General features: G+C 73.2%; 33 protein-coding genes and 1 pseudogene. 16 read left to right on the top strand and 18 right to left on the bottom strand.

The genetic code is table 11. From position 1 onward, the window contains the following. Nucleotides 1-449: 449 nt before the first annotated feature. A complete protein-coding gene (locus tag ABTY20_RS23300; RefSeq protein ID WP_351998959.1) occupies nt 450-1,457 on the bottom strand; it encodes a stage II sporulation protein M in 1,008 nt (335 codons plus the stop codon). Nucleotides 1,458-1,604: 147 nt separating this feature from the next. Here ABTY20_RS23300 and ABTY20_RS23295 point away from each other — a divergent pair, with 147 nt between their 5' ends. Beyond that, nucleotides 1,605-2,552 (top strand): RDD family protein, encoded by a 948-nt coding sequence (locus tag ABTY20_RS23295; protein ID WP_351998958.1) that lies wholly within the window; start codon nt 1,605-1,607, stop codon nt 2,550-2,552. 20 nt (nt 2,553-2,572) lie between these two features. On the opposite strand, the gene ABTY20_RS23290 is transcribed toward ABTY20_RS23295, so the two are convergent. From ABTY20_RS23290 to ABTY20_RS23255, 8 genes are all read right to left on the bottom strand, one after another. Then, the gene (locus ABTY20_RS23290; RefSeq protein WP_351998957.1) at nt 2,573-3,187 is read right to left on the bottom strand and encodes a hypothetical protein; all 615 of its coding nucleotides are present in this window, start codon (nt 3,185-3,187) and stop codon (nt 2,573-2,575) included. 150 nt (nt 3,188-3,337) lie between these two features. Beyond that, on the bottom strand, nt 3,338-4,795 hold the full coding sequence (gene ahcY / locus ABTY20_RS23285; RefSeq protein WP_351998956.1) for an adenosylhomocysteinase: 1,458 nt from the start codon (nt 4,793-4,795) through the stop codon (nt 3,338-3,340). A gap of 313 nt (nt 4,796-5,108) precedes the next feature. After that, nucleotides 5,109-6,089, bottom strand: a complete 981-nt coding sequence (locus ABTY20_RS23280) for a cation diffusion facilitator family transporter (RefSeq protein WP_351998955.1) — start codon at nt 6,087-6,089, stop codon at nt 5,109-5,111. Nucleotides 6,090-6,233: 144 nt separating this feature from the next. Next, entirely contained in the window at nt 6,234-7,385 is a 1,152-nt protein-coding gene (gene manA / locus ABTY20_RS23275) for a mannose-6-phosphate isomerase, class I (RefSeq protein WP_351998954.1), read from the bottom strand. A gap of 96 nt (nt 7,386-7,481) precedes the next feature. Further along, the gene (locus ABTY20_RS23270) at nt 7,482-8,609 is read right to left on the bottom strand and encodes an SIS domain-containing protein (RefSeq protein WP_351998953.1); all 1,128 of its coding nucleotides are present in this window, start codon (nt 8,607-8,609) and stop codon (nt 7,482-7,484) included. A gap of 85 nt (nt 8,610-8,694) precedes the next feature. Then, nucleotides 8,695-8,865, bottom strand: a complete 171-nt coding sequence (locus ABTY20_RS23265) for a Trm112 family protein (RefSeq protein ID WP_351998952.1) — start codon at nt 8,863-8,865, stop codon at nt 8,695-8,697. Nucleotides 8,866-9,076: 211 nt separating this feature from the next. Further along, the gene (locus tag ABTY20_RS23260; protein ID WP_351998951.1) at nt 9,077-10,441 is read right to left on the bottom strand and encodes a phosphomannomutase/phosphoglucomutase; all 1,365 of its coding nucleotides are present in this window, start codon (nt 10,439-10,441) and stop codon (nt 9,077-9,079) included. Between the two features lie 251 nt (nt 10,442-10,692). Continuing rightward, complete coding sequence (locus ABTY20_RS23255) at nt 10,693-11,115, bottom strand: DUF3499 domain-containing protein (protein ID WP_351998950.1); 423 nt, start codon at nt 11,113-11,115, stop codon at nt 10,693-10,695. A 283-nt stretch (nt 11,116-11,398) separates the two neighbouring features. Here ABTY20_RS23255 and ABTY20_RS23250 point away from each other — a divergent pair, with 283 nt between their 5' ends. Beyond that, nucleotides 11,399-11,848, top strand: a complete 450-nt coding sequence (locus ABTY20_RS23250; protein WP_351998949.1) for a metallopeptidase family protein — start codon at nt 11,399-11,401, stop codon at nt 11,846-11,848. 136 nt (nt 11,849-11,984) lie between these two features. Here ABTY20_RS23250 and ABTY20_RS23245 read toward each other — a convergent pair whose 3' ends face one another. The 3 genes from ABTY20_RS23245 to ABTY20_RS23235 all read right to left on the bottom strand — a co-directional run bounded on the left by ABTY20_RS23245 (nt 11,985) and on the right by ABTY20_RS23235 (nt 17,637). Next, nucleotides 11,985-13,496 (bottom strand): DUF5719 family protein, encoded by a 1,512-nt coding sequence (locus ABTY20_RS23245; protein WP_351998948.1) that lies wholly within the window; start codon nt 13,494-13,496, stop codon nt 11,985-11,987. After that, nucleotides 13,493-17,080, bottom strand: a complete 3,588-nt coding sequence (locus ABTY20_RS23240; RefSeq protein ID WP_351998947.1) for a glycosyltransferase family 2 protein — start codon at nt 17,078-17,080, stop codon at nt 13,493-13,495. Before ABTY20_RS23240 ends, ABTY20_RS23245 begins: the two co-directional genes overlap by 4 nt. Nucleotides 17,081-17,373: 293 nt before the next feature. After that, on the bottom strand, nt 17,374-17,637 hold the full coding sequence (locus tag ABTY20_RS23235) for a WhiB family transcriptional regulator (protein WP_019527098.1): 264 nt from the start codon (nt 17,635-17,637) through the stop codon (nt 17,374-17,376). 709 nt (nt 17,638-18,346) lie between these two features. On the opposite strand from ABTY20_RS23235, the gene ABTY20_RS23230 reads away from it, so the two are divergent. Genes ABTY20_RS23230 through ABTY20_RS23215 form a run of 4 tightly spaced genes read left to right on the top strand, consistent with a single transcriptional unit; the run spans nt 18,347 to nt 22,236 of the window. After that, nucleotides 18,347-18,889 carry a cysteine dioxygenase gene (locus ABTY20_RS23230; protein ID WP_351998946.1) on the top strand — a complete coding sequence of 181 codons (543 nt, stop codon included), beginning with the start codon at nt 18,347-18,349 and terminating at the stop codon, nt 18,887-18,889. A gap of 33 nt (nt 18,890-18,922) precedes the next feature. Next, nucleotides 18,923-19,882 carry a 2-phospho-L-lactate transferase gene (gene cofD / locus ABTY20_RS23225; RefSeq protein WP_351998945.1) on the top strand — a complete coding sequence of 320 codons (960 nt, stop codon included), beginning with the start codon at nt 18,923-18,925 and terminating at the stop codon, nt 19,880-19,882. Next, complete coding sequence (locus ABTY20_RS23220) at nt 19,879-21,180, top strand: coenzyme F420-0:L-glutamate ligase (RefSeq protein ID WP_351998944.1); 1,302 nt, start codon at nt 19,879-19,881, stop codon at nt 21,178-21,180. Before cofD ends, ABTY20_RS23220 begins: the two co-directional genes overlap by 4 nt. 51 nt (nt 21,181-21,231) lie before the next feature. Further along, nucleotides 21,232-22,236, top strand: a complete 1,005-nt coding sequence (locus ABTY20_RS23215; protein ID WP_351998943.1) for a DNA-3-methyladenine glycosylase family protein — start codon at nt 21,232-21,234, stop codon at nt 22,234-22,236. Nucleotides 22,237-22,546: 310 nt separating this feature from the next. On the opposite strand, the gene manB is transcribed toward ABTY20_RS23215, so the two are convergent. Further along, nucleotides 22,547-23,629, bottom strand: a complete 1,083-nt coding sequence (gene manB, locus ABTY20_RS23210; protein WP_351998942.1) for a mannose-1-phosphate guanylyltransferase — start codon at nt 23,627-23,629, stop codon at nt 22,547-22,549. Between the two features lie 96 nt (nt 23,630-23,725). Then, complete coding sequence (locus ABTY20_RS23205) at nt 23,726-25,144, bottom strand: peptidoglycan recognition protein family protein (RefSeq protein WP_351998941.1); 1,419 nt, start codon at nt 25,142-25,144, stop codon at nt 23,726-23,728. A gap of 129 nt (nt 25,145-25,273) precedes the next feature. Between ABTY20_RS23205 and ABTY20_RS23200 the strand changes: the two genes are divergently transcribed. The 6 genes and pseudogenes from ABTY20_RS23200 to ABTY20_RS23175 all read left to right on the top strand — a co-directional run bounded on the left by ABTY20_RS23200 (nt 25,274) and on the right by ABTY20_RS23175 (nt 33,358). Next, nucleotides 25,274-26,035, top strand: a complete 762-nt coding sequence (locus ABTY20_RS23200; protein ID WP_351998940.1) for a TIGR03089 family protein — start codon at nt 25,274-25,276, stop codon at nt 26,033-26,035. A gap of 139 nt (nt 26,036-26,174) precedes the next feature. After that, nucleotides 26,175-27,368: an LCP family protein gene (locus ABTY20_RS23195; protein ID WP_351998939.1), complete on the top strand. Its 1,194-nt coding sequence runs from the start codon at nt 26,175-26,177 to the stop codon at nt 27,366-27,368. Between the two features lie 210 nt (nt 27,369-27,578). Further along, nucleotides 27,579-27,815: pseudogene (locus ABTY20_RS23190) on the top strand (LCP family protein); the annotation flags it as partial. 166 nt (nt 27,816-27,981) lie between these two features. Continuing rightward, nucleotides 27,982-29,673 carry an LCP family protein gene (locus ABTY20_RS23185; RefSeq protein WP_351998938.1) on the top strand — a complete coding sequence of 564 codons (1,692 nt, stop codon included), beginning with the start codon at nt 27,982-27,984 and terminating at the stop codon, nt 29,671-29,673. Nucleotides 29,674-29,873: 200 nt separating this feature from the next. Next, nucleotides 29,874-31,610, top strand: a complete 1,737-nt coding sequence (locus ABTY20_RS23180) for an LCP family protein (RefSeq protein ID WP_351998937.1) — start codon at nt 29,874-29,876, stop codon at nt 31,608-31,610. A 137-nt stretch (nt 31,611-31,747) separates the two neighbouring features. Then, nucleotides 31,748-33,358 (top strand): LCP family protein, encoded by a 1,611-nt coding sequence (locus ABTY20_RS23175; RefSeq protein WP_351998936.1) that lies wholly within the window; start codon nt 31,748-31,750, stop codon nt 33,356-33,358. Between the two features lie 54 nt (nt 33,359-33,412). On the opposite strand, the gene ABTY20_RS23170 is transcribed toward ABTY20_RS23175, so the two are convergent. Then, complete coding sequence (locus ABTY20_RS23170; RefSeq protein WP_351998935.1) at nt 33,413-34,450, bottom strand: glycosyltransferase family 2 protein; 1,038 nt, start codon at nt 34,448-34,450, stop codon at nt 33,413-33,415. A gap of 129 nt (nt 34,451-34,579) precedes the next feature. On the opposite strand from ABTY20_RS23170, the gene ABTY20_RS23165 reads away from it, so the two are divergent. Then, entirely contained in the window at nt 34,580-36,055 is a 1,476-nt protein-coding gene (locus ABTY20_RS23165; protein ID WP_502991866.1) for an LCP family protein, read from the top strand. A 198-nt stretch (nt 36,056-36,253) separates the two neighbouring features. Here the strand turns inward: ABTY20_RS23165 and ABTY20_RS23160 are convergent, their stop codons facing one another. Continuing rightward, nucleotides 36,254-36,811, bottom strand: a complete 558-nt coding sequence (locus tag ABTY20_RS23160) for an acyl-CoA thioesterase (RefSeq protein ID WP_351998933.1) — start codon at nt 36,809-36,811, stop codon at nt 36,254-36,256. Between the two features lie 119 nt (nt 36,812-36,930). Between ABTY20_RS23160 and ABTY20_RS23155 the strand changes: the two genes are divergently transcribed. Next, the gene (locus tag ABTY20_RS23155) at nt 36,931-38,199 is read left to right on the top strand and encodes an LCP family protein (protein WP_351998932.1); all 1,269 of its coding nucleotides are present in this window, start codon (nt 36,931-36,933) and stop codon (nt 38,197-38,199) included. Between the two features lie 203 nt (nt 38,200-38,402). Here ABTY20_RS23155 and ABTY20_RS23150 read toward each other — a convergent pair whose 3' ends face one another. Beyond that, nucleotides 38,403-38,771: a four-helix bundle copper-binding protein gene (locus tag ABTY20_RS23150; protein WP_351998931.1), complete on the bottom strand. Its 369-nt coding sequence runs from the start codon at nt 38,769-38,771 to the stop codon at nt 38,403-38,405. 232 nt (nt 38,772-39,003) lie between these two features. Here ABTY20_RS23150 and ABTY20_RS23145 point away from each other — a divergent pair, with 232 nt between their 5' ends. Then, nucleotides 39,004-40,167 carry a phospholipase D-like domain-containing protein gene (locus ABTY20_RS23145; RefSeq protein ID WP_351998930.1) on the top strand — a complete coding sequence of 388 codons (1,164 nt, stop codon included), beginning with the start codon at nt 39,004-39,006 and terminating at the stop codon, nt 40,165-40,167. 78 nt (nt 40,168-40,245) lie between these two features. On the opposite strand, the gene ABTY20_RS23140 is transcribed toward ABTY20_RS23145, so the two are convergent. Further along, nucleotides 40,246-41,403: an acyl-CoA dehydrogenase gene (locus tag ABTY20_RS23140; protein WP_351998929.1), complete on the bottom strand. Its 1,158-nt coding sequence runs from the start codon at nt 41,401-41,403 to the stop codon at nt 40,246-40,248. A 181-nt stretch (nt 41,404-41,584) separates the two neighbouring features. Between ABTY20_RS23140 and ABTY20_RS23135 the strand changes: the two genes are divergently transcribed. Next, on the top strand, nt 41,585-42,928 hold the full coding sequence (locus ABTY20_RS23135) for a UDP-glucose dehydrogenase family protein (RefSeq protein WP_351998928.1): 1,344 nt from the start codon (nt 41,585-41,587) through the stop codon (nt 42,926-42,928). Nucleotides 42,929-43,040 lie beyond the last annotated feature (112 nt).

Below are 43,040 nucleotides of genomic sequence, written 5' to 3'. Positions count from 1 at the left end.
GAACCGACCGGGTCGGGGTATCAACATATCTGGCGTTGACTTTTGGCACGCTGTTGAGTTCTCAAGGAACGGACGCTTCCTTCGTACTCACCCTCGCGGGCTTTCCTCCGGGCGCTTCCCTTCGGTCTTGCGTCTCCGACTCTATCAGATCTTTTCCGACCCGATTTCCTCGGTGCTTTCCAGGTTCTCGCTTCCGCGTTTCCCTTTCCGGCGGCTCCGACTTTATCAGAAGTTTCAGGGCGGATTGACCGGCCTTCGTTTTCCGATTCATCGGGAGGCGCTTCTTCGAAATCTGTGTTTCGACGAGAAGCTGACAGACACTCACTGTCGCCTTCCGGGTCAGAACCCATCTCCAGGCAACTGTTCGAATCTACCTCCCCGCCCGACCCGTGTCAACGGCTCCTGCGGGGCGAAGAGGACACTAGCAGCTCAGTGGGCCCTCACGCACATCAGGCAGCCGTGGGCACATCGGCGCTGCGCTCGGATGCCTCCAGGTCACCGGTCTCACCGGCGCGCGCCGCGCGTCCGCCCAGGACGTAGACGTAGACCAGGAAAGCCAGCTCGGCGATGACTCCGATGGTGATGCGAGCCCAGGTCGGCAGGCCCGAGGGGGTGACGAAGCCTTCCACGGCGCCGGAGACGAAAAGGACGAGGGCGAGGCCGATCGCCATGGCCAGGGCTGCCCGGCCTTCCGCCGCCAGGGCCGTGCGTCTGGTGCGGGGGCCCGGGTCGATGACGGTCCAGCCGAGGCGGAGGCCGGTTCCGGCGGCGACGAAGACCGCGGTGAGTTCCAGGAGGCCGTGCGGCAGGACGAGGCCGAGGAAGGTGTCGAGACGGCCGGCGGAGGACATCAGGCCGAAGCCGACGCCCAGGTTCAGCATGTTCTGGAAGAGGATCCAGAGGACCGGGAGTCCGAGGAAGACACCGAGGATCAGGCAGAGGGCCGCGGCCCACGCGTTGTTCGTCCAGACCTGGGCTGCGAAGGAGGCCGCGGGGTGGCTCGAGTAGTAGGTCTCGTACTGGCCGCCCGGGCGGGTGAGCTCGCGCAGTTCGCCGGGGGCCGCTATGGACGCCTGCACTTCGGGATGGGTGCCTATCCACCAGCCGAGGAGCGCCGCGACGGCCGTGGAGAGCAGGGCGGTGGGCACCCACCAGTGGCGCGATGTGTAGACGGCGGCCGGGAAGCCGTGGGTGAGGAAGCGTGTGACGTCCCGCCAGGAGGCACGGCGGGCACCGGTCACGGCACTGCGCGCGCGTGCCACCAGTTGACTGAGCCGGCCGGTCAGCTGCGGATCGGGGGCGGCCGACCGGATCACGGAGAGATGGGTGGCCGTGCGCTGGTAGAGGACGACGAGTTCGTCGGCCTCCGCACCGGTGAGACGACGCCGGCGCCGGAGCAGGGCGTCGAGACGGTCCCACTCCGCACGGTGGGCGGAGACGAAGACGTCGAGGTCCATCGGTGTGCCTGCTCCTCGGCTGTCGTCGGCGGTCGGCCGGACCGGTGGAAGGGTGATCGGCTTGATCGGCTGGTCGTACTGCGGTGCGATGTGTCATCAGCTTGGCAGACTGGCGGTGTTCGGGGCAGGGCGGGAAGGGCGGCGGGCATGAGTGAGCTGGTGACGGGCGAGGCGGTGGCGTTGGAGCTGCGCCCCGCGAGGCTGCCCAGCAGGGCACTGGCCGTGCTGCTCGATCTGGCGGTGGCCGTGGCCGTCTACGTCACGGTGACCATCGCCCTGGTGGCTGCCACGGCCTCGTTGGACGAGGCGGCACGGACGGCGGTCTCCATCGCCTTGTTCGTCCTCCTGCTGGTGGGGGGACCGATCCTGGTCGAGACGCTCAGCCACGGGCGGTCGCTCGGGAAGATGGCGTGCGGGCTGCGGGTGGTGCGGGACGACGGGGGGCCGATCCGGTTCCGGCACGCGCTGGTGCGGGGCCTCATCGGGGTGATCGAGATCCTGATGACGTTCGGGGTCGTGGCCTGCATCGCCTCTCTGGTCTCGGCTCGGGGACGACGGCTCGGGGACGTGTTCGCGGGGACCCTGGTCGTGCGGGAGCGGGTGCCGGCCGGCCGGACGGGGTTCGTGCCGCCGCCTCCGCCGTGGTTGGCCGGGCGTTTCTCGGGGCTCGATCTGTCGGCGGTGCCCGAGGGGCTGTGGCTCGCCGTCCGGCAGTACCTGACGCGGATGGAGCAGCTGGATCCGCGGGTCGGCTGGTCGATGGCGGAGCGGCTGGCCGCGGACCTGGCCCGGTGCACGGGGGCTCCGGTGCCCCCGGGGGTGCCGCCCGCGGCGTATCTCGCGGCGGTGGTGCAGGAGCGGCAGGCCAGGGAGGTCCGGCGGGCGTTCGCGGGCGGTCCGGCCGGTGCCGGCGGGCCCGCGGGGCCGGCCGGTGCCCCGCCGGGGCGCCCCGCTGCGGCCGTCGCGCCGGATGCACGGCCGCCCGCGTATCCGGCGGCGGACCCGGGGGCCGTGGTGGGTGAGCGGCGGGCCGCCCCGCCGCGGGACGGGTCGTCGGCCGACCGGCCCTCGACGGGGTTCGTCCCGCCGGCGTAGGTGCCTGGGGGCGGTGCCGGTCAGCCGAGGACCGACGGTGGTGACTCGAGGTCCTCCAGCTCGATGCCGGGGGCCGCGAGGACCACGTCGCCGGCGAGGTGCACGGCGTGCTGTTCGCCCGTGTCCAGGGCTGTGACCTGGTATTCGTCCACGATCAGGGGGCCGTTGTCAGTGGCGTGTGCTTCTCTCTTCACCAGCGCCCAGGACTGGTCCAGGGTGCGCGGGGCGAGGACCGGGTCCGTGAGGGCGACGAGGCGTACGCGGGTGGCCGCGGCGGAGGGGGTGAGGCGCAGCAGACGGGCGGTGGCGACGAGGAACGCGGGGGACGAGCCGGTGAAGGCGTGGGCGTGCGCATTGCCTTCGGTGGCGTGGGTCCCGGTGGGGTCGGTGCGGACCCAGGTGACGCCGTCGAGGGCGGCACCGCGGACCTGCCAGCTCGCGGCGTGCAGTTCGAGGCGGATGGGGCGGCCCAGTTCGTCGAGGGCGAGGTCGACCGAGCCCAGGTGATCGCCGGAGGGGGCGGTGAGCTGGGAGACGTAGCGCCAGCCGGAGGGGCCGGGGGCGCAGTGGAAGTGTTCTTCCGCGAGGGGGGTGTGATCGTGCGGATCGTGGAGCGAATAGCGGCCGCGGGGCATGGGGGTCCTGGGTCGTGACGGGCTGGGCCGGTCGCCGGTCCGTCCATGGGGCAGGCCCCCGACACGGGGGTGCGGGGGCCTGCCTCGGTGGACCTGCTGCCGGGGAGCGCGTCCGTGCACGGACGTGCTCCCCGTGGTGGGAGCGTCGGCTCAGTAGCGGTAGTGGTCCGACTTGTAGGGGCCCTCGACCTTCACGCCGATGTAGTCGGCCTGCTCCGGACGGAGCGTCGTCAGCTTCACGCCGAGCGCGTCGAGGTGGAGGCGGGCGACCTTCTCGTCGAGGTGCTTGGGCAGCACGTAGACGCCGGTCGGGTACTCGTCGGGCTTGGTGAACAGCTCGATCTGGGCCAGGGTCTGGTCCGCGAAGGAGTTGGACATCACGAACGACGGGTGGCCGGTGGCGTTGCCCAGGTTCAGCAGGCGCCCCTCGGAGAGGACGATGATCTTCTTGCCGTCGGGGAAGGTCCAGGTGTGGACCTGCGGCTTGATCTCGTCCTTGACGATGCCGGGAATCCTGGCGAGGCCGGCCATGTCGATCTCGTTGTCGAAGTGGCCGATGTTCCCGACGATGGCCTGGTGCTTCATCTTGGCCATGTCGGCGGCCATGATGATGTCCTTGTTGCCGGTCGTGGTGATGAAGATGTCGGCCTTGTCGACGACCTCGTCGAGCGTCGTGACCTGGTAGCCGTCCATCGCGGCCTGCAGGGCGCAGATCGGGTCGATCTCGGTGACGATGACGCGGGCGCCCTGACCGCGCAGGGACTCCGCGCAGCCCTTGCCCACGTCGCCGTAGCCGCACACGACGGCGGTCTTGCCGCCGATCAGGGTGTCGGTGGCGCGGTTGATGCCGTCGATCAGGGAGTGGCGGCAGCCGTACTTGTTGTCGAACTTCGACTTGGTGACGGCGTCGTTGACGTTGATCGCCGGGAACAGGAGGATGCCGTCGCGCTGCATCTCGTACAGGCGGTGGACGCCGGTCGTGGTCTCCTCGGTGACACCGCGGATCTCGGAGGAGAGCTGGGTCCACTTCTGCGGGTTCTCGCTCAGGGTGCGGTTGAGCAGTTCGAGGATGACGCGGTGCTCGTCGGACTCGGCGGTGTCGGGCGAGGGGGCCTTGCCGTCCTTCTCGTACTCGACGCCCTTGTGGACCAGGAGGGTGGCGTCACCGCCGTCGTCGAGGATCATGTTGGGGCCGCCGGTGGGGCTGTCCGGCCAGGTCAGCGCCTGCTCGGTGCACCACCAGTACTCTTCGAGGGTCTCGCCCTTCCAGGCGAAGACGGGGACGCCCTGCGGGTTGTCGGGGGTGCCGTTCGGGCCGACGGCGATGGCGGCCGCGGCGTGGTCCTGGGTGGAGAAGATGTTGCAGGACGCCCAGCGGACCTCGGCGCCGAGGGCGACCAGGGTCTCGATGAGGACGGCGGTCTGCACGGTCATGTGCAGGGAGCCGGTGACCCGGGCGCCGGCCAGGGGCCGGGCCTCGGCGTACTCCTTGCGGATCGCCATCAGGCCGGGCATCTCGTGCTCGGCGAGGGTGATCTCCTTGCGGCCGAACTCGGCCAGGGAGAGGTCGGCGACCTTGAAGTCCTGTCGGCTGTCGACAGTCGTCATTGCGAGCTGCTCCTCGGGGTGTGGGTCGAGGTGGGTACGGCTGGTCTGCGCGGCGACGGACACAGGGGTGCCCGAGGAGGACACAGGCATGCCCGCGTGCGCGCAGCGCAGTCCGTCGGAGGCCCTCTCTCCCTCGGCCGGCCCCCGGTGGGACCGCCCGACCGCCATCAGCAGCGCTGGCGGGCGCCGGCCTATCCTCCTCCGGCCGGCCGGGCCGCCCCCCTGCCCCCCCCTACCACAGCACGCGCTTGGGGGCGGGCGCCGGTCACGGGGCCCCGCCGGTCGACCGGCGGGGCCCCGTGACCGTCGGGGGTCAGTGACCGGTGTCGTGGGAGGCGGGGCCGCCGGGGGTGGCCTCGGGGTCGGCGCCCCTGGCGGCTTCTGCCTCGCTGTAGACGTCGGGCTCGAGGTAGATCACCCGGGCGATCGGGACGGCTTCGCGGATGCGGGCCTCGGCGGCGTCGATGGCGGCGGCGATCTCGGTGGCCGTGTTGTCGTGCCGGACGGCGATCTTCGCGGCGACCAGCAGCTCCTCGGGACCGATGTGGAGGGTGCGCATGTGGATGATGCGGGTGACGGTGTCGCCGTCGACGACGGCGGCCTCGATCTTCTGGGTTGCCTCGGGGCCCGCGGCCTCGCCGAGCAGCAGCGACTTCGTCTCGACGGCGAGGACCAGGGCGATCAGGATGAGCAGGACGCCGATGCAGAGGGTGCCGATGCCGTCCCAGACGCTGTCGCCGGTGGCCAGGGCGAGGCCGACGCCGCCGAGGGCGAGGATCAGGCCGACGAGCGCGCCGAGGTCCTCCAGGAGGACGACCGGCAGCTCGGGTGCCTTGGCGTGGCGCACGAACTCCTTCCAGGAGCGCCCGCCGCGCAGGGGGTTGGACTCCTTGATGGCGGTGCGGAAGGAGAAGCTCTCGGCGATGATCGCGAAGACGAGGACGCCGACCGGCCAGTACCAGTGCTCCAGCTCGTGCGGGTCCTTGATCTTCTCGTAGCCCTCGTAGAGGGCGAACATGCCGCCGACCGAGAAGAGCACGATGGAGACGAGGAAGGCGTAGATGTAGCGCTCACGGCCGTAGCCGAAGGGATGCTCCGGGGTGGCCCGGCGCTGCGCCTTCTTGCCGCCGACCAGCAGCAGGGCCTGGTTTCCCGAGTCGGCGACCGAGTGCACGGACTCGGCGAGCATCGACGAGGATCCGCTGAAGAGGAACGCCACGAACTTCGCTACCGCGATCGCGAGGTTGGCGGCGAGTGCCGCCACGATCGCCTTGGTGCCGCCTGACGCGCTCATGTGCTCGCGTTGTCCCTTCCGTACGCCCTGTGGGGCCCGGGCGTGCGTGTGCGTACGCCGCCCGGACTTCGCCCGTCCTTTGACGGTGGGCCATTGTTGCAGCCCCGTTCGGCGACGGCGCGTCAGGTGGCCGGCACCGGACGGTCAGACGACGACGGTGGCCCTGAACAGGGTTCCGGTACCCGATACGTCGACCTTTTCACCCGAAGGGACGAACACGGAGGTGCCCGGGGTCAGTTCGTGCTCACCCGCCCGCACGGAGCCCGCGGTGCAGAGCAGGATCTGCGGGGTGGTGAGGGTGAGGTCGTGGGTGGCGCCGCCGGCGGGGAGGACGTAGCGGGAGAGGCGGAACTCGTCGATGGGGGTCTCGTAGACCTCCTCGCCGTCCGGGCCGGCCTCCGGACGCAGCACCTCGGGGTCGCCGGCCTCGAAGCGGACGATGCGCAGGAGTTCGGGGACGTCGACGTGCTTGGGGGTCAGACCGCAGCGCAGGACGTTGTCGGAGTTGGCCATGATCTCGACGCCGAGGCCGTCGAGGTAGGCGTGCGGGACGCCGGCGCCGAGGAAGAGGGCCTCGCCGGGCTGGAGCCGGACGTGGTTGAGGAGCATGGCGGCGATGACGCCGGGGTCGCCCGGGTGGTGGTGGGCGATGTCGGCGTACGGGGCGTAGGCGCCGCCGAGGCGGTCGCAGGCGGCGGCCGCCTCCGTGACGGTGCGGGCCATCTCGCCGGGGTCGGCGGTGAGGACGGCGGTGAGGACCTCGCGCAGGGCCGCTTCCTCGGGGTGGGCGTGCAGCAGGTCGACGTACGGCTTGAGGGAGTCGACGCCGAGGCCGTCGAGGAGTTCGGCGGCGCGCCGCGGGGCGCGGAAGCCGCACAGGCCGTCGAACTCGGTGAGGGCACAGATCAGCTCGGGCTTGTGGTTGGCGTCCTTGTAGGTGCGGTGCGGGGCGGTGACGGGGACGCCGCGGCGCTCCTCGTCCGCGTAGCCCTCCCTCGCCCGGGCCAGGTCGGGGTGGACCTGGAGGGAGAGGGGGGCTCCGGCGGCGAGGAGCTTGAGCAGGAAGGGCAGGCGGGGGCCGAACCTGGCGACCGCGTCGGGGCCGAGTTCCCGCTCCGGGTCGGCTTCGATGACCTCGACGAGCGTGCCCCGGCCGGTGCGCGAGGGCGCGCCGGGGTGGGCGCCCATCCACATCTCCGCCTGCGGTTCGCCGGTCGGTTCGGTGCCGAGCAGCCGCGGGAGGGCGGTGGTGGAGCCCCAGGCGTAGGGGCGGATGGTGTTGTCGAGGCGGTCCATGGGGCTCTCCGCGTTCCTTCTGCCGGTTCTCGTGCGGGCGGGCGCGGTGCGTGCCGTGCGTCCGCGCGGGGGGGGGTCAGGTGTTCCCGGGCATGATCAGGCGCCCGAGGCGAGCGCCAGGTAAACGGCGGCGAAATCCGTGACGGCGATCAGTTCCGCGAGGGTCTCCAGTTCGCCGCCCTCCTCCGGTTCCAGCTCGCTGATCGGCGTCTCGTGGGTGAGGGCCAGGTCGCGTGCGGCGGGGGCGGCGGTGAGGCCGCCGCTGGGGCGGTCGCGGAGCAGCACCACGCGGGCGTGCAGGGCGGGCGTCTCTTCGACGCGGTCGCGGAAGAAGTCGTCCGGGTTCGCGCCGGCGGCGAGCCGGCCGGCCAGCAGGGCGCTGTGCGCGGCGAGCGCCTCGGGCAGTTCGGCGACGACGGCGGGGGTGCCGGAGAGCTCGGCGAGCGCGGCGGCGAACCGTCGGCCGGCCGGGCCCGCCGAGACGCCCTCGGTCCACACGACGGGCAGTGAGTCGGCGAGCTCGGCGGCCAGGGTCTTGGCGGGGTTGCTGTACGTGACGATGGCCGGCCCGCAGCGTTCGGCGATGCGGTCGAGGCGGTCGGCGACCTTCTCCAGGGCCTCGGGCGGGGCGGTGAGCAGGCCGGCGCGGTCCAGGAGCGCGAGCAGCGGGGTGAGCAGTGCCCACAGCACGCCGGAGGCGGAGGCGGCGAGGGGTTCGTCCTGGTCGTAGGGCGCGGTCGCCATGGGGACGAACAGGCTCTGGGAGCCGCCGACCGCCTCGGCGAGCGGGGTGCGGGCGGGGGCCACGGCGACGACCGTGCAGCCGCGGCGGTAGGCCTGTTCGAAGAGCAGGGACAGGCCGGGCTCGGTGCCGTCCGGGGTGGCGATGAGGAGCAGGTCCACGGAGCCGGCCCAGCCGGGCAGTTCCCAGCGCAGGGCGCCGGCGGCGGGGGCGACCCCGGTGGGGGCGAGGCGGGTGACGGGGCTGCCGGCGCCGGCCAGGGTGCCGAGCAGGTCGGCGGTCTGGGTGGCGGCGGCGCCGGGGCCGGCGATGAGCACCGCGCGGGGGCGGCCGTCGGGCTTGAGGCCGTTGACACCGGCCTCGGCGGCGAGCCGCGCGGCGGTGCGGACGCGGGCACCGGCCTCGGCGGCGCCGCGGAGCAGGGCGCGGCGGTCGGCCTCGGCGAGGCCCTCCGGTGAGTCGAGCAGCGGTTCGTCGAGCATGGGCGGCAGGCTCCGATCTCCGATCGGCGGGGCATCGTCGGTGCGCGGCGCGTTTCGCGCGGTGCGCGGGGCGGCGCGGGGCGTCTTACGCGGGGCGGCGGGCCTCGTCGACGAGGAGTACGGGGATGCCGTCGCGGACGGGGTAGGCCAGACCGCAGCTCTCCCCGGTGCAGATCAGTTCCGTGTCCTGCTCCTCGAGGGGGGAGTGGCAGGCCGGGCAGGCGAGGATCTCCAGGAGGCCGGCTTCGAGAGGCATGGGGGTCCCTTCGCTGGGTGGATGTGCTGGTCAGGTTACCGCTGGTGGGGGGTGGGCGGCGGGGCGGGCGATGACCGGCGCGGGCCGGCGCCTCCCCCGCTCCCGGCTTCGCCCGAGCCGGGGGACCCTTGTCGCCCGGGGGCGTCTCCCCGGTCCTCGAGGCCCCGGGGAGGCGCGATTGCCCGCGGCCGCCGGGTCACGGAATACGGGGCTACGCCCGGATGATCTTCAGGGCCTCGTCGCGGATCCTGGCCATCGTCGCCTCGTCGCGGGCCTCCGCGTTCAGGCGGAGGAGGGGTTCGGTGTTGGAGGGGCGGACGTTGAACCACCAGTCGGAGGAGGTGACGGTGAGGCCGTCCAGGTCGTCGAGGGTGACGCCGTCGCGGCCCTCGTAGGCGGCCCTGATCGCGGCGAGGCGGCCGGTCTGGTCGTCGACCGTGGAATTGATCTCTCCGGAGCCGGCGTAGCGGTCGTACTGGGCGACCAGGGCCGACAGCGTGCCCTGCTGGCCGCCGAGGGCGGCGAGGACGTGCAGGGCGGCCAGCATGCCCGTGTCGGCGTTCCAGAAGTCGCGGAAGTAGTAGTGCGCGGAGTGCTCACCGCCGAAGATCGCACCGGTCCTGGCCATCTCGGCCTTGATGAAGGAGTGGCCCACGCGGGTGCGCTCGGGGGTGCCGCCGTTCTCCCGCACGACCTCGGGGACCGACCAGGACGTGATCAGGTTGTGGATGACCGTGCCCTCGCCGCCGTTGCGCGCCAGCTCGCGGGAGGCGACCAGGGCGGTGATCGCGGACGGGGAGACCGGTTCGCCCCGCTCGTCGACGACGAAGCAGCGGTCGGCGTCGCCGTCGAAGGCGAGGCCGAGGTCGGCGCCCTCCTCCCGGACCCGCTTGCGCAGGTCGACGAGGTTGGCCGGGTCGAGGGGGTTGGCCTCGTGGTTGGGGAAGGTGCCGTCGAGTTCGAAGTACATCGGGACGAGGGTGAGCGGCAGTCCGGCGAAGACCGTGGGGACGGTGTGCCCGCCCATGCCGTTGCCCGCGTCGACGACGACCTTCAGGGGGCGGATCGACGTCAGGTCGACGAGCGAGCGCAGGTGTGCCGCGTAGTCGTCCAGCGTGTCGCGCCGGGTGATCGTTCCCCGGGGGCCGGCCGGTTCCGGGGCGCCCGAGGCGCTCCACCGCTCGACGAGCTCCCGGATCTGCGTCAGGCCCGTGTCCTGGCCGACCGGGGCCGCGCCCGCGCGGCAGAGCTTGATGCCGTTGTACCGGGCCGGGTTGTGCGAGGCGGTGAACATCGCGCCGGGGAGGTCCAGGGCGCCCGAGGCGTAGTAGAGCTGGTCCGTGGAGCACAGGCCGATCTCGGTGACGTCGGCGCCCTGGGCCGCCGCTCCGCGGGCGAAGGCGCCCGACAGGCCGGGGGACGAGGGCCGCATGTCGTGGCCGGTGACGACGGCGGTCGCGCCGGTCACCCGGGCGAAGGCGGCGCCGAACAGCTCGGCGAGCGTCTCGTCCCACTGGTCGGGGACGACCCCGCGCACGTCGTACGCCTTCACGATCTGCGACAGATCAGCAGCCACGGCCAGCCCTTCCGGAAGTCCTGTCGGTCACCACAAACTACCCGTAGGGGGTGTGCGGTCCGGCCGCGGTGTCCGAACGTCCTGGCGGGTGCCGAGACGGGCGTCGAGACGGCAGCCAGGAGGCCGTCGGCAGCGCGAAAGCGATTTCCCGCAGCGTTCCGGGGACGGCGGTGGCCGCGACCGGTGGCGTCCCCGGGCACGCGGGGGGCCGTACGGCGTTCGAGGTGCGGGGAGGGCGGCGTGCGCCTCGGTCAGTTGTCCGGGGAGCGGAGGACGCGCAGGTGGCCGCGGCGGGCGACTTCCATGGGGTCCGCGGTGCGGGGACCGCCCCCGGCTCCCGCCGCTCGCTCCTGCGGGCGGGCCGCCTCGCGCACCGCGTTCGCAAGCGCTTCCAGGTCGTCCCCGGTGGGCTGGGCCGGGGCCGAGCCGTCGAGCAGGCGGACGACCTCCCAGCCGCGCGGTGCGGTGAGGCGCTCGGAGTGTTCCGCGCACAGGTCGTAGCAGTGGGGTTCGGCGTAGGTGGCGAGCGGGCCGAGGACCGCGGTCGAGTCGGCGTAGACGTACGTCAGCGTCGCGACGGCGGGACGGCCGCAGGCGGTGCGCGAACAGCGACGTACAGGGCTCACGACGTTGGACGGTACCGCACTCTTGAGCGGGCCGCGACGACTCTCCACCAGGTCACTCCCCCGTGTCGCGGCGCGAAACGTCCCACATACCCCTTTGGCCACACCTTGCCGACCTGGTGCGACGCAAGGGTTCGGGGGGTCGGGTGATTCTGATTCCGGTCACCAGTTGGTGCAAACACCGTCAATTGCCTTGAGATCATCGGTCCGGGAGAGATACGGAATCGAGCCCAACCTTGGCCGGAATGGTCATGTTGTGACATGCCGCGCGGGTCGGCCGGAAGGCGTACGAGGGTCGAGCGGAGTGGCGACGCGACGACTACCCTTCGCAGTGATGGACAGCCCTGTGACACCCCGTGCCGCCGGCCCCGGCCCCGGGCCCCGACGCCGTGACCGCCACGGCCGGGGCATGCGTGGCCCGATCGCACCTCCGCAGGTGCCGCTCGCCGCCAGCCGTGCGGAGACGTTCGCGGATCTGGTGCAGGACTCCGTGGACCGGCTGGAGCGGCGGTGGCCGCAGCTGGCCGACGTCGATTTCCTGGTGCTGGACGTGCCGCGGCTGGACGGGACGGCCTGGAGCGACGAGGCGGTGCCGCTGGGCGGGACCGTGGCCGCCCGTGAGGGCCGGGCGGCCCGGGTGGTGGTCTACCGGCGGCCGGTGGAGATCCGCAGCAAGGGCCGGGACGAGCGGGCGGCGCTCGTGCACGAGGTCGTGGTCGAGCAGGTGGCGGAGGTGCTGGGGCTGACGCCGGAGACGGTGGATCCCCGGTACGGGGAGGACTGACGGGGCGCGTGCCGTGTCCGCGGCGCCGGCGGGGTGACGCGGAGCGCCTGCGGACGACGGGCCGGCCGGGGGCGGCGCGACGGCACCGGTCCCCGCCGCTTCCGCGGGCTCTCGTGCCGCCGGGCCGGCCCGGGTACTACTTCTGCAGGATCGACAGGTCCTCGTCCGACTCCGGTACCGCGACCGTGCCCCGGTCGTCCGGGAGGGGCTGGACCGTGAAGAACGGGACGCCGTCCTCCGTCGCCGTCAGCGTCCGGGACGCGTAGACGGGCGTGTCCGACCGGGGTTCCACCGTCAGGGCGTACGTGCCCTTCACCCCGGCCGGCACCGGCGCCTCGACGTCCTGTGTCGTACCCGGCTTGATCGTGTACGTCTTGGACGCCGCCGTGCCGCCCTCCGTGCCCGCCGAGGCCGTGACCTCGATCTTCGCGGTGCCGCCGGGAGCCGTCACCGAGAGCGTCGTGCCCTTGGCCGTGTTGCCCACGGCCGTCGCGCGCGTGCCCACGGGCCGCGCCGCCGGGATGAAGGCCGACTCCTGGTCGTCGCCCTTGCCGCGCAGCACCCGTGCCGCCGCCACGACCGGGACGGAACCGTCCGCCGCCGTCAGGACCAGGGAGCCCGCCTCGCCGCGCGTGAGGTCCTCCAGGTCGACGGCCGCCGTCATGCCGCCCTTCACGTGAAGGGTGTCGTGGCCGGCCGGGGTGATCAGGCCGGAGGGGGAGGCGAGGCGCACCTTCAGGTCGACGTCGGCGTCACCGGGGGTGAAGGCGACCAGGCGTACGGCGGTGGCGTCCTTCGGGATGCCGGGCAGGACCAGGCTGCCCGACGGGTCGGCCGAGGCGGGCAGCCAGTCGCCGCCCAGCTTGTCGTCCAGGGCCTGTACGGCGGCGCCGACCCGGCCGCTGCGGACCACCACGTGCACGGTCACGTCGGTCCGCTTCTCGTCGGTGAGCGTCGACAGCAGGACCGGCTCGGCGGAGTGCGGCTGGACCGTGATGCCCTCCCCCACCGTCGTCTCCAGGGCGCCGTCCTCGCCGTAGAGCTCGATGTCCACGACCGCCGCCGCGTCGTCGGGGTTGGTCAGGTGGACGTAGTCGGTGCGGCCGTCGTCGGTGCTCGTGCCGGGGAACCAGAACTCCGTGTCCGGGGCCGTGCAGGTGACGCCCTGCATGCCCCGGCCCGTGCCCGCGGAGACCGTCGTCGTCTCCTGCACGGTCCAGCCCGGTGCGAGGCGGCCCTCCGCGGTGCCGAGGAGGGCGGGGGAGTCGCCGCCGGCCGCGTCCCCGGTGACCGGCGTGCCGGGGTCCCCGGGCTCCAGTACGGGCTTCCCCGACTTGGCGTCCTTGCCGCCCTTGCCGTCCTCGGACGTGGACCCGTCCGGCTTCCGTCCGGTGGCCGCCCGGAGTTCGGCGCCGCCCTTGCCCTCCGCGCCCTCGGTGACCGGCGTGAAGGACGTGTACGCCGTCTCGGCCAGGTCGGAGGCGCTGGGCGGGGGGCACACCAGGCTCGTGCGTTCCACGGGCAGGTGGGTCGCCGCCTTCGCCGTCCCGTCCGTGGCCCCGGTGTCCGGCGGGGACACCGCGGCGAAGCCGGTGACGGCGGCGAGCGCGGTCGCGCCCGCGATCAGGGACAGGGTGGTGCGGTTCACTGCTGGCTCCCGTCGGGACGCTCGCTGCCCGTGCCGTGGGGGTCGTACGACGTGTCGTAGCCCTGCGTGTAGGTCTGGTCGTAGCCCTGCGGGTACGTCCGGTCGTACGGCGTCTGCTGCTGGGCGCCGTAGCCGTACGGGTCGTACTCACCGCCCTGCGGGTAGGCCTCCGCCTGGTAGGCGTGGCCGTAGGCGTCCGTCGGGTACGGCTGGTACCGCTCGTCCTGGTAGGCGTCCGGGTACCGCGCCGGCTCCCAGTCGTCACCGTGGCCGGGCTGGTGCGGGACGGGGACGGGCGGCTGCTCGGGCGGGGCGGGGAAGTCGTCGGCGGCGGCCGGTTCCCCGGGGGCGGGCCCCGCCTCCGCCTCCGCCTCGGCCTGGGCGCGCAGCCGGCGGGCGCGGCGGCCCTCGCCGGCCAGGGCCTCGGCGGGAACGGCCGGTTCCTCGGGCAGGTCGTCGTCGACGTCGCGGCGGCGGCCGGGCAGGGCCATGACGACGAGGACGACGGCGAGCAGCCCCTGGGCCCACAGCCAGGCGGTGTGGGTGATCGGGTCGTCGTAGGTGACGTCCAGGGTGCCGCCGGAGGCGGGGAGCTCGAAGCCCTGGGCCCAGCCGTCGACCGTGGTGCGGGTCAGCGGCTCGCCGTCGAGGGTGGCGGTCCAGCCCTCGGCGGCGGTGTCGGCGAGGCGCAGGACGCGGCCCTCGGCTCCGCCCGGGATCCTGGTGTGGATCTCGACCGGTCCGGCGGCGACGGGCACGGGCTCGGCGTCGCCGTCCCCGGCGGGGACGATGCTCGCGCGGGAGACCTCCCGGTCGACCCGCCACAGCGCGCCGCCCGCCTGCTGGCTGAGCCGGGACAGGCCGGGGGTGGCGTCCAGGACGCGGACGACCTCGCGGGGCGCGCCCGGGTGGACGAGGACGTAGCGGACGGCGAAGCCGCCCAGCTGGTCGGCCTGGTCGGCGCCGGAGCCGGCGACGAGGTTGGCGACGACCTTGTCGAGCCCGGTGTTCCCGCCGTCCGCCGCTGCGATCTCCGCGTCGCCCATGCGGGCGCCGGAGCCGCGGACCAGGACGTAGCCGACCCGGGCGGTGGAGTCGCTGTCGAGGACCAGGGTGCGGGCCTGGTCGCGGGTGCCGCTCTCCTCGGCGACGAACGCGGGCACCTGGACCGGGTCGCGCCGCTCCAGAGGCCCGTCGGCGCCGCGGATCATCCAGCCGGCGGCGGCGACCAGCGGGCCGACCGCGCAGGCGAGGGCGATCAGCGCGGCGACCGGCTGGCGCCAGCCGAAGCTCTGTTCGGCGACGCGCGAGCGCGCCCCGTCGGCGCCCAGCGTGGCGGCGGCCAGGACGGCGATGCCGTAGACGAGGGTCGCCGGGCCCGCCCAGGCGGAGCCGTTGGACAGGACCGCGAAGACGAGGCCCACCAGGGCGGCCGCCCACGCGGTGAGGATGGCCGGGCGGCGTTCGGAGCGGAGCAGGGCCGCGAGGGCCGCGAGCACCAGGCCGATGAGCAGCGGGCCGCCGACGGTGCCGGGGCCGCCCGGGCTCGCGCCGAGCAGGTCGAGGGCGGAGGCGGCGGAGGGGCCGTACTCCAGACCCGCTTCCCGGAAGAAGCCGAAGGGGAGCAGGGACAACGACCACGGGGCGAGGACCAGCAGGGGGGTGCCCAGCTGGGCCAGGAAGCGCGGCCCGTAGGCCGGGACGTCGGTCCTGCGCAGGGCCAGCACGCCGACGCCGAGGACCAGGGCGATGGGCCACACGATCGGGGTGAACGCGGTGGTGACGGTGAGCAGCAGGGCGTACGCCCAGGTGGCGCGCCAGCTGCCGCGGGTGCCCTCCGGGTTCGTGAGGCCGCTCGCGGCGACGCCCGCGCGGGCGATGAGCGGCAGCAGGACGGCGAGCACGGCGGTGCCGATGCGGCCGCCGGCCAGGGCGCCGGTCGCGGCGGGCAGGAAGGCGTAGGCGACGGCCGCCCACGCGCGCAGCAGCCGGGACTCGACGAGCGGACGGGAGGCGAAGTACGCGGTGAGGCCGGCCAGTGGCACCGAGCAGACCAGGAGGATCGTGACGGCGAGTCCGGTCGAGCCGAGCAGGAGGGAGGCGAAGGCCGCGACGATCGCCAGGTAGGGCGGTGCGGCTCCGGTGCCGCCGGCGCCCACGGTGTGCCAGGCGTCGGTGTAGCGGGCCCACAGCTCACCGGCGCCGACGGGCGCGGGGAGCAGGGCGCCGCCCGCGAGCGCGCCGCCGAGGAGCTGGCGGCAGGCCGCGAGGGAGGCCAGCAGCAGCACCAGGAAGAGCACCGGGCCGGGCTTGCGGGCGATGCGCTTGAGCCGGGCGAACTGCTCGACCTCGAGGAAGTCGGCGTCGTCGCCGCCGGGTCCGGACTCGACGGCGCTGCCGTGGCGTCCCGCGCCGGAGGCGGCCTCGGGGTCGGAGCGGCCGACGAGGTTGCCCGCGACCTGCTCCACGGTGACGCGGACGGTCGCGCCCGGCGGCGGGAACAGCGGCCGCATCTCGCCCTTGTCGACCTGCGGGCTGCCGCGGTGGCGTCGTCCGGCGAGGATGCGTTCGGGACGCAGCAGGGTGCCCATGAGGCCGCGGATCTCGTCGACGGCCTGCCCGGGGACCTTGCCGACGAGGTAGGCCAGGGTGCGCAGCAGGGTGCCGAGGACGAGCCGCAGCAGCACCCAGGGCAGGGCGGCCGTGCGGGTGTTGACGAGCAGGGTGTAGACGGCGCCCGCCTTGTCCACCTTGTGCGGGGAGGCGGAGGTGCGGCCCACGCAGTCGACGGTGCGGCGCTCGCGGGAGGCGGCCTCGGCGTGCCGGACGACGGCGTCGGGGGCGACCAGGACCCGGTACCCGGCGGAGTGGGCGCGCCAGCACAGGTCGACGTCGTCGCGCATGAGGGGCAGGTGCCGGTCGAATCCGCCGAGCCGGTCGAAGACGTCCCGGCGGATCAGCATGCCGGCGGTGGACACCGACAGCACGGGCCGTACGTGGTCGTGCTGGCCCTGGTCCTGCTCGCGGCGGTCCAGGCCGGTCCAGCGGCGGCCGGAGTTGGCGATGGAGACGCCGACCTCGAGGAGCTGCCTGCGGTCGTACCAGCCGCGGAGCTTGGGGCCGACGACGGCCACGTCGTCACGGCCGAGCTCGTACTCGTTCTCCACGGCGCGCAGCAGCTGGGCGAGCGCGTCGGGTGCGGGCGCGCAGTCGTCGTGCAGCAGCCACAGCCACTGCACCGGCTCCCCGTGCGGGAGGTCCGGCAGGTCGTAGGCGTCGTCGCGCCAGCTGCGGGTGACCGGGTCCCAGCCGCTCGGCCGCTTCAGGTACGGCAGGTCGTCCGGCGTGAGGTGCGGGGCGCCGCGGTGGCACTCCTCGACCGCCTGGCCGAAGCCGGTGCGCCGGGCGAGGTGCAGCACGCGCTCGTCGCCGAGGGCCTCGGTGACCAGCCGGGCGGAGTCGTCCGCGCTGCCGGTGTCGGCGCCCATGGCGAACTGGACGGGGCGCTCCTGACCGAGCAGCCCGGCGAGCGCGTCGGGCAGCCAGCGGGCGCCGTCGTGGGAGACGAGGACCGCGGTCACCACGTGACGCGGGAACTCGGGCGGGCGGGTCGGGTCGGACCCTGCGGTGGCAGCGAGGTCTTGCCGGGCTGCCGGGTGGCTGTGCGCGGACATCGAGGTGCGGGCCCCGGTTCGGTGGTCTGGGGGGAACGCCTGTGCCCGACGGGGGCAGCGGGGCGTCTCGGACGAGCGACCACACTATCGGCTGCGCAACGGAGCGGCCCGTCGCCTGTGGACAACCCCCTGCGACGGGCCTCGGGTGACATGTGCGGGAAGTGCCGTGCGCGCCGCGCGTACGGCGGTGAGGTGCCGGTCCGTCAGACGGCGGCCTTCTTCAGCCGGCGGCGCTCCCGCTCGGACAGGCCGCCCCAGATGCCGAAGCGCTCGTCGTGGGCGAGGGCGTACTCGAGGCACTCGGAGCGGACCTCGCAGGCGAGGCAGACCTTCTTGGCCTCCCGGGTCGAGCCGCCCTTCTCGGGGAAGAAGGACTCGGGGTCGGTCTGTGCGCACAGCGCGCGCTCCTGCCAGCCGAGCTCCTCTTCCGCGTCGTCGACCAGCAGTTGCTGCACCAGCTCGGTCATGTGCGCCCCTCGTCCGTCCTTCGCGTCCCCGTGATCCAGCCGTTACCGATTCCGGCTGAACGACACGAGTGAAATTACAAGTGTGCCGCTCCGGGCGAGTCAAGCCGAGATCTGCTATTGGGCCCCTTATTCACTCTGCGGAACCAAGGCCGAGCGGAAAGTGTTCAAATCACCCTAAACCTTGACGCACGTGCGGGCCCCCTGAGGCCTCCGGCCCTCCGCAGAGCTTCTACGAGGAGGACGCCCAGGGAATCGATCTCGTTCCGACACCCGCGACGAAGCGAACCCGATCACATTCGGATCACGGGATCGCAACGGCGCGCGGGGTGCCCGGCCGTGCGCACCTTGTGTCCCGGGAAACGACTGAGCAAACCTTTCACCTATGAGATGAACCGGATGAGGTGAACCATGTCCCACATTCCGGGCGTCGGGTTGACAGTGGATGAGTGAACCGATGTCCTAATGGGCATGCTCGCGAATTCGGCACTCACCTCGACCCGCTCCGCCGGGTTCCTCGGTGCTGCCCGCGCTCGCTGTAGCTGTCGCTGTTCCGGCTGTTGAGCCAACGCGCTCCGGCCCCGTCGGGTCACACAGGACCCGGCCGCTGTCCCCTCCGCTCCCACCGGGGCACCCCTCGCCGCCGCCCGCGACCCGGGCGCACGCGACGCGACACCCCCCACCGCTTCTCCGCCAAGGAACCTCCGCATCCATGAACAGCGACAGCGACCTCCAGATCGCCGGTGACATCCTCGAAGTCCCGCACCTGCTCCAGCCCCCGCGCGAACACCCGTCCACCGTCGCCGAGTTCGCTGGCCTGGCCCGCTCCCTCGCCGCCGACCGCGCCCAGTGGGAGCGGCTCGTCCGGTACGACGCCGTCAGCCGCTGGTACCACCGGCTGCGCACCGGCCCCGGCTACGAGGTGTGGCTGCTGTCCTGGGTGCCCGGCCAGGGCAGCGGGCCGCACGACCACGGCCGCTCCTCCGGCGTGCTCACCGTCCTGGACGGCGTCCTGACCGAGCGCACCGCGCGCGGCACGCGCGCGCTGACGACCGGATCCCAGCGCGTCTTCGCGCCCGGCTACGTGCACGAGGTCGTCAACGACGCGCTGGAACCCGCGGTCAGCCTGCACATCTACCACCCGGGCCTCACCGAGATGCCCGTGCTCCCCCGGTCCCGGCTTCGTGCGGCCGGGGGGACCCCCGTCGCACCGCACTGCGAGGCGCGCACGGCACCCGGTCCGGTGACTGCCTGACACGATGCCGTGGCGGCCTGGAAGGATGGCCCCATGCGCATTGTGGTTCTGGCAGGCGGCATCGGCGGTGCCCGTTTCCTGCGCGGTCTGAAGCGGGCCGTGCCGGACGCGGACATCACGGTCATCGGCAACACCGGGGACGACATCCACCTCTTCGGGCTGAAGGTCTGCCCGGACCTCGACACGGTGATGTACACGCTCGGCGGCGGCATCAACGAGGAACAGGGCTGGGGGCGGACCGACGAGACCTTCCACCTCAAGGAGGAGCTCGCGGCGTACGGCGCCGGCCCGGAGTGGTTCGGCCTGGGCGACCGGGACTTCGCCACGCACATCGTGCGGACGCAGATGATCGGCGCCGGGTTCCCGCTCAGCGCGGTGACCGAGGCGCTCTGCGACCGCTGGAAGCCCGGCGTGCGCCTCATCCCGATGACCGACGACCGCGTGGAGACGCATGTGGCCGTCGAGCTGGACGGGGAGCGCAAGGCGGTCCACTTCCAGGAGTACTGGGTGCGGCTGCGGGCCTCGGTGCCGGCCGAGGCGGTCGTGCCGGTCGGCGCGGAGCAGGCGAAGCCGGCGCCGGGCGTCCTGGAGGCGATCTCCGAGGCCGACGTGATCCTCTTCCCGCCGTCCAACCCCGTGGTCTCCGTCGGCACCATCCTCGCCGTGCCCGGCATCCGGGAGGCGATCGCCGACGCGGGCGTGCCGGTGATCGGCCTGTCCCCGATCGTCGGCGACGCGCCCGTGCGCGGCATGGCCGACAAGGTGCTCGCGGCCGTCGGCGTGGAGTCCACGGCCCCCGCGGTGGCCGAGCACTACGGCTCGGGCCTGCTGGACGGCTGGCTGGTCGACACGGTCGACGCGGGCTGCGTGGAGCGCGTCGAGGCGGCCGGGATCCGCTGCCGGGCCGTACCGCTGATGATGACCGACGTGGACGCCGCCGCCCGGATGGCGCGGGAGGCCCTGGCGCTGGCGGAGGAGGTGCGCACGGCATGAGCGGCACGGGTTACCGGGTGCGGCCGGTGGCGGGCCTGCCCGAGGTCCGCGAGGGCGACGACCTGGCCAAGCTGATCGCGGCCGCCGCGCCGGACCTGTCCGACGGCGACATCCTCCTGGTCACCTCGAAGATCGTCTCCAAGGCGGAGGGCCGGATCGTCGAGGCGGCGGACCGGGAGGCCGCGATCGACGCGGAGACGGTGCGCGTGGTGGCCCGGCGCGGTCCCCTGCGCATCGTGGAGAACCGTCAGGGCCTGGTCATGGCGGCGGCCGGCGTCGACGCCTCCAACACCCCCGCGGGCACGGTCCTGCTGCTGCCCGAGGACCCGGACGCCTCCGCGCGGGCGATCCGCGAGGGCCTGCGCGACGCCCTCGGCGTCCGGGTCGGCGTGATCGTCACCGACACCTTCGGCCGCCCCTGGCGCGCGGGGCTCACCGACGTCGCGATCGGCGCGGCGGGCGTCCGGGTGCTGGACGACCTGCGCGGCGGTACCGACGCGCACGGCAATCCGCTCGGCGCCACCGTCGTCGCCACGGCCGACGAACTCGCCGCGGCGGGCGACCTGGTCAAGGGCAAGGCGTCCGGCCTCCCGGTGGCCGTGGTCCGCGGGCTGCCGCACCTGGTGGCGGCCGACGACGGCGAGGGCGCGCGGGCGATGGTCCGCGGCGCGCGCGACGACATGTTCCGCCTCGGCACCTCCGAAGCGGTACGCCAGGCGGTGACCCAGCGCCGTACGGTGCGGGCCTTCACGGACGAGCCGGTCGACCCCGGAGCCGTACGCCGCGCGGTGGCCGCGGCGGTCACGGCGCCGGCCCCGCACCACACCACGCCCTGGCGGTTCGTGCTGCTGGAGTCGCCCGGGTCCCGCACCCGGCTCCTGGACGCCATGCGCGAGGCGTGGATCGCGGACCTGCGCCGCGACGGCAAGACGGAGGAGTCCATCGCCAGGCGCGTCCGCCGCGGCGACGTCCTGCGCAACGCGCCGTACCTGGCCGTCCCCTGCCTCGTGATGGACGGCTCGCACACCTACGGGGACGCGCGGCGGGACGGCGCGGAGCGGGAGATGTTCGTGGTCGCCGCGGGCGCCGGCGTGCAGAACTTCCTGGTCGCGCTGGCCGGGGAGCGGCTGGGCTCGGCGTGGGTGTCGTCGACGATGTTCTGCCGCGAGGTGGTCCGCGAGGTCCTGGACCTGCCCGCGCACTGGGACCCGATGGGCGCGGTGGCGATCGGCCACCCGGCGCAGGACCCGCGCCCGCGCCCGGAGCGGGACCCGGGCGATTTCGTCGAGGTGCGGTGAGCGTGCGCCTACCCTCATAGGCCCCGCTCACTTCCGTCCCTGGGATCCCTCGTGGCAGGACGCTTCGCCCCCCGCCTCCCCGCGCGCACGACCGTGCGCGGCGGGCACACCGCCGTGCCCGCGGGCCTTCCCGGCCGGGCACCGTCCCCGGCCCGCGTACGGACGTGGACGCCGGAGGGCCCCCTGGACCTCGGGCTGGTCCTCGGTCCGCTGCGGCGCGGGCCCGGCGATCCGACGTTCCGGGCGCTGCCGGACGGCTCCGTGTGGCGGGCCAGCCTGACGCCGGCGGGTCCGGGGACGCTCCGGGTGACGGGGCGCGCCGGTGAGATCCGGGGCGAGGCGTGGGGGCCGGGCGCCGACTGGCTCCTGGACAAGCTGCCGGACCTGCTCGGCGCCGCCGACGATCCGTCCGCCTTCGTGCCCCGGCACAGGCTGCTGGCGCTGACCCGGCACCGGCGTCCGGGACTGCGGCTGACGCGGACCGGGCTGGTGCTGGAGTCGCTGATCCCGTCGATCCTGGAGCAGAAGGTCACCACGGGTGAGGCGTACCGGGCGTGGCGGCTGCTGGTGCGGAAGTACGGGGAGCCGGCGCCCGGACCCGCGCCGGAGCGGATGTCGGTGATGCCGGCGCCGCGCACGTGGGCGCTGATTCCCTCCTGGGAGTGGCACCGTGCCGGGGTCGACGACAAGCGCGCGTCGACGGTCCTGCGGGCGGTGCGGGTCGCCGCGCGGCTGGAGGAGACGGCGGGGATGTCTCCGGAGGCGGCGCGGGCGCGGTGGGAGCTGGTGGCCGGGATCGGGCCGTGGACGTCGGCGGAGACGGTGCAGCGGAGTCACGGGGCGGTCGACGCGGTGACCGTGGGGGACCTGCACCTGCCGGGCATCGTGGGGTGGGCGCTCGCGGGGGACCGGCACGCGGACGACGCGGTGATGCTGTCGCTGCTGGAGCCGTACGCGGGGCAGCGGCACCGGGCCGCGCGGCTGATCCTGCTGAGCGGGAGGGTGCCGGAGCGGCGGGCGCCGCGGATGCCGTACGGGGACATCGGGCGGCTGTGAGGTCCGGCCGGGCGGGCCCGGCGCGTCACGGGGCGCCCCGGCGCCGGCCGGGGGGGTGGTCGCGCAGCCCGGCGCTCAAGGGGTGCCTCCCCCGCCTCGGCACCACTGCCCGCGGCTGACGCGGTGGGGGGCCGCTCGCGGAAACGGCGCCCGCGGCGGGAGGGGGCGGGGCGGAGGTGGCCGCCCGCAGCGGCCGGCGCGTCCGCGCCCCGCGCCCCTTCCAGCGGGCGTGATGCGCGCCGGCCCGAGGACGGACACCCCCGACGCGACCCCGGCCCACCCACCGGCCTCAGGCACCGCACCGCAGGCGTCACTGGTCCGAGGAGAAACGGAGCGCGCCCGCCGGGATCGTCGCGTCGCACCACACGCGGACGCCCTCACGGAGCTCGTTGCGGGGTCCGACGACCGCGCCGTCGCCTATCACCGTGCCGGTCAGCACCGAGCGTTCGCCCACCCGGGCCCGCGTGCCGATCAGCGAGTCCGTGACGACCGCACCCGGCTCGATCACCGCCCCCGGCAGGATGGTGCTGCCGAAGACCCGCGCGCCCTCCGCCACGAACGCGCCCTCGCCCACCACCGTCCCGCCCGCCAGCTTCGCGTCCGGCGCCACGGTCGCCGTGGGGAGCACCAGCCGGTCCCCGCAGCGCCCGGGCACCGCCGGCGACGGCGCACGGCCCAGCACCAGGTCCGCCGAACCCCGTACGAAGGCCGCCGGCGTCCCCAGGTCCAGCCAGTACGTCGAGTCGACCATGCCCTGCAGGTGCGCCCCCGCCGCCAGCAGCCCCGGGAACGTCTCCCGCTCCACCGACACCACCCGCCCCGCCGGGATGGTGTCGATCACCGAGCGGCGGAAGACGTACGCCCCCGCGTTGATCTGGTCGGTGACGATCTCCTCCGGCGTCTGCGGTTTCTCCAGGAAGGCGAGCACCCTCCCCGTGTCGTCCGTCGGCACCAGCCCGTACGCCCGCGGGTCCGTCACCTTGGTCAGGTGCAGCGAGACGTCCGCGCCGGCCGTCTCGTGGGTGCGCACCAGCGCCCGGATGTCCAGCCCCGTCAGGATGTCCCCGTTGAAGACCAGCACCGGCTCGTCCGGACCGGAGCGCAGCCGGGAGGCGACGTTCCGGATGGCGCCGCCCGTACCGAGCGGCTCCTCCTCCGTCACGTACTCGATGTGCAGCCCGAGGGCCGCCCCGTCGCCGAAGTACGGCTCGAAGACCTCCGCCAGGTAGGACGTGGCCAGGACGATGTGCTCGACGCCCGCCGCCCTCGCCCTCGCCAACTGGTGCGTGAGGAAGGGCACCCCGGCCGCCGGGACCATGGGCTTGGGCGTGTGCACCGTGAGGGGGCGCAGCCGCGTGCCCTTGCCGCCGACCAGGAGGATCGCTTCTGTCACCTGTCGTCTCTGCTTCCTGCCGGGACCGGCCGAACTCTCTTTCGGCCGGCCAGTTTATGCAGACCGGCTCCGGCAGGAAGGGGCGCCCGGCCCGCCTCAGCGGCCCTGGTAGCGGGCCGCCGTGGAGCGCGCGGTGCCGAGCTTCTTGTAGAGCTTCCCCCCTGGGCACGAGGTGTTGAACCCGTCCCGGTGACCGGAGATCACGTTCAGTCGTACCTTCTCGCCTTTTCGGTAGAGATTGCCACCGCCGGACTTCAGATATGTCTTGGCGCGCGGATTCATCCCGTGCAGCCCGAGTTTCCACGCGGTGAGCCGGGCGACGGCCTTCACGGCGGAGGACGACGGCTTCTTGGAGCCGTAGGAGCCGATCACCGCGATGCCCGTGGTGTCGGTGTTGAAGCCCATGGTGTGGGCCCCCTTGACCGGCTTCGCCACTCCCCCGGCCCGGCCCTCGTAGATCCCGCCGCACTTGTCGACGAGGAAGTTGTAGCCGATGTCCCGCCAGCCCAGGCTCCGCACGTGATAGCGGTAGAACCCGCGGATGAGCGAAGGGGTCTGCGCACAGGTGTACTTGTTCCCGGAGGCGGTGTGGTGCACGAAGGCCGCCTTGACCTTGCCGGTGTACACGAACCGCTTCTCCCGCAGGCTCTCGTCGGCCCCCCAGCCGCGCCGGGTGACGACGGCGGGGCGCGGCCCGATGTACGGCTCGGCCCGCTGCCGCTCGGTCAGTTCGGCCCCGCGCAGGGCGAGCAGTTCCCGCCGGGTCCGCTCGCCGTCCAGCGCGGGGATCTCCAGGGCGCCGAGCGGCGCGAGGTCGGAGTTGGCCGCGGAGGCGGCGGTCGCCCCGGCGTCCATGGCGGCGGTGCGCGGACCGTCCGGGGCCTCGCTCCCCGGATCGACGAGCTCGAGCCGCAGCCCGGACGGCAGCTCCGCGTGGTCACCGCCCCCGGACCCTCCCGCCTCACCCCCTTCGACTCCGAGCGCCCCGGCCTCCCCGCCCTCACCGGTCCCGCCCTCACCGGGCTCCGGCCGGACCCGGATCTCCACCCCGTCCGACTCCCCCACCCACAACGGCGCCGTGGCGCCGCGCACCCCTTCCGGGGCGCCCTCCGCGTCGTCCGGATCGGCCGCGTGGTCGGAGTAGTGCGTCTCGACGTCCCGCCAGCCGGACCAGGTGCCGGTGCCGGCCGCCCGGGTACGGACCCGGACGCGGCCGTGGAGCTCGGCGGCGGGGTCGTCCCAGACGACGCCGAGGAGGGAGAAGGGCCGTACGGCCCGCGGGGTGAGGCCGAGGACGGCGGCGCCGGAGGCACGGTCACGGGCGAGGGTCCTCAGGGGCAGCGACCGGGTGCTGCCGGGGATGTCGGACCGGGCCGTCACCGCTGCGCGCGTGGCCGCTCCTGCCGTCGGCACCGGTCTCGCGTCCGCCGCCGCCGCGGCGGCGGGCGGAGCGAGCGGGAGGGCGAGGGCGGCGGCGCAGGTGACACCGATTGAGGAAGCAAGAATTCCACGCATGCCCCTGATCTTGGACATGGTCAGACAAATCTGTCCATCGGGGAGTTGACGGCCCGTCGGAGCGCGTTCCCCCGAACCGGTGCCCCGGCCGGGCGGTGCGCGCGGCCGGGCCCGCGTACGCTTGCACGGGTGAACGCCACCGACCGCACCCCTGCCGACCTGCTGGGTTCCGCGCTCGCCGCGGACCCGGGACGCCCCCTGGTGACCTTCTACGACGACGCCACGGGCGAACGCGTCGAACTGTCCGTGGCCACCTTCGCCAATTGGGTGGCCAAGACCGCCAACCTCCTCCGGGACGAACTGTCCGTGGAGCCCGGCGACCGGGTGGCCCTGCTGCTGCCCGCGCACTGGCAGACGGCCGTCTGGCTGCTGGCGTGCGCGTCGGTGGGCGCGGTCGCGGACGTGGCGGGGGACCCGGCGGCGGCCGACGTGGCCGTGAGCGGTCCGGAGCCGGGGTCGCTGGAGGCCGCGCGGGCCTGCTCGGGGGCCCGGATCGCGCTGGCGCTCAGACCGCTCGGCGGGCGCTTCCCGCAGCCGCCGGAGGGCTTCGCCGACTACGCCGTCGAGGTGCCGGGGCAGGGCGACCGCTTCGTGCCGTACGCGCCGGTCGACCCCGAGGAGCCGGCGCTGATCGTGGCGGGCCGGGAGTTCACCGGGGCGGAGGTGGTCGAGCGGGCCCGGGCCGAGGCGCCGGAGCTCGGTCTGACCGGGCCGGGCTCGCGGATCCTGTCGGGGCGGCCGTACGACACGTGGGAGGGCCTGAACGCGGGCCTGTACGGGGCGCTGGCCACCGGCGGCTCCGTGGTGCTGTGCCGGAACCTGGACCGCCTCGGGGGCGAGGCCCTGGACAAGCGGGTGGAGAGCGAACGGGTGACGGCCATCGCCCGCTGACGGCAGGCGCCACCGGCCGTCCGCCGCCCGCCCCTCCCCCGTTCGGCGCACCACCACCCGCCCCGGACCGCCGTCCCGGGTCATCGTCGTACGCAACGGCATCACCGCACGCCGTACGCAGCGAGGGGTGGACCCGGTCATGAGCGACACCGCAGGCGCGTCCTCCGCGCAGCCGGGGGGCGGGCGCGCCCTCGGCCCGGGGACGGGGTCCTCGGCGAGCGGGCGGGGACGGGCCCGGCGGCGCCGGCGGCGCTGGGCGCGCGGGACCGGGTTCGCCCTCGTGGTCGTCCTGCTCGCGGCCGCGGGCGCCGGGTGGGCGGTGTACCGGAAGCTGGAGGGGAACATCACCCCCGACGAGGCGGCGGCCGCCGAACTCGCGCGGTTCGAGAAGGAGCGGCCCACGGCACTCGTCGAGGACGCCCGGAACATCCTGCTGATCGGCTCGGACTCCCGTTCCGGCGAGGGCAACGCCCGCTACGGGCGGGACGCGGGGACCGAGCGTTCGGACACCGTGATCCTGCTGCACCTGTCGACGGGCCGGCACAGCGCCACCGCGGTGTCCATCCCCCGGGACCTGATGGTGGAGGTGCCCGGCTGCCGCCGCCCCGACGGATCCCGCTCCGAACCGGTGTTCACGATGTTCAACTCCGCCTTCGCGGTGGGCGGTTCGGCCTGCACCATCCGAACGGTCGAGAAGCTGACGGACATCCGCGTCGACCACCACGTCGTCGTCGACTTCGACGGCTTCAAGGACATGGTCGACGCGGTGGGCGGCGTCGAGGTGTGCCTGCGCGAGCCCGTCGACGACAAGGACGCCCGGCTGAGCCTGCCCGCGGGCCGGGTGACGCTGAACGGGGAGCAGGCGCTGGGTTACGTCCGGGCCCGCAAGACCCTCGGTGACGGCAGCGACACCGGCCGCATGGAGCGCCAGCAGCGCTTCCTCGGCGCGCTCGTGCACAAGGTGAGCGGCAACGACGTGCTGCTGAATCCGGTGAAGCTGTATCCCGTCCTGGACGCGGCCACCTCGTCGCTCACCACCGACCCGGGACTGGCCAGTCTGCGGGGTCTGTACGACCTCGCCCGCGGGCTGCGCGAAATCCCCACGGCCCGGGTGCGGTTCCTGACCGTTCCCCGTGAGCCGTACACCGGGAACGCCGATCGTGACCAGCTCGCGCAGCCCGCGGCGGAGGAGCTGTTCGCCCGGCTGCGCACGGACCGGCCCGTGGCGATCGCGCCGGTGGCCCGGAATTCCGCGCCGGACGGCGGTCCCGGCGGCGCTTCCCCGGCGCCCACGTTCTCCGGCAACTCCGCCGCCGAGGACGTCTGCGGGTGAAGCGCGTCACAGGACCGGCACAGGACCCGCCCGGAACACGTCCGGGACGATGGACCCTCGGTTCGGGAAATGCGCGCATTGCCCGCTGTGAGGAAGCCGGGAAGGCGACGCCGCCGTCGCTCCGCGGCGAACCGGGCGGTTGGTGTGAGCGCTCCGGTGCGCCGGGGCCCGTGAGGTCCCGCCGTGCGCAGGAGCACACACCGGGAGGAGAGGACCACCCTCGAATACGCCCCCGACCAGGCCCGCCGCCCGGCCGACGTCCTCGGCCTGTCCGGCTCCGCCGTGAAGCCCGGCGAGAGCGTCCCCGACGCCCAGGGACCGCCCGCCATGACCCTCACCCTCGGCAAGGACTTCAAGGGCGCCGGAGTCAGGCTCGACGCCACCTCCGCGAAGGCTCCGGAGGGGGTCCCGAAGTCCACGGCGGACAAGGTGAAGTGCGCCGGGTGACCTGAGAGCCCCGTCACGCGTCCTACAGGACGGCCCCGTCACGGCCGGAAGGGCGACCCGGTCCACCGGCACAGGCGTACAGCCATCGAGGGGCGACGCGTGTCCGACGGTACGCAAGGGCCGCGCGCAGGGGAACGTTCGCGGGAGCGAGGGCGGGGAGAAGCGCATGACACACAGCGGTGTGCGGGGAGAGGGAACACGGCCGGACGCGGTCCGGCCCGCCGGGGACGGCACGTCCCGCGGGAACGGTCCCGGCCGGGGCGGCGCGGGACGCCGTCACGGCAGGCGGCCCCGGCGCCGGCACCGCGTGCTCAGATGGTCCGCGGTCACCCTGTCGGTCCTGATACTCGGCACGGCCGGCGCCGGATACCTCTACTACCACCACCTGAACGGCAACATCGAGAAGGGCGAGCGCAGCAGCGGCGACTCCAAGGCCCGCAGGTCCGAGCCGAACGCCGCCGGCCAGACCCCCCTGAACATCCTGCTGATCGGCTCCGACAGCCGCGCCTCCGACGCGAACGTGGCGCTGGGCGGCGGCAGGGACCACCGCGACGGCGTGCCGCTGGGCGACGTGCAGATGCTGATCCACCTGGCGGCGGACCGCAGGAGCGCGGCGATGGTGAGCATCCCGCGTGACACCCGGGTGGACGTACCCGAGTGCACCGACCCGAAGACCGGCAGGACCTACCCGGCGACGAACACGATCATCAACGAGTCGCTCGGCCGCGGCGGGGCCGGCTGCACCCTGGCCACCTGGGAGAACCTCACCGGCGTCTACATCGACCACTGGATGACCATCGACTTCGCCGGCGTGGTGCGGATGGCCGACGCCATCGGCGGTGTCGAGGTCTGCGTGAACCAGAACGTGTGGGACCGCCCGCTGCCCGGGGTGCCCGGCGGCTCGGGGCTCAAGATGAGGGCCGGGACCAAGAAGGTCGAGGGCGAGCAGGCGCTGCAGTGGCTGCGCACCCGGCACGCCTGGGGCAGCGATGTGCTGCGGACCCGAGCGCAGCGCATGTACATGACCGCGGCGATGCGCACCCTGCGGGAGCAGAACGTCTTCACCGACACCGGCAGGCTGATGGGTCTGGCCGAGGCGGCCACGAAGTCCCTGGTGGTGTCCGAGGAGATCGGCACGGTCAAGAAGCTGTTCGACCTCGGCATGCAGCTCAAGACGGTCCCCTCGAACCGCATCACCATGACGACGCTGCCCACCGTCGAGGACCCGGAGAACAAGAACCACCTGCTTCCGGCCGGTGACGACGCCGAGCAGATGTGGGCGATGCTCCGCGACGACGTGTCCTTCGACGCCAACGGCGACGGCAGGAGCGACGAGGACGGCAAGGGCGGCAAGGGCGGCGGGGACGACGGCGCGGGCTCCGGCGAGGACGCCACCGGCGGCGCGGCGAAGGCCTCCGCGGAGCCGTCCGACGACTCCGCCCGGGCTGCCGGCCTCGACGTCCTGGTGCGCAACGCCACCCGGTCCGCCACGCTCGGACCGGTCGACGGCCGTGCGCGCGCCATCGCCCGGGCGCTGGAGGAGCAGGGCTTCAGCAGGGCGACGGCGGACACCTCGGCGGCGCTGTCCGAGCGGAGGACCGTCGTCCGTCACCCGGACGACGAGTCGGCCGGGGACGCCCGCCGGGTCGCCGAGGCGCTGGGCATTCCGGCGAGCGCGACGCGGAAGTCGGCGGACGTGTCCGGGGTCACAGTCGACGTCGGAGCGGACTGGCGTTCGGGCACGTTGTACCCGCAGCAGGAGAAGCCGGAGGCCGGAGACCTGCCCGACAGCAGCGACGCCCTGAACGGATCGGAGACGGGTACGTGCATGGACGTGTACAAACCCTACCGATGGTAGGAATCCGGTACATACAAGCAGTTGTGCCGGAAGTTGGAACGTCGAATACGTCACCTGTTCCGTTTGACGCTCAACTTGGCAGATAGTGTGAGCACCCCCGTGCCCCGCCATGAGGTCCGCTCTGGCGCAGTGCACTTGCTGACTTTTACCGTGCGCCTTCAGAGCAGGCGCCGCGTGGCCCTGACGGAGGATGGAAAACCGTGGACGCGCAAGGACGTGGGCGGACAGAGGACGTCGATCCCGCAGACCAGTGGGTGTTGAATCCGGACACCGGCGAATACGAACTGCGCCTGCCCGATTCCGCACCGCAGCCCGCCGTCCCGGGCCCGCGCGGTGCCGCCCCGGGCGGCACCGCCGGCGGTCCCAGGGGCCGCCGTACGGCCGCGCCCGGCCGTGAGGTCCCGCCCCAGCGGCGACGCCGTGCGGCGCCCGCGGAACCGGCGCCGGGACGGCGCGGACGCCGGCCGGCGAAGAAGAAGTCGCGGGGCAGGAAGGTGCTGCTGTGGACCAGCGGCACCCTGGCGTTCGCCGTCCTCGCGACCGGCGTCGGCGGCTACCTCTACCTCAAGCACCTCGAGGGCAACGTCACGACGACGGACGTGGGCACCGCGGGGAGCAGCAGCTTCAAGAAGGACGAGGCCTTCAACATCCTCGTCATCGGCACCGACAAGCGCACCGGTGCGGGCAACGAGGGCTACGGCGACAAGGGCAGCGTCGGCCACGCGGACACCACGATCCTGCTGCACGTCTCCGAGGACCGCTCCAACGCGACCGCGCTCAGCATCCCGCGCGACATGATCGTGGACATCCCCGACTGCCCGACCACGCAGGAGGACGGGACGCAGAAGGTCATCCCGGGGCAGCAGGGCGTCCGCTTCAACCGCAGCCTCGGCGAGGGCGGCCGGGACGCCGGCTGCACCATGCGCACGGTGAAGGAGGCGACCGGCATCCAGCCCCACCACTTCATGATGGCCGACTTCAACGCGGTCAAGACGCTGACCACGGCGGTCGGCGGCGTGAAGGTCTGTGTGGAGCACCCGGTCGACGACCCGAAGTCCCATCTGAAGCTGCCCGCGGGTGAGTCCGAGGTCGAGGGCGAGCAGGCGCTGGCCTTCCTGCGCACCCGGCACTCCTTCGGCAACGAGGGCGACCTGGACCGCATCAAGGCCCAGCAGCAGTTCCTGGGCTCCCTCATGCGGCAGATGTCCTCCAGCGACACCCTCACCAGTCCCACCAAGCTGATCAAGCTGGCCGAGGCCGCGACCAAGGCGCTCACCGTGGACAGCGCCATCGGCAAGGTGGGCACGCTCAAGGACATCGCCCTGGAGCTGAAGAAGGTGCCGCCGAAGAACATCACGTTCCTGACGGTGCCGGTGGTCGACAACCCGGCCGAGAAGGTCAGGGCGACGGTCGTCCCCGACGAGTCGAAGGCGCCCCAGGTCTTCGGGATGATCGCGAACGACGTCTCCTTCACCGAGGTCAAGAAGAAGGAGAAGAAGGAGAAGAAGAAGGAGTCCGCCGCGGCCGCCGCCCGCCTCGAGGGCGCCAAGTCCGACCCCTCCGAGGTCCGCGTCCGCATCCTCAACGGCGGCGCTCCCCCGGACAGCGCGCAGAAGGAACTCAACCACCTCCAGATCGAGGCGGGCGTCACCAAGTCCGAGAACGCCGGCAACGCCCCCGAGGAACTGAAGAAGACCACCCTCGAGTACGCCCCCGACCAGGCCGACCAGGCCCGCCGCCTGGCCGACATCCTCGGCCTGTCCGGCTCCGCCTTGAAGCCCGGCGAGAGCGTCCCCAACGCCCAGGGACTGCCCGCCATGACCCTCACCCTCGGCAAGGACTTCAAGGGCGCCGGGGTCAGGCTCGACGCCACCTCCGCGAAGGCTCCGGAGGGGGTCCCGAAGTCGACGGCGGACAAGGTTCAGTGCGCCAGTTGAGGCCGTAGCGCAACCTCACGGGCCCGTCGTATGTCTCCAGGACGTACGACGGGCCCGTGCCGTGGGCGCCAGGGGCGTCGGAGCCGGTCCGGCACGATCCGCCGGGCAGGCCCCAAGGGCTGGGGAGGACTTGGAAGTTGACGCAGGACATTGTGCAGGAGGCCGTACCGGCCGCCGCGGACGAGAGCGTCCCGGAGGACGACGGCGAGGGCCCGGGAGGCGGACGCGGGGCGCCGCGCAGGCGCCGGGTGCTCCGCTGGTCGGCGATGGCGCTGGCGGTGCTGATGGTGGGGACGGCCGGCGCCGGATACCTCTACTACCGGCACCTCAACGCCAACATCGAGCAGCAGGAACTCAACCTCGGTGACACGAAGGTCCCGGAACCGACGCCGAACGCCGCGGGACAGACCCCGCTGAACATCCTGCTCATCGGCTCCGACGCGCGGGACAGCGAGGAGAACCAGAAACTCGGCGGCGCCCGGGAGACGTTCGGCTCCACCCCGCTGGCGGACGTCCAGATGCTGGTGCACCTGTCCGCCGACCGCAGCAACATGTCGGTCGTCAGCATGCCGCGGGACACCCTCGTACGGATCCCCAAGTGCACCGACCCCGACGACGGCACGGTGTACCCGGCGAGCGAGGGCCGGGTGATGACCAACCAGAGCCTCGGGCACGGCGGTCCGGGCTGCACGGTCGCCACCTGGCAGGAGCTCACCGGCATCCACATCGACCACTTCCTGATGGTCGACTTCGCGGGCGTGGTGGCGATGGCGGACGCCGTCGGCGGCGTCCCGGTGTGCGTCGACGCCAACATCCACTCGCGCGACGGCCAGGGCCACGGCTCCGGCCTGAAGCTCGAGAAGGGCACCCACCCGGTCAAGGGCGAGCAGGCCCTGCAGTGGCTGCGCACCCGTTACGGCTTCGAGGACGGCAGCGACCTGGCGCGGGCCAAGGCCCAGCACATGTACATGAACTCGATGGTGCGCGAGCTGCGCGAGAACGCCACCCTGAGCAACCCGAACAAGCTGCGCAGGCTCGCCGAGAAGGCCACCGAGGCGCTCACCGTCGACCCGGGCCTGAACTCGGTCAAGAAGCTCTACGACCTCAGCACCGAGCTGCGGAAGGTGAAGCCGGAGCGCATCACCATGACCACGATGCCCAACCGGTACGTGGGCGCCCGGGTGGAGCCCACGGAGGACGCCGAGCAGCTCTTCCGGCTGGTGCGCGAGGACATCACGCTGGACGGCGGGGACGGCGGGAAGGGCAAGGACGGCGCGGACCCGAAGAAGGGGACCGCCCCGGCGCGGGCGGACCAGGACGCGGGCGACCCGGCGGCCGACGACGCCGAGATACCGGTCCTGGTGCAGAACGGCACCCGCACCGACACCCTGGGCGCGGCGCACGACCGGGCCGCCGCCGTCGCGGAGCTGCTGGTGGACGAGGGGTTCGCCAGGGCGGTCGCCGACCCGGGCGCCTCCCCGAGCGAGAAGACCACCGTCGTCCGTTACCCCAGCGCGGACCTGAAGGGCGACGCCGAGGCGGTCGCCGAGGCGCTGGGCATCGCGCCGGACGCCGTGCGCAGGTCGACCGACGTCTCCGGGGTCACGCTCGTGGTGGGCGCGGACTGGCGCGAGGGCACGACGTACCGGGCCCCGAAGGAGGACGACGAGGTTCCGGAGTCCGCCGAGGCGCTCAACGGCGCGGACGACGAGGCCTGCATGAAGGTGAACCCCGCGTTCACCTGGTGAGCACGGCGCACGGGCCCCCCTCCGGCGGGGAGGGAGGCCCGTGGCGGCGTCCGGTCAGTGCGGGGCGGCGTCCGCGCGGACCGCGGGGCGGCGGCTCGCGATCACCTTGCGGGCCAGGGACTTCGGGCTGGTCAGGAAGCCCCAGCCCCACGACATGTGCATGGTGGCCAGGGCCACCGGGATCTGCAGCCGTGCCTTGAGCGGCAGCCCCTTGCCGGCCGGTACGGACCCCAGGACGATCGCCGCGAGGTACCCCCCGGGCACCACGAAGCCCCACGGGGTCAGCGCGGCGCCCACCACGATCCCGGCCGCGATCGCGCACACCGCGGCCGGCGGGGCCAGGTAGCGCAGGTTGATGGAACCGGAGTGGTAGCGGGCCACGACGTGCCGCCAACGCCCGTAGTCCTTGTACTGCTTGGCCAGCGCCCGCACGCTCGGCCGGGGCCGGTACGACACCTTCAGCTCCGGCGAGAACCAGATCAGCCCGCCGGCCTCGCGTATGCGGAAGTTCAGCTCCCAGTCCTGGGCGCGGATGAACTCCACGTTGTACCCGCCCTGCCGCTCCAGCGCCTCGCGCCGGAACACGCCGAGGTACACGGTCTCGGCGGCGCCCGCCCGGCCGCCGGTGTGGAAGGCGGCGTTGCCCACGCCTATCTTCGAGGTCATCGCGGCCGCGACGGCGTGCTCCCAGTCGTTCTCCCCCTCGGCGTGCATGATGCCGCCGACGTTCTGCGCGCCGGTCTCCTCCAGGAGCCGCACGGCGGTCGCGATGTAGTTCGGGGAGAGCATCCCGTGCCCGTCGACGCGGACCACGACCGGATGGCGCGAGGCCTTGATCGCCGCGTTGAGGGCGGCCGGGGTGCGGCCGGTCGGATTGGGCACGGTGTGCACCCGCGGGTCCTCGGCCACGAGCTCGGCGGCGATCTCGTCCGTGCGGTCCGTGGACGGACCGAGGGCGATCACGACCTCCATCTCGCCGGCGTACTCCTGGGCGAGGATCGCGTGGACGGCGCCACGCAGGTGCCGCTCCTCGTTGAGGACGGGCATGATCACGGAAACGGCGGGGAGCCGCACGTCGGGATTGGCGTTCATAGAGGGCTCACGTTACCGCGAACGGGGGACACCGACGCGCGCGCCGGGGGCGATGCGCCGGACCGCAGATCGTATCGGCCTACCGTGCTCACGATCCCACGCACGGCCGTCGTCCGGAGGTGTCCCCCCTTGCCCACGCCGCCGCGGTCCCCCCGGCCCCGCACCGCACCGCAGCGTCCGCCGCAGCCGCCCCCCAGGGGTCCGCGGCCGCCCGCGCCGCCGCGGGGGAGGCCGCGCTGGGTCGTGCGCACCGTCATCACGCTCTCGGCCGTGGTGCTCGCCTGCGCCGGCATCGGGCACACGGTGATGAGCGGCCTCGACGAGGACATCGCCCGGGTCGACCCGTTCCACGACATGAAGAACCGGCCCGAGGCCGGTCACGGCATGAACATCCTGCTGGTCGGCACCGACGGCCGGGAGAAGATCGGCGCGCAGGAGCGGGAGAAGTACCGGCTCGGCGGGGAGCCCTGCCACTGCACCGACACGATCATGATCGTGCACATCTCGGCGGACCGGGACCGCGCCAGCGTGGTCAGCCTGCCCCGCGACTCGTACGCCGTGACGCCCCCGCACACCGACCGCGTGAGCGGCGAACGGCACGGGGGGCACCCGCTCAGGCTGAACGCGGCGTACGCCGAGGGCGGGCCGCGGCTGACCGTGCGCACCGTCGAGAGGATGACCCGGGTGAAGATCGACCACTACCTGGAGGTCGACTTCACCAGTTTCATGAAGACCGTGGACGCGGTCGACGGTGTGGAGATCTGCACCTCCGAACCGCTGAAGGACGGCCGCACCGGTCTCGACCTGCCCGCCGGCCGGCACACCCTCGAAGGCGGCCAGGCCCTGCAGTACGTCCGTGCCCGGCACGTCGACGGCGCCGCCGACCTCAGCCGGATGAGGCGCCAGCAGCAGTTCATGGCCGCCCTGGTGGACCGGGTCACCTCCTCCGGGGTCCTGCTGAACCCGATGAGGTTCCGGGACGTGGTCCGGGCGGTGCTCGGATCGGTCCGCGCCGACGAGGGCTTCGGCACCGGTGAACTCCTGGACCTCGGCCGGGCGATGCGGAACTTCTCGCCCTCCTCGTCCGAGTTCGTCACCGTGCCGATCGCCGACATGGAGTACGCCGCGAAGGGTGCCGGCTCGACGCTGAAGTGGGACGCCGAGAAGGCCGGGCGCCTCTTCGACGCGCTGCGCCGGGACCGGCCGCTGGCCGCGCACCGCACCCCCGACACGGTGCCCCGCGTCCCGGTGGACCCCCGGCGCATCCGCGTCCAGGTCGAGAACGGCACCCGGACCACGGGCCTGGGCCGGCGGGTGGACACCGCGCTGGCGGCGGCCGGCTTCGCCACCACCGGCGCCCCGGCCAACGCGGCGGCCCGGGACGTGCGGCGGACGGTCGTCGCCTACGACCCCCGCTGGGACCGCTCCGCGAAGTCCCTCGCGGCGGCCCTTCCCGGCAGCGAACTGCGCGCGGTGAAGGGCCAGGGCGCCACGCTGAAGGTGATCGCGGGCGCCGACTTCGAGGAGGTCCGCAGGGTCCGGGTCGAGGGCCCGGGGCAGGGCGGGTCCGGTGTGCTGCGGGGCGACGAGGTGAGCTGCTCCTGAGCCCGCCCCGTCCTAGGGCCTCTCGTATGGATCAGGTCGGCCGCGACCGGCGGTGCGTCGTGGCCGACCCGAGCGGGGTTTGGTGCGTGCAGATGCAAGGCGGAGGAGGGCGCCAACGCGGAGCGTTGGCAACTGACGACAACGCGGCAGATGCGCGTGCCAAGCCCCGCGACGCCGACATGATCCAAACGAGAGGCCCTAGTCCTCGAAGCCCTCGGCCGCCCGCCTCTCCCGCAGTTCCAGGATCGCCCGGCGGCGGGCCAGTCGGTGGGCGCGGCGGATCTGCGCCTCCTGGTAGCGGCGCCGGTCCCGCTCGGTCTCCGGCAGCACCGGCGGCACCCGGCGCGGCTTGCCGTCGGCGTCGACGGCCGCGAAGACGAGGTAGGCCGAGCCGACCTGGGTGGCCGGCGCGGACTCGTTCCAGCGCTCGGCCAGCACCCGCACGCCGACCTCCATCGAGGTCCGGCCGGTCCAGTTGACCTGGGCCTTCACATGGACCAGGTCGCCGACGCGGACCGGCTCCAGGAAGGCCATCTCGTCCATGGACGCGGTGACCGCGGGCCCTCCGGAGTGCCGTCCGGCGACGGCGCCCGCGGCGTCGTCGACCAGTTTCATGATCACCCCGCCGTGCACCGTGCCCAGCAGGTTGGTGTCGTTGTGGGTCATGATGTGGCTGAGGGTCGTACGGGACGCCGAGGTGGGTTTGCCCGGTATGTCCGGACTCTCCGTGGCTGCGGCGGTGGCCTGGTCTGTCATGGCCTCCACCTTATGCCGAGGGGACATCTGCGGAATTTGTGTCAGCTTCGCAACAGCGGGGCCCTGATTTTCCGACGACCCTTGTCCGGCACACGGCGGGGGCCTGCACACTGTCTCCCATGACTGATTGGCCCGAGGCACGGTCCGACGACAACCGCGGCGGACGCTACGGACGCGGCAGCGCGAGCGCACGGCCCGAGGGCGCCCGCGTCATGCGGCAGGTCCGCCGCGGCCCGGCGGCCCCTCCCGGGCAGGGCGCGTACGGCGGTGTCCCGCAGCAGCCCTCGTACGTGGACGGACACGGCAGCGGCGGCTACGACAGCGGCTACAACACCGGCCAGGTGTACGGCACGCCCGGCGGCGGACCCGCCGGGCCGGGCGGCGGCGGCCGCGGCCCGCAGCGTCCCGCGCCGGACTGGCGCCGCCGCGCCAAGTGGACGGCGATCACCGTGGTGACGGTGCTGGTCGCGACGACCGTCGGCACGTACTTCTGGGCCGACTCCAAGCTCAACCGCGAGGTCGACCTGTCGAAGGTGATCGAGCGGCCCGACAAGGGCGAGGGCACCAACTACCTCATCGTCGGCTCCGACAGCCGCGCGGGCATGACAGCCGAGGACAAGAAGAAGCTGCACACCGGGTCCGCCGAGGGCAAGCGCACGGACTCGATGATGATCCTGCACACCGGCGACAACGGCCCCACCCTGGTCTCGCTGCCCCGGGACTCGAACGTCGAGATCCCGTCCTTCGTGGGCTCCGAGTCGGGCAAGACCTACCCCGCGACCGGCCGGCAGGTGAAGCTCAACGCCGCGTACGCCGAGGACGGGCCCGAACTGCTGGTCCGCACGGTCGAGTTCAACACCGGCCTGCACATCGACCACTACGTGGAGATCGGCTTCGCCGGCTTCGCGAACATCGTGGACGCGGTCGGCGGCGTCGAGATGGACATCCCGCAGGACATCAAGGACACCAAGTCCGGCGCCGACCTCAAGAAGGGCAAGCAGACCCTGAACGGCGAGGAGGCCCTGGCCTTCGTCCGCACCCGCTACGCGCTGGCGGGCTCCGACCTGGACCGTACGAAGAACCAGCAGAAGTTCCTCTCCGCCCTCGCCAACCAGGTGGCCACGCCGGGCACGGTCCTCAACCCCTTCACGCTCTACCCGACGATGGGCGCCGGCCTGGACTCCCTGATCGTCGACGAGGACATGGGCCTGTTCGACCTGGCCGACATGTTCTGGTCGATGAAGGGCGTCAGCGGAGGCGAGGGCACCTCCATGAACATGCCGATCGCGGGCTCCACCGGCGGCAACCTGCTCTGGGACAAGGCCAAGGTGAAGCAGCTGGTGAGCCAGCTGAACAACGACGAGAAGGTCACCGTCAAGGGCGACTGAGGCGTCACGGGCGCCGGACGTGGTGGGGGGGCGGGGTAGCGCGGCGGCCGCGGCGCCCCAGGCCCCCACCCCGCAGGCCCGCACCGCCACCACCCACGCCCCGCCGCCCGCACCTCGGTGGGCGGCTGGGGGGGGGCGGGGGGGCGCGGGGGGGGCGCCGGCGCCCCGGCGCGCCCCCCCCCCCCCCACGTCCGGGGACGGCGTCACATCGCGGCGCCCGCCATGGCACGGCACGTCTCGGAGCAGCGGCGGCAGGACTCGGCGCAGCGCGTCATCCGCTCGTCGTCCGGCATGGACATGCACGCCTCGGCGCACATGTCGCAGGCCTGCGCGCACATCATGCACATCTCGTTCGCCAGCGGCGAGCGGCGCATCATCATGTCCGCGCACATGCGGGTCATTTCCGAACAGTCCATGAGCGCCCGCATGATCGGCATCCGGGCCTGGCCGCCCGCCTGCAGACAGGAGCTCATGGTCTCCTCGCACACGCCGTGGCAGGCCATGCACGCCTGGACGCAGTCCTGCATCTGCTCGCTCATCGGTTCCATGGTGGTCGGCTGCTGCTGGGTCATGGTTCCTCCCGGGGACAGTAGGGGCCGGGGAACGGCGGGGGCCGGGGAACGGCCCCCGCCCCTCCGTCCTACGCCCCCGTTCCCATGAGCACCACAGGACGGCCCGTGGGCGCCACGGGGCGGCCCGGACCGCGCGTCTGCTTGGAAGCGGCGACAGCGGCAAAAAGAGGTGGGGCGGCCGGCACACCGGCCGCCCCACGGGGCGGGACGAGCGGCTCAGGGGAGGGCACGCATGACACCACAGGCGGAGAAGCAACGGCTGCGCAGACGGCTGGAGCGGCTCATCGGCATCGCCGCGACCGAGGGCAACGAGCTCCTGCCGCTGCGCAACGGCGACCGGATCTTCCCCGCGATGCTGGAGGCCATCCGCGCCGCGGAACACACCGTCGACATGATGACGTTCGTGTACTGGCGCGGCGACATAGCGCGGGAGTTCGCCGACGCCCTGGCCGAGCGGGCGCGCTCGGGGGTCCGGGTGCGGCTGCTGCTGGACGGTTTCGGCGCCAAGGAGATCGAGCCGGAGCTGCTGGACGCCATGGACCGGGCCGGCGTCCAGGTGGCCTGGTTCCGCAAGCCCACCCGGCTGTCGCCGATGCGGCAGAACCACCGCTGCCACCGCAAGGTCCTGGTGACCGACGAGCACACCGCCTTCACCGGGGGCGTCGGCATCGCCCAGGAGTGGTGCGGTGACGCCCGCGACCCCGGCGAGTGGCGCGACACCCACGTACGGGTCCGGGGGCCCGCCGTGGACGGGATCGCCGCCGCCTTCGCCCAGAACTGGGCCGAGTGCCACGACGACCTGTACGACGAGCACGACCGCTTCACCGCCCAGGAGCAGCCCGGGCGGGCCACCGTGCAGGTCGTGCGGGGCTCGGCCAGCTTCGGCTGGCAGGACATGCAGACCCTGCTGCGCGTCATGATCACCTCGGCGCGGGAGTGCTTCCGGCTGTCCACGGCCTACTTCGCGCCCGACGCCTACTTCGTCGACCTCCTGGCCGCCGCCGCGCGCCGGGGGGTGCGCGTGGAGATCCTGCTCCCGGGGCCGCACACCGACCAGCGGGCCTGCCTGCTGGCCGGACGGCAGCACTACCAGACGCTGGTCGACGCGGGCGTGGAGGTGCGGGAGTACCAGCCGACCATGCTGCACACGAAGATCGTCACCGTGGACGGCGTCTGCTCCCTGATCGGCTCCACCAACTTCAACCGCCGCTCCCTGGAGCACGACGAGGAGGTCATGCTGGCCGTCCTCGACGAGGACTTCACGGCCGCGCTGGACGCCGACTTCGACGCCGACCGCGAGCTGAGCGAGCCCATCGACCCGGCCCGCTGGCGGCGCCGCCCCCTGACCGAGCGCCTCGCCGAGGCCGCGGTCACCCCGATCCGCCACTTCCTGTGACGGCGCGCGGCGGCCGGGAACGGGCGGAGGGCGCCCGGCCCGCGGACGCCCTCCGTTCACCGGCTCACCGGTCGGCCGTCACGGCAGGTTGCGGGCCATCACGATCCGCTGGACCTGGTTGGTGCCCTCGTAGATCTGCGTGATCTTCGCGTCGCGCATCATGCGCTCGACCGGGTAGTCGCGGGTGTAGCCGTAGCCGCCGAGGAGCTGGACGGCGTCCGTGGTGACCTCCATGGCGACGTCGGAGGCGAAGCACTTCGCCGCGGCGCCCTGGAAGGTGAGGTCGCCGTCGCCCCGCTCGGACTTGGCCGCGGCGGCGTAGGTGAGCTGGCGGGCGGCCTCGATCTTCATGGCCATGTCGGCGAGCATGAACTGGATGCCCTGGAAGTCGGCGATCGGCTTGCCGAACTGCTTGCGCTCCTTGACGTAGCCCTTGGCGTAGTCGAGGGCGCCCTGGGCGATGCCCAGGGCCTGGGCGGCGATGGTGATGCGGGTGTGGTCCAGCGTCCTCATCGCCGTGGCGAAGCCGGTGCCCTCCTCGCCGATCATGCGGTCGGCGGGGATGCGGACGTTGTCGAGGTAGACCTCGCGGGTCGGGGAGCCCTTGATGCCGAGCTTCTTCTCCGGGGCGCCGAAGGAGACGCCCTCGTCGGACTTCTCGACGACGAAGGCGGATATGCCCTTGGAGCGCTTGGCGGGGTCGGTGACCGCCATCACCGTGTAGTACTCGGACTCGCCCGCGTTGGTGATCCAGCGCTTCACGCCGTTGAGGACGTAGGCGTCGCCGTCGCGGACCGCCCTGGTCTTCATGCCGGCGGCGTCGGAGCCGGCGTCCGGCTCGGAGAGGCAGTACGAGAACATCGCGTCGCCCTTGGCGAGCGGGGCCAGGTACTTCTTCTTCAGCGCCTCGGAGCCGGAGAGGATCACCGGCAGCGAGCCCAGCTTGTTGACAGCCGGGATGAGGGAGGAGGAGGCGCAGACCCGGGCCACCTCCTCGATCACGATGACCGTGGCGAGGGCGTCCGCGCCGGCGCCGCCGTACTCCTCGGGGACGTGGACGGCGTGCAGGTCGTTCGCGACCAGCGCGTCGAGGGCCTCGCGCGGGAAGCGGGCCTCCTCGTCCACCGCGGCGGCGTGCGGCGCGATCTTCGCCTCGGCCAGCGAGCGGATGGCGTCGCGGAGCATGTCGTGCTCCTCGGACGGGCGGTACAGGTCGAAGTCAGCCGATCCGGCCAAGGTCTCTCACGCTCCAAAACACTGCGATGCTGATCACGCTAACTACCGTTAAGTAACTCAAATGTTAGGCCTTCCCCGGTGCTCGTGGATAGGTGAGCTGGGCGACAGCCCTCCGGTGGCGTCCCCGGGCTCCCGGTTATGCTCGGGCCCGCACTGCTCGCCGTAGACCCCTGGAGCACCCATGGCCCTCAAGATCACCGTGATCGGCACCGGTTATCTCGGTGCGACCCACGCGGCGGCCATGGCGGAGCTGGGGTTCGAGGTGCTGGGCCTCGACGTCGTGCCGGAGAAGATCGACAAGCTGCGGCGCGGCGAGGTCCCGATGTACGAGCCGGGGCTGGAGGAGCTGCTGCGCAGGCACGTGGCCGGGATCGAGGGGTCCAGCGGGCGGCTGCGGTTCACGATGGACTGGGCCGAGGCCGGGGAGTTCGGCGACGTCCACTTCGTGTGCGTGAACACCCCGCAGCGGCACGGCGAGTACGCGTGCGACATGTCGTACGTCGACTCCGCGATCGCCTCGCTCGCGCCGCACCTGAAGGGTCCCGCGCTGGTCGTGGGCAAGTCGACGGTGCCCGTGGGGTCGGCGGACCGGCTGGCCGCCTACCTGGCCGAGCACGCCCCCGCCGGTCCGGACGCGGAGCTGGCGTGGAACCCGGAGTTCCTGCGCGAGGGCTTCGCCGTGCAGGACACGCTGCACCCGGACCGGATCGTGGTGGGGGTGCGCGGTGAGCGGGCGGAGAAGCTGCTGCGGGAGGTGTACGCCACACCCGTCGGGGAGGGCTCGCCGTTCGTGGTGACCGACTTCGCGACCGCGGAGCTGGTGAAGACCTCGGCGAACTCCTTCCTGGCCACCAAGATCTCGTTCATCAACGCGATGGCCGAGGTGTGCGAGGCCGCGGACGGGGACGTCGCCAAGCTGGCGGAGGCCATCGGCTACGACGACCGGATCGGCGCGAAGTTCCTGCGGGCCGGGATCGGTTTCGGCGGCGGCTGCCTGCCGAAGGACATCCGGGCGTTCATGGCGCGCGCCGGTGAGCTGGGCGCGGACCAGGCGCTGACGTTCCTGCGGGAGATCGACTCGATCAACATGCGCCAGCGCGGCCGGATGGTGGAGCTGACCCGGCAGGCCCTGGGCGACGGGTCGTTCCTCGGCAAGCGGGTGGCGGTGCTGGGCGCGACCTTCAAGCCGGACTCGGACGACGTCCGGGACTCGCCGGCGCTGAACGTGGCCGGGCAGATCCACCTGCAGGGCGGTCAGGTCACGGTGTACGACCCGAAGGGCATGGACAACGCCCGCCGCCTCTTCCCCACGCTGGGGTACGCCGACTCGGCGCTGGAGGCGGTGCGGGGCGCGGACGTGGTGCTGCACCTGACGGAGTGGCGGGAGTTCCGCGAGCTGGACCCGGCGGCGCTGGGCGAGGTGGCGGCGGAGCGGCTGATCCTCGACGGCCGCAACGCGCTCGACCCCGAGGCGTGGCGGCGGGCCGGCTGGCGCTACCGCGCGATGGGGCGCCCCACCGCCTAGACGGGAACGCGGGACGCCGGGTGGGGCGGGGGGCGGGAGGCCGGACCGGCGGCCCGCGGGGATCTGCCCCACCCGGCGCGGGGGGGGCGCGGCGGGGGCCCCGAGGGGGGGC

It is taken from the genome of Streptomyces sp. NPDC126497 (assembly GCF_040302425.1).
In the GTDB taxonomy this organism is placed as follows: Bacteria; Actinomycetota; Actinomycetes; order Streptomycetales; family Streptomycetaceae; genus Streptomyces.
The sequence above is the reverse complement of the archived record's forward strand: the minus strand, read 5'-3'. Positions and strand labels throughout refer to the sequence as shown.

Bases quoted from the DNA above. Each gene is read 5' to 3' on its own strand.
- ABTY20_RS23300 (WP_351998959.1), bottom strand. From the start codon at position 1,457: ATGGACCTCGACGTCTTCGTCTCCGCCCACCGTGCGGAGTGGGACCGT.
- ABTY20_RS23295 (WP_351998958.1), top strand. From the start codon at position 1,605: ATGAGTGAGCTGGTGACGGGCGAGGCGGTGGCGTTGGAGCTGCGCCCC.
- ABTY20_RS23290 (WP_351998957.1), bottom strand. From the start codon at position 3,187: ATGCCCCGCGGCCGCTATTCGCTCCACGATCCGCACGATCACACCCCC.
- ahcY (WP_351998956.1), bottom strand. From the start codon at position 4,795: ATGACGACTGTCGACAGCCGACAGGACTTCAAGGTCGCCGACCTCTCC.
- ABTY20_RS23280 (WP_351998955.1), bottom strand. From the start codon at position 6,089: ATGAGCGCGTCAGGCGGCACCAAGGCGATCGTGGCGGCACTCGCCGCC.
- manA (WP_351998954.1), bottom strand. From the start codon at position 7,385: ATGGACCGCCTCGACAACACCATCCGCCCCTACGCCTGGGGCTCCACC.
- ABTY20_RS23270 (WP_351998953.1), bottom strand. From the start codon at position 8,609: ATGCTCGACGAACCGCTGCTCGACTCACCGGAGGGCCTCGCCGAGGCC.
- ABTY20_RS23265 (WP_351998952.1), bottom strand. From the start codon at position 8,865: ATGCCTCTCGAAGCCGGCCTCCTGGAGATCCTCGCCTGCCCGGCCTGC.
- ABTY20_RS23250 (WP_351998949.1), top strand. From the start codon at position 11,399: ATGGACAGCCCTGTGACACCCCGTGCCGCCGGCCCCGGCCCCGGGCCC.
- ABTY20_RS23235 (WP_019527098.1), bottom strand. From the start codon at position 17,637: ATGACCGAGCTGGTGCAGCAACTGCTGGTCGACGACGCGGAAGAGGAG.
- ABTY20_RS23230 (WP_351998946.1), top strand. From the start codon at position 18,347: ATGAACAGCGACAGCGACCTCCAGATCGCCGGTGACATCCTCGAAGTC.
- cofD (WP_351998945.1), top strand. From the start codon at position 18,923: ATGCGCATTGTGGTTCTGGCAGGCGGCATCGGCGGTGCCCGTTTCCTG.
- ABTY20_RS23220 (WP_351998944.1), top strand. From the start codon at position 19,879: ATGAGCGGCACGGGTTACCGGGTGCGGCCGGTGGCGGGCCTGCCCGAG.
- ABTY20_RS23205 (WP_351998941.1), bottom strand. From the start codon at position 25,144: ATGCGTGGAATTCTTGCTTCCTCAATCGGTGTCACCTGCGCCGCCGCC.
- ABTY20_RS23195 (WP_351998939.1), top strand. From the start codon at position 26,175: ATGAGCGACACCGCAGGCGCGTCCTCCGCGCAGCCGGGGGGCGGGCGC.
- ABTY20_RS23185 (WP_351998938.1), top strand. From the start codon at position 27,982: ATGACACACAGCGGTGTGCGGGGAGAGGGAACACGGCCGGACGCGGTC.
- ABTY20_RS23170 (WP_351998935.1), bottom strand. From the start codon at position 34,450: ATGAACGCCAATCCCGACGTGCGGCTCCCCGCCGTTTCCGTGATCATG.
- ABTY20_RS23160 (WP_351998933.1), bottom strand. From the start codon at position 36,811: ATGACAGACCAGGCCACCGCCGCAGCCACGGAGAGTCCGGACATACCG.
- ABTY20_RS23155 (WP_351998932.1), top strand. From the start codon at position 36,931: ATGACTGATTGGCCCGAGGCACGGTCCGACGACAACCGCGGCGGACGC.
- ABTY20_RS23150 (WP_351998931.1), bottom strand. From the start codon at position 38,771: ATGACCCAGCAGCAGCCGACCACCATGGAACCGATGAGCGAGCAGATG.
- ABTY20_RS23145 (WP_351998930.1), top strand. From the start codon at position 39,004: ATGACACCACAGGCGGAGAAGCAACGGCTGCGCAGACGGCTGGAGCGG.
- ABTY20_RS23135 (WP_351998928.1), top strand. From the start codon at position 41,585: ATGGCCCTCAAGATCACCGTGATCGGCACCGGTTATCTCGGTGCGACC.